Origin of the sequence: Streptomyces sp. NPDC051940, assembly GCF_040680895.1 — a bacterium.
Classification (GTDB): Bacteria; Actinomycetota; Actinomycetes; order Streptomycetales; family Streptomycetaceae; genus Streptomyces.
In genome coordinates this window covers 1-54,994 of the sequence record NZ_JBFAXR010000014.1, presented here as the reverse complement: position 1 = coordinate 54,994, position 54,994 = coordinate 1, and the positions used below count along the sequence as shown (strand labels likewise).

Here is a 54,994-nt window from a genome sequence, read left to right as displayed (position 1 = left end):
GATGATCATCCCCCGCACGCTCAAGCTCCTGCGCGAGGCCCTGGACGTCCTCTTGGAGGCGGCCCCGCGCGACGTGGACATCGCGGACGTCCGCGCCCACATCCTGGCCCTCCCCGGTGTGGAGGACCTGCACGACCTCCACGTCTGGACGATCACGTCGGGCATGCCGGTCCTCTCGGCCCACGTGGTGGTGAGCCGCGAGGTCCTGGACGCGGTGGGCCACGAACAACTCCTACACGACCTCCAGGGCTGCCTCGGCGAACACTTCGACGTGGAACACTGCACGTTCCAACTGGAGCCCCGGGGGCACGCGGAGCATGAGGCGAAGCTCTGTCATTGAGCTGGGGGACGTCCGTCAGGCCGTCTCGTCACACGAGCGGAGATCGCTCGGGTCGACGGCGACGCTCACGTCATCTCGGCGGTCGGCACCGGACGGATACGCCTTGAACGAGAACCGCCACAGGTCTGCTCCCGGGTCAAGCGTCTCGCCGTTGATGTCGTCGATAGTGATGACCCCTGTGGACAGCATCCGATGCGTATCCGCGGCAACGTCGACCACGCCCAGGGTGAACGTCGTCCCCCCGTCGCCTTTCCCGCCGATGGTCAAATCGTCAGCACGCCACTTTCCGTCGTGCATTTCCGCCTCGCGTACGAAGAGAATGCGGCCGGTGGGCGACTCGACCGAAATCCAGAGATGGTGACCGTCGGGTAAGGCTCCGGTGCCGCGAAGCGATCGCAGGCAGCGGGGTGAGACGGCAGTCTGACTGTCGTCTACCGAGGTGATACGGATGTCATTCCTGTCGCGCCAGTCGACAATGAGCCCGTAATAGGTGCCGAGAGAAAGACCGCCTAAGAGAATCAGCGTCGCTGAGTCCCAAAGCCCCTTGCGGGGGCGCGTCTTGTACCGATGCGCAAGCGACTTTCCGAGGCGGATCCAGGACTTCCCCTGCAATCTCCAGAACCCTGGACCGGGCAGCGGTGTTGGTGGACTCATTGCTTCCTCGGCGGTGTTGAGCGTGACTCAGGCGTGGGAGCGAGCATCCTCGTCACAATGCGTGGCTCGCGGCTTGCGAGGAGGGTAATGCTCCTGGCCGAGCAGCCGGATGGGGCCGAACGGCACCTGCTGCACGGTGAGTCATGGGCCTACCGAAAAAGTGGCCACGGGCGCCGGGTCCCGGGCCCGCTCGCTGCGGCCGCGGCCCCGGTCAGGGGTTTGTGCCCCCCGCGGGGGATTCCGGGGGGCCCGACAGTGACTGTTCCGTCGGTGGGGCCGGGAGCGAGGCCTCCGTTGGTGGGGCGGGGGACGCCTCCTCCGTCGTCGGTTCGCCCGTCGGGGGGGCCTCGGTCGTCGGTGTGCCTGTGGGGGGTGTGCTCGCCGACGGGGATGGCGTCAGCGACTCCGACGGGGTCTCGGAAGGCGACTCCGATGTCGACCCGGACGGCGACGGCGACGCCGTTGCGCCGGGCGGGGGCGGGACGTTCTTGTCGTGCTCCGCCAGCAGGTCGCCGATCACGCGCTTGAACCACTCCAGCAGTCGCGGGTCGAACATCACGATGCTGTCCAGCTCCTGCTGGGCCGGCGCGACGGCGACGACGTTGGAGGACTTGAAGCCGCTCCACTCCTTGCCCTGCCGCTGCGTCGTGCCCTCCACGGCGACGGGCGGCGTCAGCGGATTGCCGCACGCGCAGCGCACCCGCGGTACGCCGCGGGCGTCGACCAGCACGGCCGTACCGGCCTGCAGGATGGCCTGGTAGCTCGTTGCCTGGCCGTTCTGGTAGCCGTGGTTGGTGACCCGGGTGTCCGCGCGGAGCTGGACGGGGGTCAGCGAGCGCAGGTACGCCGGGACCTGCTCCTGCTGCAGTCCGAGGACGCCCGCGAACGCGCGCTGCTTGTCCTTGTTCGCGGTGAGGAAGCCGACCTGCTTCTCGACGTCACAGCTCGCCTGCTGCGCCGTACCGCCGTACAGCCCGTCGGCCGCCCCGTCGACCGTGCGGACGCGGTCGGAATCACCGGTCTGGGTGTCCGGCGCGGTGGTCGGTACGGACGACTCGCCGGACTCCGTGGTCGTGGACGGGGTGAACGGGTCCTGCCCCTGGGCGTTGGCGGCCTGCATGAAGACCTCGCCCCCTCCGCCTCCTCCCCCGCCGCCCAGGCTGAAGACGAGCACCAGCGCCACCACCGCCGCGCCGGCCGCGATGGTGGCCAGCATCCTGCGGGACCGCCACCAGGGTGACGGCGGACCCTCGCCGGGTCCTCCCGGCGCCGTGGGCATGGTCGGCGGCCCCGGGGGGCCCGGCGGCTGCCCTCCCGACGACGGACCGGACAGCGGGCCGGAGGGCGGCCCGGACACGGGGCCGGACGGAGTACCGGACGGGGGGCCGGTGGGGGGCTCGGAGGGGGGCTGGGAACTCACGGGACTCTTCTCCCACTGATGGGCGTCCACTGATGAGCCTTTGATGGCCCCTGATGGACTTCTAGCCGTTTTCATGCCGAATGCCTACTTTGTGCCACCCCCGCGCGCCCCCCGCAATCCGGCGTTGCATATGGCCGTCGTGGACGGGCGGGCCCGCCAAACCCCGCCTACGGTGGGCTGCGTGCAACGCAATCCGGCTCGTACCTGGGCAAACGCCTTCGCGGTGGTCGCCGCGGGACTGGTCGCCATGCTGGTCGTCGGGGGTCTGGGACTGTGGCAGGCGGGTGCCGCGGATCTGCCCGGCGGGGCGTTCCCCGCCGTCCTCGCCGCCACCGTGGTCATGGCGGTGGGCGGATCCATGGAGCTGACCGGCGATGCCGGCTTCGCCGCGAGCGCGGACGCGTCGGTCACCGCGATGCCGCTGTCCGTGAGCCTGGCCGGGGCCCTGACCATGGGCGTGCTGTTCCTCCGGCCGCTGCGCCACCGGGCCGTGGCCACCGGCGGCGAGCTGCTCGGCCGTATCGCCTGCACGGCGGCGGTGTGGTTCGGGGCGCTCATCCTGCTGGTGGTCCTGGCCCGCCACAGCTTCGACGTACCCCAGGGCGAGCTCCTGGACGACCCGTTGGGCGATATCGCCGGCGAGGTCCTGGGCGGGTCCGCCACCATCGGTTTCCGGCCCTCCGTCGCCCCCTCCCTCGGCTTCGGGCTGCTGTGGTTCCTGGTGGTGCTGGCGGTGGCGTTCGCCGTGTCCCGGAAGGCCCCACTGCCGTCGCGGCTGCTGCACTTCCAGCAGCCGGTCCGTCCGACCGCCTTCGCCGTCCTGCTGGTGCTGCTCGGCTATGTGGCCGTCGGGCTGGTCGTCGGCGTCGTCGTGGCGTTCACCCAGGGGCACGCGGGAGAGACCTTCGCCGTGCTGCTGCTCGGGCTGCCGAACCTGGTGTGGCTCGCCTTCGGCCTCGGTCTCGGCGCCTCCTGGGAGGGGCGGGTCGCGGGTCCGTTCGGGCTGCCCATGCCCCATGTGCTGGACGAGGTGCTGCGCGTGCCCGGTGACGTGCCGGCGACTCTCAGCGTGAGCACCCTGGCCGAGCACGACGGACGCGTCTGGTGGCTCGTCGTCCTGGCCGCGGTCGCCCTGCTGGCGGCCGGGTTCGTCATGGCCGTCCGGTCCCCGGCGGGCATCTCCCCGGTACGGCACGCGCTGCACCTCGCGCTCGCGCTTGCCGTCACCATGTTCGTCATCTGCCTGCTCACCCGGCTCGACGCCCACGTGGGGCTGTCCGTGCTGGGCATCGGCGACCTGGAAGGACTCGGCGGCCAGGTGTCGCTGCAGCCGCACTATCTGCCCGCGGTGCTGATCGGCGCGGGCTGGGGCCTGGCCGCAGGATTCCTCGGCAGCCTGCTCGCCCTGCGGGTGCGCCGCCGCGGGGAGCAGCCGACAGCCGCTACCTAGGAACCTGGGAGCCTACGAGCCGCGGAACGCCGCCCGCGCCCAGCGGGGCGGCGGCGGCAGCCCCACCACCTGCGTGGGCTCGTGGTCCGCCGCGTCCTTGAGGACCTCGCGCCGGGTCGCCAGCCGCAGCGCGCCGACGAACTGCAGGCACGTCTCGTAGCGGTCGTCGGGCGCCTTGGCGAGCGCCTTCGCCATCACCTCATCCGCGGCCTCCGGCAGATCGGGCCGGGACTCGGTCAGGGCGGGCGGCGGATCGTACTGGTGGGCCCACAGCAGCGCCATGTCGTCGTCGCGGCGGAACGGCGGCACGCCCGCCAGCATCTCGTACACGACGCAGCCGAGGCTGTAGACGTCGCACCGGCCGTCCACCGGCCGCCCCCCGATCTGCTCCGGCGCGACGTAGTCCAGCGTTCCGACGAACTGCCCGGCGGTGGTGAACCCGGTCAGCGAGAGCGCCTTCTTCGTCAGCCCGAAGTCGGTGAGGTAGACGTGCTCGGGGTGGTCGCTGTCGGTGCCCTCCGCGACCAGGATGTTGCCGGGCTTCACATCGCGGTGCACCAGGTCGTGGGCGTGGGCGGCGTCCAGCGCGGAGGCCACCTGGACGGCGATCCGGCACGCCTGGACGACGGGCATCCGGCCGTCGCGGCTGAGCAGATGGCGCAGGTCCTCCCCCGCGACGTACCTCATGGCGATGTAGAGGACGCCCTCGGCCTCGCCGGCCTCGAAGACGGGAACGATGTGCGGGTGGTCGATGGCCGCGGCCACCCGCGACTCGTGCATGAACCGCTGGCGGAAGGTCTCGTTCTCCGCCAGGTCGCCGGACAGCAGCTTCAGCGCGACGGTACGGTCCAGGCGCAGGTCCCGGGCGCGGTAGACCACGGCCATCCCGCCGTGCCCGAGCTCGCTCCCCAGCTCGTACGACGCGATCCGCCGGCCGGTCATGCCTCTGGTCATCAGCCGTCACCGCCGTGGGTCATCACCCGTCACCCCCGCGGGTCGGCGGGTAGGCCGGACGGGTGGCGGTGAGCGGGTCGCCGTCCGCGGCGGGGGGCGGCGGCGGGGTGCGCTCCTGCGAGGGCTCCTCGGGCGCCTCGTAGGTCACCAGCCGGGTGCCGTCGCAGTAGGCCCAGCGGTCCTGTTCCGCGTCGTACACCCAGACCGCCTCCCCGTCGACGACCACGCCGGCCCGCAGGCCCGCCGTCCCCTGCCGGAACCGCTCGCCCTCGACGCGCCCCGCGGCGAGCTCCTCCACCATCCGCCGGTACCGCTCGAGCACCTGCCCGGTGCGCGCCAGCAGCGGCTGCGGGTCCTCCACGCCGGCCGGCGGGCGGCCGGCGGCCGGAGGGTCCTGCGGCAGGGAGATCAGCAGCCGGCCGTCCACCCACGCCGACCAGCCGTTGGCGCAGACGATCCGCCCCCAGTCGCCGATGCGCTGGACGAGCTGGACCGGGAGCAGCGGGTCCAGCGGTGCCGACGGCAGGGAGCCGTCCGGCGCGGACCAGGTCGCCAGCCCGCCGCCGGGAGCGATGTGCGTGGGACGGAAGTCAGGTGTGCCCATGGCCGGTCGCCCGCCTCCGCTCGCTCGGTTGCCTCTGCTTGCTGCTGCTCATCTCCGCCGCTTCTGCCTGGCCTGCTCGGACTCCGCTGCCTCTGCCTGCGCCGCCACCACCGCTCACTTCCGCATGATCACCGGCTCGTGCCTGCGCAGCAGCCGCGCGACCACCAGCCCGAACAGGACCGCGAGACCGAGCAGCGCGCCCATGTCGGTCAGCCAGACGCTCGCCGTGTGCTCGAAGAGCGGATCCTCGGTGAGGTCCGTGGGCACGATCCGGTGCAGGTCCACGGTCGCGGCCATGGCGCCGAGCGCCCAGCGCGCGGGCACCAGCCAGGAGAGCTGCTCCAGCACCGGCACGCCGTCCAGCGGCAGCAGCGCGCCGCAGAAGACGACCTGGATGATGGCGAGGAGGACCAGCAGCGGCATGGTGACCTCCTCCTTGCGCACCAGCGCGGAGACGAGCAGGCCCAGCATCATGGCGGTGAACGCCAGCAGCGCCACGGCCATGGTGATCTCGACCAGCGGTGGCAGGAACACCCCCTCACCGCCCGGCGCGTTGAGATCGACCCCGATGAGGCCGACCAGGGTCAGCACGACCGCCTGCACCACGGTCACCAGCCCGAGGACGACCACCTTGGACATCAGGTACGCGGATCTGGACAGCCCGACGGCGCGCTCCCGCTGGTAGATCACGCGCTCCTTCACCAGCTCGCGCACCGCGTTCGCCGCCCCGGTGAGCACGGCGCCCACGCACAGGATGAGCAGGGCGTTCAACGCCGTGTCCTGGTTCAGCTCGCTGCCCGCGAGGGCACGCGTCATCGCGCCCATGACGAACGGCAGCGCGATCATGATGACCAGGAACGTCCGGTCGGCGGAGAGGGCGGCCGCGTACCGCCGGATCAGCGTCCGCAGCTGCGAGCCCCAGCTCTGCGCCTTCGGCGGCGGCGCGACGGCGGCCTCCGGGACGGGGGCCGCGCCCAGCCGCGGCTGCTCGCTGGCGGACGCGATGTAGCGCTGGTGGAGCGGGGAGGTGCGGTACTGGCCGGCCCAGTCGCGGGACGCCTCGTTCTCGAACGCCTCGAAGGCCTCCGGCCACTGCTCGTACCCGAAGTAGTCCAGGGTCTCCCCGGGCGGCCCGAAGTAGGCGATCCGGCCGCCCGGCGCCAGCACCAGCAGGCGGTCGCACACGTCGAGGCTGAGCACGCTGTGCGTGACCACGATGACGGTGCGGCCGTCGTCCGCGAGGCCGCGCAGCATGTGCATCACGGAGCGGTCCATGCCCGGGTCGAGTCCGGAGGTCGGCTCGTCGAGGAACAGCAGCGACGGCTTGGTGAGCAGCTCCAGGGCCACGCTCACGCGCTTGCGCTGGCCGCCGGACAGGCTGTGGATGGGCTGGTCGGCCCGCTGCTCCAAGCCCAGCTCCCGCACCACCTCGTCCACCCGCTCCTGCCGCTCGGAGCGGCTGGTGTCGCCGGGGAAGCGCAGCTCGGCGGCGTACTGCAGGGCCCGCCGTACGGTGAGCTGCGCGTGCAGGATGTCGTCCTGCGGTACGAGCCCGATGCGCTGGCGCAGCTCCGCGTAGTCGCGGTACAGATCGCGGCCGTCGTACAGCACCCTGCCCTCGTCCGCGGGGCGCTGGCCGGTGAGGGCGCCGAGCAGCGTGGACTTGCCCGCGCCGCTCGGGCCCACGACGGCGAGCAGGGTCTTCTCGCCCACCGGGAAGGTGACGTCCTCGATGAGGGTCTTGCGGCCGTGGTCGACCCGTACGGAGAGATCCTGCACGTCGAGCGACACCTCGCCGGTGTCCACGTACTCCTGCAGCTCGTCGCCGACCAGGACGAACGCGGAGTGGCCGATGCCGATCACGTCGCCGGGGCCCACCGGCGCCTTCTCGACCCGCTGGCCGTTGAGGTAGGTGCCGTTGTGGCTGCCCAGGTCCACGATGTCGTAGCCGCCGTCCGGGCGGGAGCGCAGCTCGGCGTGGGCGCGGGAGACGACGAGGTCGTCGATGACGACCTCGTTGTCGGACATGCGGCCGATCCGGATGGTCCGGGCGGGGAGCGGCCGGATGGTGGTGGGCTGGGCGAAGATGCGGGTGGCGGACGGCATCGAGACGGCGGAGGGGTGGGCCTCGGCCGGCTGCGGCACCCCGCTGAGCACGGCGGTGGGGCCGTCCGCGGGGCTGCCGAAGCGGATCTCGCTGCCCGGTCCGACGTCCCAGTGGCGCACCCGCCGGCCGTTCGCGTACGTGCCGTTGGTGCTGCCCTCGTCCTGCAGCGTCCAGCGGTCGGCCTCGGGCCGCAGCACCGCGTGGTGCCAGGAGACGCGGGCGTCGGCGAGGACGATGTCGCTGTCGGGGTCGCGCCCAACGCTGTAGGACCTGCTCGGATGCATCACGAGTGAGTGGCCGTCGGACTCGACGACGAGCTCGGGCGCGGTGGGCGCTGCTTGGCGCTCTCCCATATCCGTATTTTACCGTTAGACCCTTTTGCACGTCCTGCTCAGATTTACGCGCCCTGCTCAGATTTACGCGCCTTGCTCAGGTCTGCGCGCCTTGCTCGGGGCGGGCGATCTTGCGGCACCCCCGGACGGCCACCACCATGGACATCCATGGACGCCGTGCTCGTCGACATCCGTAAGTACGGGGGCTCCCTCAGCGCGCGGTGGACCGCGCGCCGGCTCGGCGAGGACGAGTACGGGGTGTGGCTCGGGACCGCACGCGGCGTGGCCGTCGCCTCGGACGCGGGCGGGCGGACCAGCCGGTTCCCGTACGTGATGGTCGTGCCCCGCGCGCAGTGGTGGACGGCCACGTTCTGCGCGCCGCCCGGGCCGGAGCTGTACGCCGATGTGTGCACCGTCCCCCAGTGGAGCGCGGACGGGGCGGTGGTACGGATGGTGGACCTCGATCTCGACGTCGTACGGGAGGCGGGCGGTCCGGCCCGCGCCAAGGACGTGGAGGAGTTCGCCGAGCACCGCGTGCGCTTCGGCTACCCCGACGCCGTCGTGCGCGCGGCCGAGGACGCCTGCTCATGGCTGCTGGAAGCCGCCCGCCCCGACGGCGCGGGCATCGAACCCTTCGTCTCCGCGTACCGGCAATGGCTCGCCCTGATGACGTAGGCGACGGGCAGGGCGACACAGCCGAACCCGCACCTCCCCCGGGGTCCGGTGGGGCAGACTGGGGGGATCGCGCCCGGACGTATGAAGGATGGTCATGCCGACCGCACAAAGTGCACCAATCATGCTGGAGCTCGTCGACGAGGACGGCAGGACCATCGGCACCGCCGAGAAGCTCTCCGCCCACCAGCCGCCCGGCCACCTGCACCGCGCCTTCTCGGTCTTCCTCTTCGACGCGGACGGCCGGCTGCTGCTGCAGCAGAGGGCGCTCGGCAAGTACCACTCCCCCGGCGTCTGGTCGAACACCTGCTGCGGCCACCCCTACCCGGGCGAGGCGCCCTTCACCGCCGCCGCGCGCCGCGTGTACGAGGAGCTCGGGGTGTCGCCGAGCCTGCTGCGCGAGGCGGGCACCGTGACGTACAACCACCCGGACCCGGCCTCCGGGCTCGTCGAGCAGGAGTACAACCACCTCTTCGCCGGGACCGTGACGCGGCTGCCGCAGCCGGATCCCGAGGAGGTCGCGCAGATCCTCTTCGTCACGCCGGAGGAGCTGGAGAAGAAGCACGCCGAGGGGCCCTTCTCCGCATGGTTCATGACCGTGCTCGACGCCGCGCGTCCCGCGATCCGCGAGCTGACGGGTCCGGCCGCGGGCTGGTAGGGCGCACCCCTCGACCGATCCGGATCACACCTCTCACCCCGCAGGCGCCGCCGGGGCGGCCCGCGGCGCCTGCAGCGGGAGCGAGGCCCAGATCACCTTTCCGCCGCTCGCGGTGTGCTGTACGTCGCACACCCCGCCGGCCTCCACCGTGATCGACTTCACCAGCAGCAGTCCTCTGCCGCCCGTCTCGTCGTCCTCCGCCTCCAGGGCCTTGGGCCGGTAGGGGTGCTGGTCCTCGACCGACACCCGCACCCAGTCCGCGCTGATGGCCACCTCCACGCCGATCTCCGGGGAGAGCAGCGCGGCATGCCGTACGGCGTTGGTCACGAGTTCGGAGACGATCAGCAGCAGCCCGTGGACGAGAGCGTCGGGTGCGGGCACCCGCTGCCGGTTGAGCAGATCCCGCACGGCGTGCCGGGACTGCGGGACGGATGAATCCAGGGCGGGCGCGGTGAACCTCCACACGCCCTCGTACGGCGCCGGCGCCACCGAGCCGGGCCCGGCGGGAACACTCCCGAGCTCGCTCATCGACGGCACCTGCCTTCGCCTCCAGTCACCCTTCGAGTGTTGGGAATCACCGGAGCTGAACCCTGTCTCGAGCAGAAGTTGACCATCTTTGGACGCCTTCCGATCGGGTGCGCATATGCCAGCCAGCGTTGAGATCGAAATAAATGCGTTGCCGAGGTCGTTCCGGGTGTCGTATCTTCACAGTGCCCTGCAGTCGTCGATAGGAGAAGGCAGTTGCTCGCCTGAGGTCATTCCGCATCGTTGCCCCTCGGCTCATCAGCCGTGTGCCGGCACGTGCGACCTCCGGCTCGAGTCGCCACTCCTGTCCCTGCAGGGCACCTCGTCCACGATCGAATCCGTGCGCGAATCCCTGAGTGACTCCCCCATGTGGTCCCCCTTGCCCCGGCTGGTCGCCCTTCCCCAGCCCTACGACCATCAGGGAGACCCGCGCTCATGTCTACCCCCGTGTTCCTCACCTGCTCACAGCTCGGATTCCAGTGGCCCGACGGCACACCGGTGTTCGAGGACTTCGACCTCTCCCTGGGCGCCGGGCGCACCGGACTGGTCGGGATCAACGGCTCCGGCAAGTCCACGCTGCTCCGGCTGATCGCCGGTGAACTCACCCCCTCCGAGGGCTCGGTGCGCGGCGCGACCGACGTCGGCTATCTGCCGCAGACCGTCGTGCTGGACACCGCTGTCCGCGTCGAGGAGGCGCTGGGTATCGCCGCCGCCCGGCGTGCCCTGCACGCCATCGAGTCCGGCGAGGCGACGGCGGAGAACTTCACCGCGGTCGGCGACGACTGGGACGTCGAGGAGCGCGCCCGCGCCACCCTCGACTCCCTCGGCCTGGCGCACATCGGGCTGGACCGCACGGTGGGCGAGGTGTCCGGCGGCGAGACCATCCTGCTGCACCTGGCGGCGCTGCTGCTGCGCCGTCCCGACGTGCTGCTGCTGGACGAGCCGACGAACAACCTCGACATCGAGGCGCGCAAACACCTGTACGCGGCGGTCGAGTCGTGGCCCGGCGTGATGGTGATCGTCAGCCACGACCGCGAACTGCTCGACCTGGTCGACCAGATCGCCGATCTGCGCGACGGCGAAGTGCACTGGTTCGGCGGCAACTTCAGCGCGTACGAGGAGGCACTCGCCATCGAGCAGGAGGCGGCGCAGCGCACGGTCCGCGCCGCGCAGGCCGACGTCAAGCGGCAGAAGCGGGATCTGACCGACGCCCACGTCAAGCTCGCCGGCCGGGCCCGGATGGGCAAGAAGGCGGCCGAGACCCGCGGTCTGCCGAAGATCGTCGCGGGCGCCCGCAAACGGGCCGCCCAGGAGTCCGCCGGCAAGCACCGCATCATGCACGAGGAACGGCTGAAGGAGGCCAAGGAGAAGCTGACCGAGGCGGAGTCGCTGGTCCGGGACGACGACCTGATCCGCGTCGACCTGCCGTCCACCGCCGTCCCCGCCGGGCGCACGGTGCTCACACTGCGCGGACTCGAGCTGCGGTACGGCGGCTACGTCAGGGAGTTCGAACTGCGCGGCCCCGAACGGCTCGCGGTGACCGGGCGCAACGGCGCGGGGAAGTCCACGCTGCTGCGCACGGTCGCCGGCCGGCTGGAGCCGGTGGCGGGCGAGGCGACGGCGCACGTGCCGATGCGGTATCTCCCGCAGCGGCTCGACGTCCTGGACGACGGGCTGTCCATCGCCCGGAACGTGGCGGAGCTGGCCCCGGCCAGGACCAACAACGAGATCCGGGCCCGGCTGGCCCGCTTCCTGTTCAAGGGGGCGCGGGCCGACCAGCCGGTGGGCACGCTGTCGGGCGGGGAGCGCTTCCGCGCCACCCTGGCCGCGGTGATGCTCGCCGAGCCCGCCCCGCAGCTGCTCATGCTGGACGAGCCGACGAACAACCTCGACATGGCGAGCGTGAAGCAGCTGGTGACGGCGCTGGAGTCGTACCAGGGGGCGCTCGTGGTCGTCAGCCACGACGTGGCGTTCCTCCGCGAGATCGGGATCACCCGGTGGGCGCGGCTGGACGGTGCGATGACGGAGATCGAGCCGCTGTGAGGGCGGGGCGTCCCGGTCCCTAGGATGCGCCCATGAGCACTGGTGAGCTGCGCGTGGGCGTGTCGGACGGGGTCGCCACCGTCGTGATCGCCCATCCGGCCAAGCGGAACGCGATGACGACGGAGATGTGGCGGGAGCTGCCCGTACTGCTGGACGGCCTGGCGGCCGATCCGGCGGTACGGGCGCTCGTGCTCACCGGTGAGGGCGACACGTTCTGTGCCGGAGCGGACATCGGTTCGCTGCGCGAAGGGGCGGACGCCTCGAAGGGCTTGGCGGTCGCCGCCGAGGAGGCCCTCGCCGCGTTCCCCAAGCCGACGCTGGCGGAGGTCCGCGGCTACTGCGTGGGGGGCGGCTGCCAGCTGGCCGCCGCCTGCGACCTCCGCTTCGCCGCCGAGGACGCGTCCTTCGGGATCACCCCGGCGAAGCTCGGCATCGTGTACGCGGAGAGCTCGACGCGGCGGCTGGTACGGCTGGTGGGACCGGCGACCGCGAAGTACCTGCTGTTCTCCGGTGAGCTGATCGGCGCGGAGCGGGCGCTGCGCACCGGGCTGGTGGACGAGGTGCTGCCGGCGGAGGCCCTGGGCAAACGGGTGGCGGAGTTCACGGCCGTCCTCTCGCGCCGCTCGCAGCTGACGCAGGCGGCGGCCAAGGAGTTCGCGGACGGGGTCGCGGACGGCGACCGGATCGCGCAGTGGGAGGAGCAGATGCGCACCAGCGGCGATACCGCGGAGGGAGTCGCCGCGTTCCTGGAGCGCAGGGAGCCGCGCTTCACCTGGTCGGTGTGACGCGCGGCCTTCCCGGTCGCCCTGAGGCGCCCCGGCGGCCGGATCAGTCCGGCTCGCCCCAGATCAGCGCACGCTCGCGGGCGGCGAACGCGGCGTGCACCTCCGGGGCGGCCTTCGCCGGGGAGCCGGCGTCGTACGGGGGCTGCGGGTCGTACTCCACGGCCAGCTGGATGGCCTGGGCGTCGGTGTCGCCGGCGATCCGGCCGGCGAGGGCGAGCGCCATGTCCACACCCGAGGAGACGCCGGCGGCGGTGACGTACTTGCCCTCCTGGACGACCCGCTGCGAGGTGGGCTCCGCGCCGAACATCGGGAGGAACTCCGTCACCTTCCAGTGGGAGGTGGCCTTACGTCCCTTCAGCAGCCCGGCGGCGGCCAGGATGAGCGAGCCGGAGCAGACCGACGTGGTCCAGGTGGTGTGCGCGTCCACGGCCCGCAGCCAGGTCACCAGCGGCCCGTCCTCGGCCAGTTGGTCCTGGGTGCCGGCGCCGCCGGCGACGACCACGACGTCGGGTCGCGGCACCTCGCCGAAGGAGGCCGTGGCGGTGAGCGACAGCTCGCCGTTCTCGTTGGCCACGGGGCCGCGCTCCGCGGCGACGAAGACGGTCTCGGCACCGGGGATCCGGCTGAGCACCTCGTACGGGCCTACGGCGTCGAGGGCGGTGAAGCGGGGGTAGAGCACGATGGCGATCTGCATGAGGGCCTCGATTCGGTGGCAGGTCGGTGGCAGGTCTGCGGTACGGGGTCAGGGCGCGGTGGACGGCCGGAAGCGTCTGCGGTACTCGGCGGGCGAGGTGCCCAGGGTGCGCAGGAAGGCCCGGCGCATGGCCTCCGGTGTCCCGTAGCCGCAGGCGCGGGAGACCTCCTCGACGCCGTCGCCGGTGTCCTCCAGCAGCCTGCGCGCGGCCTCGACCCGCACCCGGTCGACGTACCGGCCGGGCGTGGTGCCCGTCTCGTCGCGGAAGGCACGGGCGAACTGGCGCGGCGAGAGGCTCGCGCGGGCCGCCAGGGCCTCCACGCCGAGGTCGGCCGCGGGGTGCTCCGTGATCCACTGCTGGACGTCGCGCAGCGGTTCGCGCCGGGCGGTCTGGGCGGCGAGCTGGACGCTGAACTGCGCCTGGTTGCCGGGGCGGCGCAGGTAGACCACCAGATGCCGGGCGACGGTCAGCGCCGTCTCGCGGCCGAGGTCCTCCTCGACCAGGGCGAGCGCGAGGTCGATGCCGCTGGTGACGCCGGCGGAGGTGTAGACGTCGCCGTCCCTGATGTAGATCGGGTCCGGGTCCACCGTCACCCCGGGATGCCGGCGGAGCTTGTCGGCGTGCGCCCAGTGGGTGGTGGCCCGGCGGCCGTCGAGCAGACCGGCCTCCGCCAGCAGCAGGGAGCCGGTGCAGACGGAGACCACACGACGGGCGTACGGGGCGTGCTCGCGCAGCCAGCCGACGATCCGCGGATCCGGCGCGAAGGCCCCCTCGCCGCCGGGGACGACCAGCGTGTCCGGCGCGGGGGTGTCCGCGAGGTCCTGGTCCGGGGCCAGCCCGAGTCCGCTGTACGTCCGCACCGTCCCGCCGCCGGGGCTCGCCGTGCGGATGTCGTACGTGGCCCGGGGGTGGCGGGCGGCGCCCGCGAAGACCTCCAGGGGGCCGCTCACATCGAGGCTCTGGACGCCGTCGTAGAGGACGAACAGCACGGTGTGCGGCTTCTGCATGCGTCCCATCGTGGGCCGCCGCCGCCCGCGTCCGCAATGACGTGCAACCCACCTTTCCTGCCATCGGTCGGCGGGACACGGCGGTCATTCGCGACTGCCGGGGTTCCCTCCTAAGCGTCCGCTCAGTAACCTGCCGGACATGACCGACGACCGCGCCGGACGGCGCTGCAACAACGTGCTCAACCCGCTGCACTCCGCGGTGTACTTCTCACCGGAGTTCACCGGCGAGATGAAGGCCGTCGGCCTGGAGAAGGAGCCCGGGTCCGTCTTCACCGCCGGCGGCTACTTCGCCGCCCGGTCCGCGGCCATGGGGCCGGTCGGGCCGGGGACGGTCACCGCCACGTTCTACAACTTCAACCACGAGCTGATCGCCCGGCACATCCCCGTCGCCTGGACCGTCGCCTCCCCGGAGCGCGTGCTCGCCGCCCGGCTGCGTGCCGCCGACGGCATGCTGCGGCGGATGCTGGGCGAGGAGGCGGTGGCCTCCAAGGACATGGCGGAGGCCGCCGAGCTCGCCGTGACCGCCGCGCGCGCCGCCGGCCGTCCCGGACGTCCGCTGTACGCGGCCGAGGCCGACCAGCCGATCGCCGAGGAGCCGCACCTGGCCTTCTGGCAGGCCGCGACGATGCTCCGGGAGCACCGCGGCGACGGACACATCGCCCTGCTCACCCACGCCGGCCTCGACGGGCTGGAGGCCCTGGTCTCGCACACGGCGTCGGGGCGCGGTTTCACGCCCCGGGCGGCCCGCAGCATCCGGGGATGGAGCCGGGCGGAGTGGTCCGCCGCCGAGGACCGGCTGCGCGAGCGCGGTCTGATGGACGCCGCCGGCGAGCTGACGGACGCGGGCGACGTGCTGCGCAAGGAGCTGGAGTACGAGACGGACCGCCTCGGCTCTGCGCCGTACGCGGCACTGGGCGCGGCGGCGACCGAGCGGCTGACGGAGCTGGCGGGAGCCTTCGCGATGAGCGCGCTGACGACCGGCGCGTTCCCCGACGGCCTCTTCGGCAAGGGCTGACGCACCGTTTCCGGCCGGGTCTGAGCCACGGTTGTCGGCGGTACCTGCCACAATGCCTTGCGCACGGAAGAGTAGAAAGCGGGGCAGGCACGTGAGTGTGTCCATCGAAGGCAGGATCGCCGGGGAACTCGGCGTACGGGAGGGCCAGGTCAAGGCGGCCGTCGAGCTGCTGGACGGCGGGTCGACGGTCCCGTTCGTCGCGCGCTACCGCAAGGAGGCGACGGGCGCCCTGGACGACGCGCAGCTGCGCACGCTGGAGGAGCGGCTGCGCTATCTGCGCGAGATGGAGGAGCGGCGCGCCGCGATCCTGGAGTCCGTCGACAGCCAGGGCAAGCTGACGGACGAGTTGCGCGCCCAGATCCTCGCCGCCGAGACCAAGGCCCGGCTGGAGGACATCTACCTCCCCTTCAAGCCCAAGCGCCGCACCAAGGCGCAGATCGCCCGCGAGGCGGGCCTGGAGCCCCTCGCCGACGGCCTGCTGACCGACCCGTCGGTCGAACCGCTCGCCGCCGCGGCGGCGTTCGTCGACGCCGACAAGGGCTACGCCGACGCGGCCGCGGTGCTGGAGGGCGCCCGCGCGATCCTCACCGAGCGCTTCAGCGAGGACGCCGACCTGATCGGCGAGCTGCGCGAGCGGATGTGGACCAAGGGCCGCCTCGCCGCGAAGGTCCGCGAGGGCAAGGAGGAGTCCGGCGCCAAGTTCGCCGACTACTTCGACTTCGCGGAGCCGTTCACGGACCTTCCCTCGCACCGCATCCTGGCGATGTTCCGGGGCGAGAAGGAGGAGGTCCTGGACCTGGACCTGGAGCCGGACACGGAGGAGCAGGCCGAGGGCCCCACGGCGTACGAGCGGGCCATCGCCGCCCGCTTCGGCGTGCAGGACCGCGGCCGCCCCGCCGACAAGTGGCTGGCGGACACCGTCCGCTGGACCTGGCGCACCCGGGTCCTGGTCCATCTGGGCATCGACCTGCGCACCCGGCTGCGTACGGCCGCCGAGGACGAGGCGGTGGACGTCTTCGCCGCGAACCTGCGCGACCTGCTGCTGGCCGCCCCCGCCGGCACCCGCGCCACGATGGGCCTGGACCCTGGCTTCCGTACGGGCGTGAAGGTCGCCGTCGTGGACGCCACGGGGAAGGTCGCCGCCACCACGGCGATCTTCCCGCACGTCCCGCAGCAGAAGTGGGACGAGTCGCTCGTCGTCCTCGCCAAGCTGGCCCGCGAGCACCAGGTCGAGCTGATCGCCGTCGGCAACGGCACGGCCTCCCGGGAGACCGACAAGCTGGCGGCCGACCTGATCGCCGCCCAGCCGGAGCTGAAGCTGACCAAGGTGATGGTGTCGGAGGCCGGCGCCTCGGTCTACTCGGCCTCCGCGTTCGCCTCGCAGGAGCTGCCGGGCATGGACGTGTCGCTGCGCGGCGCGGTGTCCATCGCCCGCCGGCTGCAGGACCCGCTGGCCGAACTGGTGAAGATCGACCCGAAGTCGATCGGTGTCGGGCAGTACCAGCACGACCTGTCCGAGGTGAAGCTCTCCCGCTCCCTCGACGCGGTCGTGGAGGACTGTGTGAACGGCGTGGGCGTCGACCTCAACACCGCCTCCGCCCCGCTGCTCGCCCGGGTCTCCGGCATCGGCTCGGGCCTGGCCGACAACATCGTCTCGCACCGGGACGCCAACGGCCCGTTCCGCAGCCGCTCCGCGCTGAAGGATGTGCCGCGGCTCGGCCCGAAGGCGTTCGAGCAGTGCGCGGGCTTCCTGCGCATCCGCGGCGGCGACGACCCGCTGGACGCCTCGTCCGTGCACCCCGAGTCGTACCCGGTGGTGCGGCAGATGGCGAAGACCAGCGGCACGGAGGTCGCGGCCCTCATCGGCAACTCCCAGATGCTCCGCTCCCTCAGGCCGGAGAGCTTCGTGGGTGAGGCAGCCGGTGCGCTCACGGTGGCGGACATCCTGAAGGAGCTGGAGAAGCCCGGGCGCGACCCGCGTCCGGCGTTCAAGACGGCCACCTTCAAGGACGGCGTCGAGAAGATCTCCGACCTCGCGCCCGGCATGATCCTCGAGGGCGTGGTGACCAACGTGGCCGCGTTCGGCGCCTTCGTCGACATCGGTGTGCACCAGGACGGCCTGGTCCACGTCTCGGCGATGTCCCGCACCTTCGTCAAGGACCCGCGCGAGGTCGCCAAGCCGGGTGACATCGTGAAGGTGAAGGTCCTGGAGGTGGACGTCCCCCGCAAGCGGATCTCGCTGACGCTGCGCCTGGACGACGAGCCGGGCAAGCCCGCGGGCCAGTCGGGCGGCGGCGGTGCCCGCCGCGGTGCCGGAGGCGGTGGCGCCCCGCGTCAGCGCCAGGGCGGTCAGGGTGGCCAGGGCGGCGGCGGCCGTGGCGGTCAGGGAGGCCAGGGCGGCGGCCGGGGCGGTCAGCAGCAGCGGCAGGGCGGCGGCCGGCGTGAGGCGGCGCCGGAGAACAGCGCGATGGCCGACGCACTGCGCCGCGCCGGCCTGCTGGGCGGCGGCAACGGCCAGGGGAAGGGCCGGCGCTGAGTTGATAGCGGAGGGGGACGCCGGCAGCCTCCGGCTGCTGCTGGAGCAGGTGGGCGACGGGGCCGCGCCGGTCTTCGACCGGCTCGGCCTCACCGAGGGGCCGATCGCGCCCCGGCAGCGCGATCCGTGGCGCATCGGCCGGATCCTCGACCGTCCGGGCGCGCCGGCCTCGGCGCTGCTGTGGATGCTGGAGAGCGATCTGCCGGAACTTCGGACCGTCGTCTTCCAGGCCGCCCGGACGTCCCTCGCCGTCCGCCGCGACATCCTGCTCGGCCTCCCCTACGCGCCGGGCGCGACCGAGCGGGTGCCGGTACGGCAGGAGCTGCGGCAGTGGTATGCGATGCCGGAGTTCCCGCTGGACGGCGAGGACTTCGACCTGATCGCGGAGCTGTACGCCGTCCGCACCATGACGCACGGCCGGCACACCGCCAACGCGGTCACCCGCCGGGACTGGCCGCGGATCGCCTCCGCCGACCGGGACCGGCCGCTGCCCGGCTACGCCCGCTGGAACCTGTCGATCCGGATCGACTGCCCGCCCGCGCTGCGCGAGCAGTTCGGCGACCATCCCAAGTTCCGCCACCGCCTGCGCCAGGCGGGCGTCGTCGCCGGGCCCCGGGAGTACGTCGAGTCCTGGCGCCCGGCCCACCAGGTCCTGCAGGTCCTGGCGCTGGGCGCCTGGGCGTTCCCGCACCGCCTGGAGGAGGCGCTGGAGCCGCTGCGCCCGCTCATCGACGCGCTGGGCCCGAGCCCCGAGGCGTGGGCGGTGCTGGCGCAGTTGCTGCCGACGTTCTCGGGGACGGTGCCGGAGCTTCTGGTGACGACGCGCGCGATCAGCGGGGTCTGAGCCCGCTGATCCCCTGGCCCACGGATCCGCAGACCCACTGTCCGCTGATCCGCGAAGGGAGTTGAGGGGCGGGACGGCTGGATTCGAACCAGCGTGAATTTGGGATCTGGAGTCCCATGCGCCTGCCTCTGCGCTACGTCCCGCCTTGCCCGTGATCCTAGGGCCTGAGCGCGGCCCGCCGCAGGTACCAGGCGGATGCGACGAGGACCGCCATCAGGACGACCTGGATCAGATCGAGCCCGCGCGACGGCACCGGCGCGAACTGCCCCACCGTCAGCACCGCGAGGGCCACCGGCAGCCACCGCGGGACGGCCCGCGCCCGCCCCAGCGCGGTCGCCAGGAGCAGCAGGCCGACGGTGGTCAGCAGGAACCCGGCGAGCTGCGGCGCGGCCACCCGCTCCGGATGGTCCTCGACGTACGTCAGCAGCCCCGCGCCCGCACCGGCGGAGAGGGCGTCGGTGCTGGTGGCGTACCAGCCCAGCGCCCCGAAGGCGAAGATGCCCGCGGCGAAGAACATCCCGCCCAGCGTCGTCAGGACGGCACCCGCATGCGCCCAGCGGGCGCCCCGCGCGGCGGCGACGAGACAGACGAGCACCGACAGCGCGCCGCACGCGACGGCGAAGCCGAAGCCGTCGAGGGCGGAGCCGGCCCACGCGGCGTCGCGGACGGGCTCCACGGCGTCGTAGGCGAAATCGTCGCGCTCCGTCCACGGCTGCCACAGCAGCACGCCGGCCACCGTGGCGGCGCCGAGCGCGAGCGCGGTCGCGACCGTGGTGACGAGTGCGGGTCGCACGGTGGGGCCCGCGGATCGCAGGGGTTCGACGGCGGCGGCCGTGCCGGCAGGTTGCGTTTGCATGGTGACTCCTCGGTTCCGAGAGCCCTTCAGTCCGACGGCAGCGACGCTACGGACCGGCGCGCGGCGGGTCTTCGGTGCGGGCGCGGATCAATTCCTCCGTACCGGCACGGAGGTGACGGACCGTCCGCTGCCGTACATTGCCGCCATGGACCGGGCGCGACGGCTCACGTTCTCCGTGTCACTGCTGACCGGAGGTTTCCTGCTCGCCGCCATCGCGGGGGCGGCGCTGGCACCGACGAAGACCTCACTGGTCAATCTCGCCGTGGGGCTCGCCGTGGCGCCCGCCGCCTCGGTGCTGGGCGTGCTGATCAGCCGGCGGCGCCCGGAGAACAGGGTGGGGCTGCTGCTGGCCCTGCTGGGGCTGGCCGGGGCGTTCACCGTGACGAAGGAGATCGGCTGGCAGGTGCTGGCTGACCGGCCGGACACCCTGGAGTCCCTCGGCCGGCCGGCGGCGGTGCTGGCGGAGAGCGCACTGTGGGTGCTGGCGGCGGTGGCGCTGCTGCTGTTGTACTTCCCCGACGGCCGGGTGCCGGGCCCGCGTTGGCGGTGGGTGGCCCCGGCGCTCGTCGCGGGCGTCGCGTTCGCGCACGTCGGCGGCGCGTTCAGCGACGAGCCCTTCCAGCCGCCGCTCGAGGGAGTCGAGCGCCCCTTCCCCGCGCCGCCCGCGTGGACGGACGTACCGGCGGACGTGCTGTTCTTCCTGACCCTGGGGCTCGTGCTCGCCTGCGCGTTCTCCCTCGTCGTCCGCTACCGGCGCGGTGACCGGCTGCTGCGGGCACGGATCAAGTGGCTGGCGCTGGCCGGTCTGGGCGTGGCGGCGTACCCGCTGGTGTGCGGGGCCGAGATCCTGCTGTGGGGAAGCCCGCAGTGGTTCAGCGTGGCGACGGGCATCGTCTCCCTCGTCGGCATCCCGCTCGCGACGGGCGTGGCGGTGCTGCGGCACGATCTGTACGACGTGGACAAGGCGCTGGCCGGCGCCGTCGGCTGGGGGCTGCTCAGCGTGGCGCTGCTCGGGGTGTACGCCGTGAGCGCGCTGTCCGCCGGGCTGGTGCTCGGGCGCGGTTCCGCCGCGGCGGCAGCCGTCGGCACCGCGATGTGCGCGGTCGTCCTGAACCCGCTGCGACGGCGGGTGCAGCGCGGCGTGGACCGGCGCCTGTATCCGCTGCGCCGCGCCGCACGGACGGCGATCGACGCGCTGCACCGCGATCTGGGCGGCGGGCGGGCGCGGCCGGAGGAGTTGCAGCGGACCCTGCGGACGGCGCTGCGCGATCCGGCGCTGCGGGTGGGCTACTCGGTGCCGGGCACCGAGGGGTTCGTGGACGGCGACGGCGCTCCCGTCGCCTCGGCGGCCGGTGTGCCGGTCGAGCTGAACGGCGCGGTGATCGGCCTGCTCGTCCCCGGCGGCGGATACGTCTCCCCGGACCTGCTGCGCCGGGTCGCGGACTGGTCGGCGACGCTGGTGGAGGTCGTACGCCTGCGGCTGGAGCTCGCGGGCGCCCTGCACGAGGCGGAGTCCAGCCGGGCCCGGCTGCTGCGCATCGGCTACGAGGAACGGCGGCGGCTGGAACGGGACCTGCACGACGGCGCGCAGCAGCGGCTGGTCTCGCTCGGCATGGCGATCCGCCTCGCCCAGCGGCATCTGGACGACGGGACGGTGGACGTGGACGCGCTGCTCGACCAGAGCGTCGCCGAACTGGGCACGGCCGTGGCCGAGTTGCGCCAGATCGCCCACGGGCTGCGCCCGAGCTGCCTCGACGACGGTCTGCGGGCGGCGCTCGCGGCGCTGATCCGGGGCGTGCCGATGCCCGTCGACGTGGACGTGCACGACGGCGTCCTCTCCGACGACATCGCCACGACCGCGTACTACGTCGTGAGCGAGGCGGTCGCCAACGCCGTCAAGCACGCGGAGGCGAACCGGGTCGGGATCCGGGTGGCCCGGGCGGAGGAGGACGTGGTGGTGCGGGTCAGCGACGACGGACGGGGCGGCGCGGCACTGCGCGCCGGCTCGGGACTGGCCGACCGGGTCGCCGCGATCGGCGGCTCGCTGCGGGTGGTGAGCCCCGCCGGGCGGGGAACGGTCGTGGAGGCGGTGCTGCCGTGCGTATCGTGATCGGCGAGGACTCGGCGCTGTTCCGGGAGGGACTGGCCCGGCTGCTGGCGGACGCCGGCCACACGATCGTGGCCAAGGCCCAGGACGCGCCGTCGCTGCTGGCGGCCGTGGAGGCGACGTCGCCCGAACTCGCCGTCGTCGACATCCGGATGCCGCCGGACCGGACGGATGACGGCGCCCGCGCCGCGCGCACGCTGCGGGAGGGCCGGCCGGACCTCGGCATCGTGCTGCTGTCGCAGCATCTGGAGACCCGGCACTCGCTGGAACTCGTCACCGGGGGCCGCTTCGGTTATCTGCTGAAGGACCGCGTCTTCGACGTGGACGACTTCCTCGACGCGCTGCGCCGCGTCGCAGCCGGCGGCACGGCCCTCGACCCGGAGGTCGTCGCGGCGCTGCTCGGCCCCACGGGCGCCGGGGACCCGCTGGCGCGGCTCACCCCCCGGGAGCGCGACGTGCTGGCGCTGATGGCGGAGGGGCGGACGAACGCCGGCATCGCCGAGCGGCTGTGGCTGACCGCGCGGACCGTGGAGACGCACGTCGCGAGCATCATGGCGAAGCTGGGGCTGCACCCTTCGGCGCAGGAGAACCGCCGGGTGCTGGCGGTGCTGACGTGGCTGGGGATCAGGCCGGGGATGTGATCCGGGTCATGTCGGACCGGTCTGCGGAATACCCCCTGGGGGTATATGGTTCTGAGTGATCACAAGGACGCGCACGACATCCGAACGAACGGTGGAGATCATCATGAACGCCGCAGCACACGCCGGTCACCACGGACACGCCGGGCACGAGGGTCACGAGGGTCACATCGCTGCGGGCGGCACGGGGCAGAGTGGACACGGGGAGCACGCCGGCCACCAGGGTCACGCAGAGCACGCCGGTCACGCCGCCCCCGCTTTCCCCGGCGGGCTGCAGATCACCGAGGACGGCTACACCCTCGCGCTCGCCGCGACCGTCCTCCCCGCCGGCCGGCAGGAGCTCCGCTTCCGGATCCTCGGTCCGGAGGGCCGGCCGGTCCGCGATCTGACCCCGGTCCACGACAAGAAGATCCACCTCATCATCGCCAACCGCGAACTCACCGGCTTCTGGCACCTGCACCCGGCCGAGGACGCCGAGGGCACCTGGTCGGCGAAGGTCGACCTGCCGGAGGCGGGCGCCTACCGGGTGTTCACCGACTTCGCCCCGGCCGCCCTCGGCCGCACCCTCACCCTGGGCGCCGACCTCGCGGTCGCCGGCCACTACACGCCGCGCCCCACGCCGCCGCCCGCCGCCGTGTTCGCCGTGGACGGCTACGAGGTCACCCTCGACGGCGAACCGGCCGCCGGCGAAGGCCGGCAGCTGCGGCTGACCGTCAGCAGGGGCGGCGAGCCCGTCACGGACCTCCAGCCCTATCTCGCCGCGTACGGCCACCTCGTGGTGCTGCGCGCCGGCGACCTGGCCTACGTCCACGTGCACCCCGAGGGCGAGCCCGGCGACGGCGTGACCGAGCCGGGGCCGTCGATCGCCTTCCACACCCAGGTGCCCGGGCCGGGGACGTACCGGCTCTTCCTCGACTTCAAGCACGAGGACACCGTCCGCACGGCGGAGTTCACCGTCGTCGCCCGGTAACCCGGCCCGGGCGGCGGCCCGCCCGCCTCGGCCCCACCCGCCGCCCGCGCGGAAATTGTCAGCACCCCCTGATACCAATGGGTCAAGCTTGACCACGGGGGTGCTGACCATGGCTTACGGCGAGGAGCGGACCGTACACCGCCATGTCGTGGATCTGGCCGACCGGCGCGCTCTGGAGCGCTGGCGGCCGGCGGACGCGGAGACGGTCGCGGAGGCCACGCGGCTCAAGGAGGCCGCGCTGCTGGACTTCGGCATGAGCGAGTCCGCGGTCACGTCGTGGCTGTACTCCAAGTGCCGCCACCAGGTCCCCACCACGGCGATCGCCACGGCCGCCGTGGTGGCCTCGGGGGACGGCAGCTGCCTGCTGCTCTACAACCCGGCCTTCTTCGTCGGACTCGGCCTGGACGGCGTGAAGTTCGTCCTCTTCCACGAGGCCCGGCATCTGGTCCAGCGCCATCTCTTCGCCGAGGAGGAGCTGCGCGAGGACCCGGTGTTCACGGTCGCCTGCGAGGTGTCGATCAACCACGTGGCCCTGCTGCGGCTGGCCCGCACCGGACTCCCGCTGCTGGACGGCCGCCCCACCGGCGTGGACCCGAAGGAGGTCCACGCGGCGTACGAGGCGGATCTGACGGGCCAGGGCCTGCAGCCGCTGTCCTACGACCGGTTCACCGAGACCGACATGACGATCTACGGCGAGCTGAAGCGCATGCTGAACCCTCCGGTGCCCGACGATCGGTGCATCCATCTCATGGCCGGGGGTGTCCCCGCCGACCAGGAGACCGTGGACGCCACGGCGTCTTCCGTACTGCTCAACTCCCTGCTCGCCGCCCGCCGCGGCCACCCGGCGGCCGAGGGTGAGCTGGTCGACCTGATGAACCGGACCGACGGCGCCTCGGACCGCGCCAGCCGCATCTGGGGCCGCCTGGGAGCGGGCGCTCTCCGCGGCCGGACCTCCGCCACCCGGCAGGTCGACTGGTGGCAGCGGTGGCTGGTCGACGTCCTCGCCTCGAAGCTCCAGGAGGGCGAGCGGCTCGTCTACCCGAAGAAGCGCGGCGCCCTGCTGGCGGCGCTCGGCCAGGACCCGATGCTCTCGCGCCGGGGTCCGATACGCACGAAGGTGCTCGTCGTCGCGTACGACACCTCCGGCTCGATGCCGCACGGCGTGGTGCGGTGGCTGACCGAACTGGTCGGCCGGATCGACGGGGTGGAGGCGCACTGGCTGTCGTTCGACGGCGTCGTGATGCCCTTCAAGGCGGGTGAGCGCGTGTACGGCGGCGGGGGCACCAGCTTCCAGGCGGTCGCCGACTACGTGGAGGGGCGCACGGCCGTGGACGGCGAGTTCTTCGACGAGAAGCCGGACGCCGTGGTCGTCCTCACCGACGGCTACGCCCCGCACATCACCCCCGCCGAGCCCGACAAGTGGATCTGGCTGATCACCGAGGGCGGCGACGACTGGCCGGACGCGCACACCCCGCCCATGGCCTGCCACCGTGTGACGACAGGAGACCGATGACGACCACCACCCGCCCCCAGCGCACCCTGTCCAAGCTGGAGCAGTTCATCGACGCGATGATCGAGATGGGGCAGACGGGGCAGATCTTCGGCGAGCACGGCATCGGCAAGACGTCGACGTTCTTCTCGCACATCCCGCGCGCGTACCCGGACGCGGAGCTGGCCTTCGTACCGGCGGCGAATCTGACGCCGGACGACCTGCTGGTCAACGCCCCGGTCCGGGACGCGCAGACGGGCGCGCTGGTGCTGCGGCAGCTGGTGATGGCGCAGCTGAAGCCGGGCCGGCCGTTCGTGCTGCTCATCGACGACTCGCTGCAGGCCGGGGAGACCATCCAGTCGCAGCTGATGCAGATCGCCTGCAACTGGACGCTGGGCGAGCACGATCTGCGCGCGCTGGGGTGCATCGGCGTGTTCCTCACGGACAACGAGTCGCTGGCGGAGACCTCCGCGCGGCGCAGCGATCTGGCCATCCTCGACCGGATGGTGACGCTCAAGATCACCGCCAACGACACCGCGTGGCGGGGCAAGCTGCGCGCCAAGTACCGCCCGTGGAACCTGGACGGCGTGTTCGCGGTGTGGGCCTCGCTGACGCCCGGACTGCGCGAACTGCTCGCGCCGCGCACCCTGGACCACCTCCTGGCGTGCGCCCGCGAGGGCTTCCCCCTGCGCTGGGGCCTGCCGCTGATCAACGGCGAGCGGCTGCGCCTGGCCGAGGACCAGGGGCGCGGCACGCCCGACCGCACGGCGGAGATCCTCGACCGGATCGCCAAGGCCCTCGACGTGCCGAACCCCGCCACCGTTCCGGACCCGGTACGCCGGGTGGTGCGCGCGGCGCTGCGCAACCGCTGGTCGGTGCTGCTCCAGGGGCCGCCCGGCTGCGGCAAGACGGAGCTGGTGCGCCAGGAGGTGCGCGAGGGCCTGGGCCGCGATCCGCTGTACTTCTCGCTGCCGGTGACCAACGTCGAGGACCTGTGCGCGCCGATCCCGGCGACGGACGGTTCGCTGGAGAACCTGCTCGCGCTGCCGTTCACCGGCCCTGAGCCGAAGGCGATCGTCTGGGACGAGTACAACCGTCCCAAGGACAAGGCGGCGTTCGCCAAGCTCATGGAGATCACCCAGGAGTGGTCGCTGGCGGGCCGACCCATCGAGAACCTGCGCGCCCAGATAGCCATCCAGAACCCGCCGTACCATCTGGGCCGCAAGCTGCTGGTGTCCCGCAACAACATCGCCCAGGCGACCCGGTTCACCGTCTCGCTGACGGTGGAGCCCGAGGACATCCCGGCGAACGAGTGGCTGATCGAGCAGTACGGGCCGGTCGCCGAGACGGTGCTGGAGTGGTGGAAGCACGACATCGACGAGGACGGCCGGGCCTGGATCACCAAGCGGACGCTGGAGCGGCTGATCAAGCTGCACCGGCGGGGGCTGCCGCTGGAGCTGGGCACGATCTACCTCGGCGAGGGCGAGTACGCGCCTGTGCCGCTGACATCGCTGATCGACCGCCTCAACGACCGGCCGGTGACGGGGCTGCGGGAGCTGGCGGAGAACGTGGGCGCGTGGGAGGCGCGGCTGCGCCGGGCCGCCGCGGCGTCCACCGAGGGCGGCAACGACAGCGATGTGGTGCACCAGGTGCTGTCGAACGCCGAGCTGTCGCAGCTCAAGCGGTACCGCAAGGTGGTCGTGCGGCTCGTGGCGCTGCTGCCGCCGAAGCTGCGGTCGACGTATCTGGTGGGAGCGCCGGAGAAGGCGCAGCGGTTCTGGATCGAGGTGTTCGCGCAGCTGCCCCCGGCGGGCGGGGCGGGCTGACGGCAGCTCGGGCGTCGGACTCGGGCCGGCGGGGTGCTCTGCCCGCTCGGGCCGGGCGCTCCGGTGGCGGGGTGCTAGGCCGGCTCCGGTGGCGGGTGCTCAGGCCGGCTCCGGTGGCGGGGTGCGGTGCACGCTGCGGATGGCCGCCACGTCGGCGGGGACGGGCGGCAGCTGCGGCAGGGAGCCGCTGAGGGCGTCGAGGCGGCGGCGGACGCTGCTGGCGATGCCCTTGCCGAGGAGGTAGCGCGTGGGGCTGACCGCCCGACCCGCGCCGGCCAGCAGGGGCAGCGCCTGGCGGCTGCGCATGCCGGTGTTCGACAGCACGAGGTGGGTCAGCCGGTGCCGCCCCTCGGCGAGCGCCGCCGCGATGGCGGTGGTGGCGGCCTCGTCGAGCGCGTTGTCGGCCGCGCCCAGCGCGCCCGCGGCACGCACCCTGCCCAGGTCGCAGACCTCGACGCCGGCGCCCACGGCGGCTGCCACCAGCCGGGCGGCGGCCCGCGGACCGATGCCGTTGCTTGCCAGCGACAGCCGCCGGAGACGGCCGTGCGGTGAACGGGTCAGCGCGTCGGCCAGCACCTCGGCGCCCTCGTCGCCGAGTCGCGCCGCCGACAGGTACAACTCGCCCACGGCGCCCGCCTCGACGGCCGGCGCGATCGCCGACGCGCCTGCCGGACCCAGGGCGTTGCCCCCGGCGTAGAGCCGCTCGATACGGCGGCCCGCGCCGGACGCGGCGATCAGGGCGTCGGCCAGCACCCGCAGTCCGGCGGGCGTCAGGCCGGTCTGCACCAGGTCGAGGGTGCGCAGCGACCGGGCCGCCTGGAGGAGTTCGGCCGCCGCCTCACCGGCGGCGGGGCCGAGGGGGTTGCGCTTCAGCCAGACGCCGCTGACCGCCTGCGGGGAGCCGCGCAGCTGGTCGGCGATGCGGCAGGCGCCCTCGGCGGAGATGCCGTTGCAGCCCAGGTAGAGGGTCTCCACCTCCGCCTCGGCGGCCTTCCCGGCGACCGCGTCGGCGCCGTCGTCCCCGAGGCCGTCCGTGCCGAGGAGCAGATGGCGTACGGGCCCCGGGCGCAGCGCGTCGGCGACGAGCGCGGCGCCGTCCGGGCCGAGTTGCTGCTTGCACAGGTCGAGACGGCCGTCGGGCAGGGCGGTGCCGGCCGGGAAGTCGGTGCGTTCCACGGCCTCCCGGCCCGAGCGCAGCCAGTGCAGCAGCGGGTCGAGGTCGGCGGGGGAACGGGGCGAGACGGGTCCGATGCCGGCGAAGTACGGGGTGTCCCCAATCCCCGGCGTCTGCTGCCCGTCGTCCGTCGCGTCGTCGGGTCCGGTCACCACGCCGCCTCCTGGTAGTCCTTGAGGAACACTCCGGCCACCGGATCGCCCGCCTCGCCGCGCACGATCGGGTCGTACACGCGGGCCGCGCCGTCCACGACGTCCAGCGGGGTGCGGAAGCCGTTCGCGGCGATCCGGTCCTTCTTCGGCAGCGGGTTCTCGTCGGTGATCCAGCCGGTGTCGACGGCGCACATGTACACGCCGTGCTCGGCGAGGGCGGGGCCGGAGGTGCGGGTGAGCATGTTGAGGGCGGCCTTGGCCATGTTGGTGTGCGGGTGGCCGTCCGTCTTGTTCCGGACGGTGAAGCGGCCCTCGACGGCGGTGACGTTGACGATGTAGCGGCGTTCGCGGGGCGCGGCGAGCAGCAGCGGCAGCAGCCGGTCGCACAGCAGCGCCGGGGCCAGCGAGTTGACCAGCTGGGTCTCCAGTACCTCGGCCGGGTCGAGTTCGCCGAGGCGCGCGGACCAGGAGTTGACGGGCGCCGTGTCGGGCAGCAACCCGGCCTCATCCGTGCCAGGCAGCAACCCGCCCACGTCCGTGTGGGGCAGCAGCCCGGCTTCGTCCGTCGTGTCCAGTACCAGGGCCAGCGCCCCGGCCGCACCCGGCCCGCCGGGGAGCGCGGTCATCGGCCGGAAGCCGGGCGCGGCGAGCACCTCGCGCGGCAGCCCCTCCCCCTCCCCCGCGGCCAGCGCGGCGTACGACCCGGGCGACCGGCGCACGGTCTGCGCGGCGTTGTTGACCAGGATGTCGAGCGGTTCGCCCGAGGTCCGCAGCTGCTCGCACACGCCCAGCACCTGCCGCGGATCGCGCAGGTCGACGGCGATGACGCCGAGCCGGTCGAGCCAGCCGTCGGCGCCCTCGGCGGCCTGGAAGCGGCGCAGGGTGTCGTGCGGGAAGCGGGTGGTGACGAGGACCTCGGCGCCGTCGCGGAGCATCATCAGCGCCAGCTGGAAACCGATCTTCACCCGGCCACCGGTGATCAGCGCCCGCCGCCCCCGCAGATCGGCGCGCAGCGCGCGCCGGGCGGAGTTGTCGGCGGCGCAGTCCGGGCACAGCAGATGGTAGAAACCGTCGAGCCGCTGGTAGAAGCGCTTGCACACATAGCAGCGCTGCGCCCGGCGCAGCTCCCCGCCCGTGCCCGCGGCCCCCAGCGGCGCGTCCTCACGCCGGTCCACAGCGCCGGTGGCGGTGGCGGCGAGCGCGGCGGCGTCTGCCGCGAGGCGTTCCTCCTTGCGCCCCTTGCGCCGCCGCAGCCGCCCGTCGCGGGCGAAGGACGAGGCGACCTGCTCGGCTCGCAGCCGGACGGGGTCGTCGACGGGCAGCGCTCGGAGCCTCGCGACCGTCCGGTCGAAGGCGGCGAGCTCGTCGTCCGTCATCGCGTCCACGAGGTCCCGACCGGATTCGAACCGGCGTGGCCGCCTTGGCAAGGCGGAGCGTCTGCCTCTGCGCTACGGGACCGTGCGGCGCGGCCCGCTGGCGCGGTCCGTGCGGCCTGCCCGGGAGGCCGGACTCGAACCGACGTCCTCCCCCGGAGCTCAGGGGCGCGTCTTCCACTGCGCTACACCCGGGCATTGTGCGGGATCGTACCCGACCGCTCTCAGCCGTCCGCGGCCAGGCGGGAGGCTATCCGCCGCATCCCGTCACCCACGACGTACTGCCCGGGCAGCCCGGGTATCTCCACCGGCCGGCCGGGGCGGCGCGGGGGGTGGCGGATCAGATGGGCGAGCACGCGGGCCGCGAGCGCCGGATCCTCCGGGGGCTCCCCCAGCTCGTAGTAGTAGGCGTCGCGCGCCCGCTGCGGGTACGCCTCGGTGAGGCCGAGGATCAGCGCGGGCGGGCGCTCCCGGTAGGCGCCGTAGGGCTGGTCGTACAGGCTGGTGCGTCTCCCCTCCGCCGTGTTGCACGCGCCGCACAGCAGGCCCCGGATCAGCCCGGAGGCGTGATGGTGGTCGACGACCAGCGCCTCCCACAGTCCGCAGACGGCGCAGCGCCCGTCCTGCCAGGAGCGCATGGCCGCGAGCGGCCGTGCCCCCCGCGCGGCGGGCAGTGGCGGCGTCCACTCGTGACAGGCCGGAACCGGCTCGAACCTCCCCATGCCCCGCACACTAACGCCCGCCACTGACAACGCCGATATTCGCTTGCCCGGCGGCCGGGCGACCGGCCACAGTGGGATCACCGACGCGGCACCACTCGGGAAGGGAGCGCCCGCGATGAGCAGTCAGCCGTCCCGTTCAGGGCGCTCGTCACGCGCCTGAAGCCCAGAGGCCCTGCGGCCCTGTGGCCCTGGAGAGTTGGCCGAGTGGTAAGGCAGCGGCTTGCTAAGCCGTAGTCGGGTGTGACAGCCCGCGCGCGTTCGATCCGCGCACTCTCCGCGCAAGTCCCCCGGAGGAGCCAGCCGACAGCCGGCGCCGGCCGCGGTCCCGAAAACCGTTGGGGGTAACACCCGTGCGAGTTCGACCCTCGCCTCCTCCGCAACGAGTCAGCAGCACCGGCGCGGTGCCGGTCACCGTAGCGACCGGCACCGGCCGGTCACAGCAGCCCGGCCGACTTGTAGAGCACCAGTGAGCCCGCCACCGCCACATTGAGGCTGGCCCCCGTGCCGACCATCGGTATCTCCACCACCTCGTCGAGCAGGTCCAGCGCCTCCGGCGGAATGCCGTGCTGTTCGTGGCCGAGGACGATCACCGTCGGGGAGCGGGCCGGAGTGAGGTCCGCCAGGCGGGTGGCCTCTTCCGCGAGTTCCACGCCGAGGATGTGCGTGCCGCGTTCGCGCTGCTTCTCCAGCCAGCCGAGAGGGTCGCCGGTCCAGTGCACGCACGGCCGGCGGCGCAGCGTGTTGCCGCGGGCCACGGCCTCCGGGACCCAGGGGAAGCGCGGCACGGTCAGACAGGCGCCCACGGCGTCGCAGGTGCGCAGGAGGGTGCCGAGGTTGGCGCCGTGCAGCGGCCACAGGGGTGCGGCATAGAGATGGTCCCAGCAGGAGTGGGCGCGGGGACGGCGAATCCGGCGGAGTTCGCGGGGGCTTCGGGTGCGGATTCCCGATCCGCTCCGGTTGCCGCTCATCGCGTGTGAGGCCGGGCCTCCAGGTTGTGAGTCATGCCACCACCTTACCGATCCGTCCGGGCCATGAACCAGACTCGGCCGCATGGCTGATGTGATCGTGATCGGAAGCGGCGTGACGGGCCTGACCTCCGCCGTACGGCTGGTCGAGGCCGGCCACCAGGTGTCCGTGTGGACCCGGGACCCGCTCGGCGCCACGACCTCCGCGGTGGCCGGCGGACTGTGGTGGCCGTACCGGATCGAACCGGCGGACCGGGTGTCGGCGTGGTCGCTGCGCGGTCTGGAGGTCTTCCGGGATCTGGCCGCGCGGCCGGACGAGACGGGGGTCCGCCTGGTCACCGGGACGGAGGCGGGCACGGGCTTCGCGGACGTGGGTCCGTGGGCGCGTGAGGTCGACGGGCTGCGCGAGGCCCGTACGGACGAGCTCCGGGGTGCGGACGAGCACGGCCTGCGGGCCACGGTGCCGCTGGTCGACGTACCCGCCCATCTCACGTATCTGTCCCGGCGGCTCGAGGCCGCGGGCGGCCGGATCGAGCGGCGCGAGGCGGGTTCGCTGATGGAGGCGGACGCGCCGGTCGTCGTCAACTGCTCGGGTCTGGGCGCCCGCCGCCTCGTCGGCGACACGACCGTCCGGCCGGTGCGCGGGCAGCTGGTCGTCGTGGAGAACCCGGGGGTCGAGGAGTGGTACGTCGCCGCCAAGTGGGCGGAGGCGGACACGACGTACCTGCTGCCGCAGCCGTACGGCCTCGTCCTCGGCGGTACGGCCGAGGAGGACTCCTGGGACCTCGCCCCGGACCCGGCCGTCGCCGCCGCCGTCGTCGAGCGCTGCGCCCGCTACGTCCCGGAGGTCGCGCACGCCGAGGTGCTGGCGCACAAGGTGGGACTGCGCCCGGCGCGTCCGTCGGTGCGGCTGGAGGTGGAGCCCGCGCCGGACGGCCGGCGGATCGTGCACAACTACGGCCACGGCGGCGCCGGCGTCACCGTGGCCTGGGGGTGCGCGGACGAGGTGGCGGAGCTGGTGGGCGACTGAGGCGGGCCCTCAGTCGCAGGTGCGCGCGGTGCTCGGACCGCCGCTCAGGAACAGGTGCGCAGCGGCGCGGCTTCGGTCAGGTGGAACGCGGCCCGTTTGTCGAGCAGCAGGGGCACCAGCGCGCGCAGCGGCTGGCGCAGCGGTACGAACGCGCCGTCGTCCTTCGCCGGCCGCACCCGTATGCCGTGCAGCGCCAGCCTCTCCCGGACCTCGGCGAACTGCTCGGCGTCCAGCCGGTAGCCGCACAGCGGCTCGGTGAGCGTCGCGCCCCGGCGCGGCGGATCGTTGTCGGCACCGCCCAGATAGAGCGGCCCGGTACCTCCGTCGCCCTCCCAGGCGGCGGCGCTGGCGGCACTCATCGTGGCGCCCTCGGCCGCCTCGAAGGCGAGGGCACCGCGCAGGGCGGCCAACTGGGTGGCGACCCTGCGGTTGTTGACCACCGCGCCCTGGCGGACCCTTCCGGCCGGGTTGATGCGCGTCTCGACGAGCACGGCCGCCGCGTGCTTCAGCCCGGCCGTGTTGCGCAGGATGCGCTCCTGCCCGTCGCCGGCCACCTGCCGGAGCGGCTCGCCCGTGTCCGGGTCGGTCCAGATGCCGTAGACGCCGGTCGAGAAGCCGGCCCGCTCGGCCGCGGGGCGTATGTAGTCCGTGGCCAGCGACTCCGAGGCGTCGTGCAGGTCCGCGACGACGCCCGCGTGGCGGGGCCACAGGCTCAGTACGTCCTTGCCGTAGACCGGCTCGTTGGCGTGGTACTCGTGCAGGTCGTAGACGAGGTCGGGGTGGTGGTCCCGGATCACCCCGGCGATGGCCCGCGCCTCCGCCGTGCGCAGCACGAGGTGGTCGCGGTTGATGTCCGCGTTCTCGGAGTTCGTACGCCGCTCCAGCGCCAGGCCGTCGGGGTTGGCGGTGGGCAGGACCAGCACGGTGGTGGTGGCGAGGAGCCGTCTGGTGGCCGCGTCGCGGCCGAACGCGAGATCGCGGATGGTGGTCAAGCACGCCTCGCGGCCCGCGGGTTCGTCGCCGTGCTGGGAGCAGATGAGCAGCAGCACGTTGGCCCGCGCCTCGCCGATCCGCACCAGGCGCAGCGGCCGCCCCTGACGGGTCGTGCCGATGGTGTCGACGCTGACGCGGCTGCTGCGCTGCCGTACGGCGGTGAGGAAGCTGAGCTCCTCGGGCTGGGTGGTCCACGAGGCGCCGTGGCGTGACTCGAAGCCCGTGCGCGGCGGGATCCGGGGGTTGGCGGGGGCGCTGCCGGTGATGCTCAGCAGCAGCGTCGCCGCGGCCAGGACCAGGGCGAGTCTCGGCAGGCGCTGTCGTGCTGGGGTGCTCACCTGGGCGTGTCTCCGAGGGCGTTGGAGCGTGAGGCGTGGGGAGAAGGTAGCGCAGCGTGATACGCCGCGTACAGGTATCTTGGAATTCCGGAGCCGCCTACACTCACCGCCTATGCCATTCATAGATGAACAGGGCAGGCCGAAGCCGCCCGTCGCAGCCGACGAGACCGCCACGCTGCTGGGGTTCCTCGACTTCCAGCGGGCCACCCTGGCCTGGAAGTGCCGCGATGTGGACGCGGCGGGGCTGCGCAAGAAGGTCGGGCCCTCCTCCATGACGCTGGGCGGACTGCTCAAGCATCTGGCCTGCGTCGAGGACACCACGCTCGCCGAGTGGCTGCTCGGCACCGAGGCCGGTCCGCCGTGGAGCGAGGTCGACTGGGACGCCCGTCCCGACTGGGAGTGGGAGACCGCGGCCGACGACTCGGCCAAGGAGCTCTTCCAGCTCTGGGAGGACTCCGTCGCCAGGTCCGACGCCACGATCGCGAAGGCCCTGGAGACAGGCGGGCTGGACCAGCTCGGCAACTTCACCAACAGCCGCGGCGAGTCCCCGACTCTGCGCTACATCATCCTCGTCATGATCGAGGAGTACGCCCGCCATGTCGGCCACGCGGACCTGCTCCGGGAGAACGTGGACGGCGTCACCGGGGAGTGAGCGCGGCGGTCGCGGGCGGCCGGGTCACCCCCGCCCGCGACCCGGGTCCAGGGGCTCGCCGAGGACCCGTTCGGCTATCTCCACCGCGAGTTCCCGTACGTACGGCCGCAGTTCCTCCTCGGCCCGCGCGCGGCTGCGGGCCAGCTCCTCGCGCCCCCGGGCCACGAGATCATCGGCGGTGCGCCGCCCTTCCTCCCGGTCGCGGAGGAGGTCCGCCATGCCCTCCTCGGCGGCGGCCTGCCGTATCCGGTTGGCGTCGTGCCGGGCATCGGCGAGCCGGGCCAGATAGTCGGCGCGGACCGCGTCGGCCTCCGCCTGCAGCGCCTCGGCCTGCTCCAGCCGGCCCTCGGTCGCCTCGTACCGCGCCTGCAGTACGGCGTTGATCCGGGGCAGCAGCACCTTCGCGAGCACGAGCGACACACAGGCGAAGGCGACCAGGCCCAGGACGGCCGCGGCGACGTCGATCCGCAGCGGACCGAGCTTCTCCGGGCCGATCCAGACATCGGCGAGCAGCAATTGCATCCGCGTCCTCCCTCAGCCGTCGTGGTCGTAGACCGTCACCGCCACGCCCCGGCCCACCAGCCGGTGCTCGACCAGCGGCTCGATCCGCTCCCACTTCCCTCCGGCCAACCCGCACCCGATCCGCGGCATATGGACGGAGGCTCCCAGCTCCAGCGCCTTGTCCCCCAGCGTACCGAGAGCGGTGTCGATGGCCTCGTACCGGACGGGAACTCCCTTGCTCCCGGTGCGTATACCGCGCTGGCCGACCATGTTGGCCACCCAGAGCCACCGTCCGACCGGCACGAACTGCACCGCCCCCAGCCCGAAGTCGTTGCCGGCGCGCCCGCGGTGCCACCGGCGGTAGGCGGACTCGGGCTCCGGCCAGCGGTGCGACACCGCCAGCACGAAGCCCTTGCCCCAGCCGCCCAGGTCGTTGCAGACGTGGGCGATCAGCTTGACCCCCTTGGCCTGCGGAGCCGTCGCGTCGCCTCGTACATACGTGATCTCCCCCATGGCACGCAACGCTAGCGCGGGGCACTGACAACGCGACGCCGAGCCAGGTGCGCGGCCCCTCGTAGGAGCAAGGCGGCTCCTACACGGAGCCAGCCGGATCAGCCCGCGAGGCGGAACTGGAGTTCCGTCTCCCACTGGGCGGGGTCCGGCTGCTCCCGCGGGTCCGTGCGGTAGCTCTCCAGCCGGCAGCCCCACCGGTCACCCTCCGGCGTACGCTCCACGTCCCACCGGAGCCCGCGCTCGCGGGCCCAGACCAGGAGCGCCCCGATCACGGGGACCAGCTGGTCGGGATGCCCGTGGTGGACGAGGGAGACGTAGCGCCCGGAGGGCAGGACACCGGCGCGCACACCGTCCCGGGTGCCGTCGCCCGGCACCGGCTCGGCCACCGGCCAGCCGGCCTCCACGACCAGCTGCTTCTCCATCTCGATCACCTCGAACCGCAGGAACGGCGGCCCGGCCGGCTCGATCCCCCGCTCGGCCAGCCACGCCCGCACCTCGGGGATGCGGTCGGCGATGACGTCCATGGACTGCAGGGTGCAGGTGCGGCGCAGGGCGACGTAGGGGCGTTCGGGCAGGGTCACGACGGCGGGCGGCATGGGCGCGTGAAGTGTCATGCCTGGTAAGACCCGCCCCGTCGGGAAAACTCACCGCGCCGGCCGCGATCTCCCCGGAACGGACCAGCACTTGGGCGCGGGATCACCAGCCGCGGCCCGCGCCCAGCAGGTGGTCGCGGACGCGGATCACGTCCGGGTTGTCGGGTACGCCCGGCCGCTGGACCAGATAGCCGGTGTTGATCGGCGGGTCGTCCGGTTCGAGGAGCGGCACCAGGGCGCCGGACGCCAGCTCCTCCAGGCAGAGGTACCGGGGCAGGACACTGAAGCCCGCGCCGGCCGCCACCGCCGCCCTGACGCCACGCAGGTCCGGCACGGTGACGGCGGCCGTCCGGGCCAGTCGCCTGCCGAAGACGTGGCGCCAGTAGCGGCGCACGATGGGCAACTCCTCGGCGTACGCCACCAGCGGCACCGCGCGCAGCGCGGCGGGGCCCTCGGCGGCCAGCCGGTCCGTCACACGACCGGCCCAGCCGGGGGCGGCGACCAGGACGAACTCCTCGTCCGTCAGCGGAAGTGCGGTCAGCGTCCGTACCCGGGGCCGGGACGTGGCGATCACCAGGTCGTGCCGGCCCACCCGCAGCTCGTCGAGCAGCGGCGCGGTCAGGCCCGCCACGACCCGCAGCCGCACCCCCTCCGCGACCAGCAGCGCCAGAGCGGGCAGCACACGGGTGCAGAGCAGCTCGGCGGGACCGGCCAGATGGACCGGGGCGGCCACGGCCCCCGCCTCGGTCCGGGTACGGGCCGCCGCCGCGAGTTCGTCGATCGGCGCGGCGATACGGGCGGCCAGTTCGTCGGCCACCGCGGTCGGCGCGACGCCGCGCGGCAGCCGCTCGAACAGCTCCCGCCCGGTCTGCTTCTCCAGGGCGCGCATCTGGGTGGTCACCGTGGGCTGGGACAGGCCCAGCAGCTGCGCGGCGCCGGTGAACGACCCCGACCGGTAGACCGCCAGGAACGTGCGCAGCAGGTTGAGGTCCTGGTGCCCGGCTCCCCGGGGAGCCATGTCCCTGCCCCGGACATGGCCGTCGGCGGCATCACGGTCTGTCATCCCATCAATCCTCGCATGCATTCCCGCCGAGCCATAGGAATGCCTATCCCGGACATCGGTCTCCGCATTGGAAGGCCGCGGTCGGCGGCCCTACCGTCGGGAGCAGACCATCCGCCCACTCCCCGGAAGAAGCACCATGTCGAAGATCCTCTTTGTTGTGACCGGCGCCGACCACTGGACGCTCGCCGACGGCACCAAGCACCCGTCCGGCTTCTGGGCCGAAGAGGCCGTCGCACCGTACGAGGCGTTCAGGGCCGCCGGCCACGAGGTCGTCGTCGCCACGCCCGGCGGCGTCGTCCCCACCGTCGACCGGGCCAGCCTCGGCGCCGCGGTCAACGGCGGCCAGGAGGGCGCGGACAAGGTCGCCGCCGGCCTGGCCGCCATGACCGAGCTGCAGCACCCGATCCGGCTGGAGGACGTCGACCTCGACGACTACGCGGCGGTGTTCTACCCGGGCGGCCACGGCCCGATGGAGGACCTGTCCGCGGACGCCGTCTCCGGCCGGCTCCTCGTCGACACGCTGGCCTCCGGCAAGCCGCTCGCCGTGGTCTGCCACGGCCCGGCGGCGCTGCTGGCGGCCGAGCAGGAGGACGGCACCAACGCCTTCGCGGGCTACCGGGTCGCCGCCTTCACCAACGCCGAGGAGATCCAGGGCGGCCTCGCCGACCGGGCCGAGTGGCTGCTGCAGGACCGGCTCACCGAGGCCGGCGTGCAGGTCGAGGCGGGCGAGCCGTGGGCGCCGAAGGTGGTCGTCGACCGCGAGCTGGTCACCGGCCAGAACCCCGCCTCCTCCACCCCGGTCGCCGCCGAACTGCTGAAGAAGCTGGCCTGACCGCCCGCGCCGGCGCCTCGGCCACCTCGTACACCTGCGGCTTCAGGGCGACACTACTGGTGGGACAGTAATACTGTTACGCCATGACGCAGCAGGTGGAGGCCGCCGGCCTGACAGTGGACGAGCTCGCCGCGCGCGCCGGCGTCACCGTCCGGACCGTCCGCTTCTACTCCACCCGCGGTCTGCTGCCCCCGCCCGTCATCGGCCCCCGGCGGGTGGGGCGTTACGGACCGGAGCACCTGTCCCGGCTCGCCCTCATCGAGGAACTGCAGCACCAGGGCATGACGCTGGCCGCCATCGAGCGGTACGTACGGCAGCTGCCGGACGGCCTCAGCGCCGACGATCTGGCACTGCACCGGGCCCTGGTCGCCGCCTGGCAGCCGGACACCGCCCGCCGTACGACCCGTGCGGAGCTGCAGCAGCGGGCCGGGCGGGCGCTGACCGAGGACGACCTGGACCGGCTGGCCGCGATGGAGGTGCTGGAGCGGACGGACGACCCCGACGTCTTCCAGGCCGATCCCGCGCTGCTGCACCTGGGTGTGCGGCTGCTCGACGTACCCATCGCGCTGCGGACGGTCCTCGCCGCGCGGGAGGTCGTGCTCACGCACACCCGCGAGGCGGCGCGCGAGCTGACCCGGCTGTTCCGGGACGAGGTGTGGGAGCCGTACCGGGAGGGCGGACCGGATCCGGAGCAGGTGGAGACGATGAAGTCGCTCTCCGCCCATATGCAGCCGATGGTCGTCCAGGCGCTGGTCACGGCCTTCCAGCGGTCGATGCGGGAGGAGTTGAGGGCGTCCTTCCCCGCGGAGGAGGAGTCGCGACCGGCTTCCTCGGCCGAGGAGGAGTCGCGGCCGGCTTCCCCTGCCGAGGAGGACGGCGCCCCCCGGTAGCTACGTCCGCACCCACAGGCAGAACGGATGCCCCGCCGGGTCGTAGAACACGCGGGTGTCGTCCTGCGGCTGGAAGGCGGCCGGTTGGGCGCCGAGGGACAGTGCGTACGCCTCCGCCTCGGCCAGGTCCTCCACCTCCACGTCGAGGTGCATCATCATCTGCTGCGCGCCCTCGGCCGAGGGCCAGGTGGGGCGGCGGAAGAGCGGTTCCTCGCTGAAGGACAGGCCCGTTCCGCCGCCGGGCGGGTTCACCTTGACCCAGCCCGGCTCGTCGGCGGTGATCTCCCAGCCCAGCAACTGCTGGTAGAAGACCGCGAGACGGTGCGGGTCCGGCGCGTCGAGCACCGTCGCGGTGAGCTTGGTCGGCGGCTTCCTCGGCACAGACATGGCGGCGAGTCTGTCACAACCGGACACGTATACGAATCAGCCGTTCCGCGTGGCGCCCTTGCCGAGTCCGCGTCCCCGTTGCCATGCTCCGCCTGTCGATTGACAGTCCATCGAACGGGGGAGCGAAATGCGTGTGCACCTCATGCGGGGCCGCCGCTGGGCGGTGCCGCTCCTGACGGCCGCACTGGCCGCGACGGGTCTGCTGGCACCCAGCGGCGCCGCGTCGGCGGCGGCCACCCAGCGCAGCGACGACTTCAGCCTGATCGGCATCTCCTGGCCCGCCTCCTCGGGCGGCCTCGGCGGCACCGCACAGGTCCGCACCCGCGACGCGGCGAGCGGCGACTGGTCGGCGTGGCGGGCGCTGGAGGTCACGCCGCAGCAGGTCGAGGAGGGGCCGAGGGCCCGCGAGCGCCGGACCACGGAGCCGCTGTGGGCGGGTCCGTCCGACGCGGCCGAGGCGCGCGTCGTGCACGCCGACGGCTCGGTGTCCGCGCTGCCGTCCAAGGCCCGGATGGAGCTGGTCTCCCCCGGCGAGCCCGCGCCGTCGACGGCCTCCCCGTATGCCGAGGCCGGCCCGCAGACGCTCGCGGCGGCGCCGCAGCCGTCGGTCGTCTCGCGGGCCGGCTGGGGCGCGGACGAGTCGCTGCGAGCCGATCCGCCGGAGTACGGCGAGAGCGTCAAGGCCGTGTTCGTGCACCACACGGTGAACGCCAACAGCTACTCGTGTTCCGAGGCTCCGGCGATCATCCGCTCCATCTACCGCTACCACGTGCTCACCAACGGCTGGAACGACATCGGCTACAACTTCCTCGTCGACAAGTGCGGCAAGGTCTACGAGGGCCGCTACGGCGGCATCAGCAAGCCGGTGATCGGCGCGCACACGCTCGGGTTCAACACCAACACGGCCGGTGTCGCGGCGATCGGCGACTACTCGAACTACAGCGTCCAGTCGAACGTCGTCGCCTCGGTGAGCCGGGTGGCGGGCTGGAAGCTCGGCCTGACGGGCGTGAAGGCCAACACCAAGGTGTCCCTGGTCGCCGGCGTGGACAACGGCACGTACAAGAAGGGCGAGACGGCCTCCGTCTACCGGGTGAGCGGCCACCGCAACGTCTATGCCACGGCCTGCCCGGGCGCCTCGCTGTACGCGAAGCTGGGCACCATCCGCACCTATGCGTCGGACTGGACGAACCCGTACTTCAGCAAGGGCGTGTGGTACTGGGCCCGTACGGGGACCGTCACCTCCACCTCCGTCCCCGTACAGCTGTACTGGACGGCGGCCGACGACACCGGCGTACGCGCCACCTACGCGACGTCCCCCAGCGCCGCCACCTTCGGCCCGTCGTCCACCTCCTGGAACGCGGGCGTGAAGCCGGGGGCCACCACCACCTGGACGATGAAGACCGTCGACTGGGTGGGCCACACGACGTGGGACTCCACGGCCCACGCGGCGTCGATCGTGCCGGAGACCAGTGCCAAACGCTGGCTGCCCTGGACCACCAGGTACAGCAGTAACCACCTGGGCGGCAAGGCCCTGGCCGCGAGCACCGCGGGCGCCAGCCTGAAGTTCACCTTCACCGGCAGCTCGGTCGCCTGGATCGCGACGAAGTCGTACGACTCGGGCCAGGCGTACGTCTACCTCGACGGGGTGAAGAAGGCGACGATCGACCTCAGGTCCTCGTCCGTGCAGTACCGCCAGGCCGTCTGGGCCGCGCACTGGTCGGGCTCCGGTACGCACACGCTGGCCGTCAAGGTGGTCGGCACCTCGGGCCGGCCGAAGGTCGTGACGGACGGCATCACGGTCGTCAACTGACCGCCCGCACCGAACAGCGAAGGGGCCGCCCCCGACCGGGCGGCCCCTTCCGTACGCTCACACGTCCGTGAACGTCTCGCCCTTCTCGGCCTTCTCCACCAGCAGCGCGGGCGGCGTGAAGCGCTCCCCGTACGCCTGCGCGAGCTCCCTCGCACGGGCCACGAAGGCCGACAGGCCGGCGCCCTCGTCGTAGCCGTTGATGTACTGCAGCACGCCGCCCGTCCACGCCGGGAAGCCGATGCCGAGGATCGAGCCGATGTTGGCGTCGGCGACGGACGTCAGCACGCCCTCCTCCAGCAGCCGCACCGTGTCGAGCGCCTCGGAGAACAGCATCCGCTCCTGCATGTCTTCGAAAGGCACAGTACGGAAGGGAACGGCGGCTGCCCCCGGCTTGGTGAAGTGCTCGCGGAGCCCCGGCCACAGACCCGTCCGCCGGCCGTCGGCGTAGTCGTAGAAGCCGGCGCCGCCGCTGCGGCCCGTACGCCCGAACTCGTCGACCATGCGGTCGATCATGGCCTCCGCCGGATGCGTCTGCCAGGTGCCGCCCTCCGCCTCGACGGCCTTGCGGGTCTCGTTGCGGATCTTCCGCGGGAGGGTGAGGGTGAGCTCGTCCATCAGGGAGAGGACCTTCGCCGGGTAGCCGGCCTGGGCCGCGGCCTGCTCCACCGAGGCCGGCTCGACGCCCTCGCCGACCATGGCCACGCCCTCGTTGATGAAGTGGCCGATGACGCGGGAGGTGAAGAAGCCGCGCGAGTCGTTGACGACGATCGGCGTCTTGGCGATCTGCCGGACCAGGTCGAAGGCGCGCGCGATGGCCTCGTCGCCGGTCTCCGCACCCTTGATGATCTCCACCAGCGGCATCTTGTCGACGGGTGAGAAGAAGTGCAGGCCGATGAAGTCCTGCCGGCGCTTCACCCCCTCGGCGAGCCCCGTGATCGGCAGGGTGGAGGTGTTGGAGCAGAGCAGGGCGTCGGGGGCGACGACGCCCTCGATCTCCTGGAACACCTTGTGCTTGAGCGCGGTGTCCTCGAAGACCGCCTCGATGACGGCGTCGCAGCCGGCCAGGTCGGCGGGGTCGGCGGTCGGCGTGATCCGGGCGAGCAGCGCGTCGCGCTTCTCCTGCGTCGTACGGCCCTTCGCCAGCGCCTTGTCGAGCAGACCGGCGGAGTACGCCTTGCCCTTGTCGGCAGCCTCCTGCGACACGTCCTTCAGGACGACCTCGATGCCCGCCTTGGCGCAGGAGTACGCGATGCCGGCGCCCATCATCCCGGCGCCGAGCACGGCGACCTTGGTGACCTTGCGCGGTTCGACGCCCTGGGGGCGGCTGCGGCCGGCGTTGACGGCGCCCAGGTCGAAGAAGAACGCCTGGATCATGTTCTTCGCGGTCTGGCCGGTGACCAGCTCGGTGAAGTAGCGGGCCTCGATGACCTGCGCGTTCTCGAAGTCGACCTGGGAGCCCTCGACGGCCGCGGCGAGGATGTTGCGCGGGGCCGGATAGGGGGCGCCGCTGGTCTGCTTGCGCAGGTTGGCGGGGAAGGCCGGCAGGTTGGCGGCGAACTTCGGGTTCGCCGGGGTGCCGCCGGGGATCCGGTGGCCGGGGACGTCCCAGGGCTGCCGGGACTCGGGGTGCGCGTCGATGAAGGCGCGGGCCTTGGCGAGCAATTCACCGCGGTCGGCGGCGAGTTCGTGCACCAGGCCCTCGGTGAGCGCCCGCCGCGGGTTGTACTGCGTGCCCTGCAGCAGCACCTTGAGCAGCGCGTCGGCGATGCCCATCAGCCGGACGGTGCGGGTGACGCCGCCGGCGGCGGGCAGCAGGCCGAGGGTGACCTCGGGCAGACCGATCTTGTAGCCGGGGGTGTCGAGGGCGATCCGGTGGTGGGAGGCCAGGGCGATCTCGTAACCGCCGCCGAGCGCGGCGCCGTTGATCGCGGCCACCACGGGCACGCCGAGGGTCTCGATGCGGCGCAGGGCGCGCTTGATGCGCATGCTCGTCCCGAAGACGTCGGCCGCGTCGTCCGGTCCGGCCTTGATCATGTCCTTCAGATCGCCGCCCGCGAAGAACGTCTTCTTGGCGGAGGCGTAGACGACACCGCGCGGCGGCTCGGCCTCCAGCCGGTCCGCGGCGGCCTCCAGGGACTCGATGAAGTCGGCGTTCATGGTGTTGGCCGACTGGTTGGGGTCGTCCAGGACGAGGGTCACGACGCCGCTGTCGTCCTGCTCCCAGCGGATGGTGTTGGTGTACGTCATGCTGCTTCTTCGCTCCGATGGCTGGGTGGTCAGGACGATCAGACGCGCTCGACGACGGTGGCGATGCCCATGCCGCCGCCCACGCACAGGGTGGCCAGGCCGTAGCGCAGGTCGCGGCGCTCCAGCTCGTCGACCAGGGTGCCGAGGATCATGGCGCCGGTGGCGCCGAGCGGGTGGCCGAGGGCGATCGCGCCGCCGTTGACGTTGATCTTGTCGAGCGGCAGGCCCATATCGCGGGCGAAGCGCAGCACCACGGCGGCGAACGCCTCGTTGATCTCGACCAGGTCGATGTCGTCGATGGTCAGTCCGGCCTTGGCGAGGGCCTTGCGGGTGGCCGGGGCGGGGCCGGTGAGCATGATGGTCGGCTCGGAGCCCGAGACAGCGGCGGAGACGATCCGGGCGCGCGGGGTGAGGCCGTAGCGCTCCCCCACCTCGCGGGAGCCGATGGCGACGAGGGCGGCGCCGTCGACGATGCCGGAGGAGTTGCCGGCGTGGTGGACGTGGTCGATCCGCTCCACCCAGTGGTACTTCTGCAGGGCGACCGCGTCGAAGCCGCCCAGGTCGCCGATGTCGGCGAACGAGGGCTTGAGCTTCGCGAGGGAGTCGGCGGTGGTGCCGGGGCGCATGTGCTCGTCGTGGTCGAGGACGACGAGCCCGTTGCGGTCCGTCACCGGGACCACGGAACGGGCGAAGCGGCCGTCCTTCCACGCCTCGGCGGCGCGCTCCTGCGACAGCGCGGCGTACTCGTCGACGTCGCGGCGGCTGAAGCCCTCGATGGTGGCGATCAGGTCGGCGCCGATGCCCTGCGGGGCGAAGTTGGTGGCGATGTTGGTCATCGGGTCGGCGAACCAGGCGCCGCCGTCGGAGGCCATCGGCACCCGGGACATCGACTCCACACCGCCCGCCAGCACCAGGTCCTCCCAGCCGGAACGGACCTTGGCGGCGGCCAGGTTGACGGCCTCCAGGCCGGAGGCGCAGAAGCGGTTCTCCTGGACGCCGGCCACGGTGTCCGGCAGCCCGGCGGCGATCGCCGCGATGCGGGCGATGTCCGAGCCCTGGTCGCCGACCGGGCCGACGACGCCGAGCACGACGTCGTCGACCGCGGCCGGGTCCAGCTCCGGGAAGCGGGCGCGGATCTCGTGGATCAGTCCGACGACCAGGTCGATCGGCTTGGTGCCGTGCAGGGCCCCGTTGGCCTTGCCGCGGCCGCGCGGGGTGCGGATCGCGTCGTACACGTACGCTTCGGTGGTCACGATGCTGGTGCCTCTCAAGTGAGCGTTCAGGCGGGTCGTAAGTGGGCGTTCAGGCGAGCAGGGAGCGGCCGATGATCTCTTTCATGATCTCGGTGGTGCCGCCGTAGATGGTCTGGACGCGGCCGTCGGTGAACGCCCGGGCCACGGGGAACTCCTTCATGTAGCCGTAGCCGCCGTGCAGCTGGAGACACCGGTCCGCGACGCGCTTCTGCAGTTCGGTGGCCCACCACTTCGCCATGGAGGCGTGTACGGCGTCGAGTTCGCCGCGGTCGTGGTCCTCGATGCAGCGGTCGACGAACGTCCGGGTGACCGCGCACTCGGTGGCCATCTCGGCGATCTCGAACCGGATGTGCTGGAACGTCGAGATCGGCCGGCCGAACGCCTCGCGCTCCTTGACGTATGTCGTGGTGAGTTCGAGGAGGTGCTCGGCGGCGGCGATACCGGCGACGGCGATGGCGAGCCGCTCCTGCGGCAGGTTGGTCACCAGGTGCAGGAAGGCGCTGTCCGGCTCGCCGAGGAGGTTCTCCCTGGGCACCTTCACGTCGTGGAAGAACAGCTCGGCGGTGTCCTGCGCGTGCTGCCCGATCTTCTCGAGGTTGCGTCCGCGCTCGAAGCCCTCCATCCCCCGCTCCACGACGAGCAGGCTGAGCCCGCGGGCGCCGCCCTCCGGGGTGGTCTTCGCCACGACGACCACCAGATCGGCGAGGATGCCGTTGGAGATGAACGTCTTGGCGCCGTTGAGGAGGAAGTGGTCCCCCTTGTCCTCGGCGGTGGTGCGGATGCCCTGCAGATCGGAGCCGGCCCCGGGTTCCGTCATGGCGATGGCGGTGATGATCTCGCCGCTGCAGAAGCCGGGGAGCCAGCGCCGCTTCTGCTCCTCGGTGGCCAGGCCCGTGAGGTACGGGCCGATCACGTCGTTGTGCAGGCCGACGGCCAGCCCGGCGGCGCCGACCCGGGTGAACTCCTCGGCGAGTACGACCCCGTAGCGGAAGTCGGGCGCGCCGCCCCCGCCGTACTCCTCCGGTACGGCGATGCCGAGCAGCCCCTGCCGGCCGGCGGCCAGCCACGCCTCGCGGGAGACGATGCCGTCGGCGGTCCACTGCTCGTAGTGCGGTGCGACCTCCTTGGCCAGGAACGTCCTCACCGTCTCGCGGAACGCCTCGTGCTCGGGCGCGAAGAGCGTGCGTTTCACGGGTGCTCCTTGTCGGTTCCGGTCGGGTGCAGGCCGTCCACCTGCCAGTCGTGCGCCACCGCGGCGGCGTCCGCACCGTGCCGGGCGGGCGGCCGGCGCAGGCTGCCGGGGGTGTGGGAGAAGCGCGGGGCGGGGGCGGGCTGGGTGATGCCCTCGTACGTCGTGAACGTGCCGCGGGCGGCCAGGTGCGGGTGGCCGGGGGCCTCGCGCAGCGACAGCACGGGGGCGACGCAGGCGTCGGAGCCGTCGAAGACGCGCGTCCACTCCTCGCGGGTGCGCTGCCGGAAGGTGTCGGCGAGCAGCTCGCGCAGCTCCCCCCAGCGGGCGAAGTCCTTCTGCGCCGGCGCCTTCTCCTCGATCCCCAGCAGCCGGACGAGCTCGGCGTAGAACTGCGGCTCCAGCGCCCCGACGGCCATGTACTGTCCGTCGGCCGTCTCGTAGACGCCGTAGAACGGGGTGCCGCCGTCGAGGAGGTTGGCCTCGCGGCGGTCCTGCCAGCCGCCCGCGGCCACCATGGCGTGGATCATCGAGGTGAGATGGGCGGTGCCGTCGACGATGGCGGCGTCCACGACCTGGCCCTCGCCGGTGGCGCGGGCGTGGTGCAGGGCGGCGAGGACGCCGACGACGAGGTAGAGGGAGCCGCCGGCGTAGTCGCCGAGGAGGTTGGCGGGGACGGCCGGGGCGCCGTCGGCGGGTCCGATCATGCCGAGGGCGCCGGTGACGGCGATGTAGCCGACGTCGTGTCCCGCGGTGGGCGCCAGGGGGCCGTCCTGGCCCCAGCCGGTCATCCGCCCGTAGACGAGGCGGGCGTTGCGGGCGCGGCAGTCGTCGGGGCCGACGCCGAGGCGTTCGGCCACGCCGGGCCGGTAGCCCTCGATGAGGATGTCGGCGCGCTCGACGAGGCCGAGGACGGCCGCGCGGCCGTCGGGGTCCTTGAGGTCGAGGACGACGGAGCGCTTGTTGCGGTTGGTCACGTCGTACCCCGGCTTCACCCCCAGCCCGGGGCCGCCGGGGCGGTCCACGCGTACGACGTCGGCGCCGAGGTCGGCCAGCAGCATCGCGGCGAACGGCCCGGGGCCGATCCCGGCGAGCTCCACCACCCGCACACCGTCCAGCGGACCGGTGCGGTCCTGCTCCGCGCTCGCCATGGGACCCCCTGCGTCGGGTGTGACACCAAGTGTGTAACACCGGTGATGATAAGAACACGTTTCAGTCGACACAAGGGCCGCCCCCCTTCCGGGGGCGGTCCCGGGAGTACGGGCGGGCGGCATCGGGGCGGCGGGCCGGGGGTTGCCTGGTCGGCCTGCGGGACGGACCGGAGGTGCCACGGCCGGCTGCGGGACGGACCGGAGGTGCCACGGCCGGCGGCGGGCCGAAGCCCGCACGGTGGGCTGCCGCGCGCGGCGCGGTCAGTCCTCCGTGCCCAGGCGGGCGACGAGACGCTTGGGGGCGATGGTCCGGTAGCTCTCCTCGACCCACTCCGTCAGGAGCTGGGCCTCGGGGGCGCCCTTGCGGTCCAGCGGGACGGTCACCCAGCCGGCCTTCCCGAGCCCGTAGCCGGACGGCTCCGCGCCCGGGACGGAGAGGGCGTGCTCGTGCACCTGCGGGTCCTTGAGCTTGACCGTGATGCTCGGCGGATAGCTGCCGTCGTCGACGCCGAGGAAGACGAACACCTTCTTGTTGACCTTGATGACGGACTCGCCCCACGGGAACTCCTCGCCCGCCCCGGGCAGCCCGAGGGCGAACACCCGCACCTGCTCCCGTACGGCCATGGGCCCGGACTTCTCCGCCATACCGGCAGCGTAAGCACATCCGCCCGGCGTTCCCAGGCGGAACGGGCCGGACGCGTGGTGCGCGGGACCCGGCCGGCCCTACTCTCGGGTAATGACCTCCGACCCCCAGCCGGCCGACGGCGGCTCCCCCGTGCCCGGCCGCGACCTCGATCTCGTGCTCTTCGGCGCCACCGGCTTCACCGGCCGGCTCACCGCCGGGTACCTGGCCCGCCACGCGCCGTCCGGACTGCGCTGGGCGCTCGCGGGACGCAGCCCGGAGAAGCTCGAGCGGCTGCGGGAGGAACTCGCCGCCGCACACCCGGAGCTGGCCGCTCTGCCGCTGCTGCGGGCCGACGCCTCGGACGCCGAAGGGCTGCGGGCGGTGGCCCGCCGCACGCGCGTGGTCGCGACGACCGTCGGACCGTACCTGGCCTACGGCGAACCGCTCGTCGCGGCCTGCGCCGAGGAGGGCACCGACTACGTCGACCTGTGCGGGGAGCCCGAGTTCGTGGACCGGATGTGGCTAGGCCACCACGCGGCGGCCGTACGGTCCGGTGCCCGGCTGATCCACGGCTGCGGGTTCGACTCGGTCCCGTACGACCTCGGCGTGCACTTCACCGTCGAGCAGCTGCCGGAGCACGTGCCGCTGACGGTCGACGGCTATGTACGGGCCGGCGGGCGGCCGTCGGGCGGCACGTTCGCCTCGACGCTGACGGTGTTCTCCCGTCTCGGCGCGATGCGGCGCGCCGCCCGCGCGCGACGGGCGGCGGAACCCCGGCCGAAGGGGCGCCGGGTGCGCGCTCCTCTCGGCTCGCTCCGGCACAGCGGGGACGCCGCCGCGTGGGCGGTTCCGCTGGCGACGCTCGACCCGCAGATCGTCGCCCGTTCGGCGGCCGCGCTCGACCGCTACGGACCCGACTTCCGCTACCGCCACTACGCCGCCGTCAAACGGCTGCCGGTGGTGCTCGGCGCGGCGGCGGGAGCGGGCGCGCTGTTCGTGGCGGCCCAGGTGCCGCCCGTGCGGCGCGCCCTGTCGGCGCGGCTCGCACCCGGCACCGGGCCGTCGCCCGAGCGGCGGGCGGACAGCTGGTTCAGCGTGCGCTTCGTCGGTGAGGGCGGCGGGCGCCGGGTGGTCACGGAGGTGCGAGGCGGGGACCCCGGGTACGACGAGACCGCGAAGATGCTCGCGGAGTCGGCGCTGTGCCTGGTCTACGACAAGCTCCCGCCCACCGCCGGCCAGACCACCACCGCGGCGGCGATGGGTACGGCGCTGCGGGAGCGGCTGGTCGCGGCGGGGATCAGCTTCCGGGTGGTGGACGAGTCGCCGTAGCCCCCCTTCGGGCTCCTACGTCTCCCGCGCCGTCGTCACCACGCGCGCGGCGGCGCGGACGTCGGGGTGCGGGTGGCGCCGTACAGCACGCAGCGCGGTCCGCCACGGCTCCGTCCACAGGGTGCGCGCCCCTCCCACCGCCACGAGGGTCACCGCGAACATGCCCTCGGGGAGGCCCGGTTCGGCTGCCAGCGAACGCGCCACCGTCAGCAGCTCCTCCGTGCGCCCCGGCCGGCCCGCGTCCCCCAGCAGCCCGGCGAGCCGCGAGGCGGCGCGGTCGGCGAGCAGCGGCCGGTCCGCGCACCGGGCGGTCAGCTCGCGCAGCTCCGAGACCAGCGCCGGGGCGTCCGCCTCAAGGTCCAGTGCCTGCAGCCGCAGCGTCACCACCTCGTCCTCGAAGCCCTCGTACCCGGCGAGTACGCCGGCCGCGCGCAGCTGTGCCGGACGCAGCTGCGCGCGCCGGTAACGGGCGTGGGCGTCGAGCCGGGAGACCAGCGCGGCGACGCGCTGCCTGGCGGGCAGGTCGCGGTCCGGCTCGGCGTCGGGCTGCGCGGGGTCGGCGGCGGCTGTCAGCAACGTCCGCAGGGCCTCGGCGAGCGGGTGCGCGTCGGTCGCCGACAGGCCGACGAGCGCCCGGGCGGCCAGGTCCCACGCCGAACGGTCGTCCAGGTCCGTCACCCGGTCCACGAGCACGCCGGCGATGCCCGCGTCCCACGGCGCCCACTGCGCCAGCGCCGGGTACAGGGCCTGCGCCGTCTCCGCGTCGGGCGGCGTGCACGCCGCCCGCATCAGCGCCGCGTACCGCGGCCGGTGCTCCTCGTCCACCTCGTACACGGCCGTACGGGCGAGGGCCTGGCGCATCTCGCGGGTACCGGCGGCCGCCGCCCCCAGCACGGACCACGCCTCGGGGCGGTGGAGCAGCAGGCGCGCGGTGGCCACGCACGCCGTGCGTACGTCGGGATGCTGGCCGGGCAGTTCGCACGCCTCGCGCAGCAGCCCGGCCGCCTCGGCGGCGGGGAGCCGGGCGGCGGCCAGCCGGACCGCCTCCTTGCGGCTGGTGACCTTCGCGCCGCGTTCGTCGTCCGGTACGAGCAGCGCCCGCAGCCGGGCGCCCAGCCGCGACGGGGCGGCGTAACGCGCCGCGCGTGCCGCCGCGTACACCGCCACCCGCGCGCGGTCGCCGCCGGCGTGCTCCAGCAGCAGCGGCAGCGTCTGTGCCGGCTCGTCCGTCCACACCAGCGCGCCCAGCGCCGCCTCCGCCAGCGGGACGTTGGCCGAGGCGAGGTAGCGGCGCACGACGTCGAGTCCGGCGTCGGGGATCGGCGCGGCCTCCCAGATCGCCGCAGCGCGGATGTGCGCCGCGTGCCCGGCGTTGCCCGCCGTCCGGGCGAGCAGGGCGGCCGCCGCCCGCTGCTGCCGGGGCACCCAGCGGTGCGCCCCGTTCACCGGCGGCGTCCAGTGGCTGCGGGCGGTGAGGAAGCGGCCGTAGGGCGGCGTGTCCGCCAGTACGGGGTCCAGCAGGTCGGTGCGCCGCTTGACGAGGACGTCGAGCACGGGCGGGAGGACGGCGGCCGACGGCTCCAGCTCCAGGATCCGGGCCACCTTCTCGTCGCGGCCCCGCGGCTGTTCCAGCCACAGGGTGATCGCGGTGCGGACGGTGGTGTCGCTGCCGTACTGGACGGCCTGCCACAGATACTCCTGCAGCTCCGGCATCCGCCACGCGCGCCGGCCGAGCGCCCGTACCAGCGCGAAGGTGAGCGTGTGGTCGACCTTGTCGGCGCCCGCCTCCAGCCACGGGCGCAGGGCGGCCACCACCTCGTGCTCCTGGCCGCGGCGGAGGGTGGTGTCCAGCCGGCCCAGGTTCACACCGCCGGTCTGGCCGGAGAGGGCGGTGACGGTGTCCAGCGACCAGGCGATCAGGGCGGTGCGGCCCGTGACAGCGTGCTCGCGCAGGACGGCGAGCGCCAGCGCGCCGAGCGACCTGCGGACATCCCAGGAGGAGTCGCGGGCCTCGACGGCGTCCGTCGCGATCCGTGTGAGGACGTCGGCGTCGTCCTCCGTGAACAGCGAAGGGTGCACATGTGCCAGGGCCGAAAGGGCGGCGGCCCGCACCGGCTCCTGCTCGTTGCGCAGCCGCAGCAGGTCGCGCAGCATCCCGCCGACCGCCTGCGGGTCGCGGAAGCGGGCGGCGTTGCGGACGAGGAACGGGTACGCCTGGGCGCGCTCCTCGGCGTCCGGACGGCGGACGGCGGCGAGGAGTTCGTCGCGGGCCTCCTCCGGCGGCAGATACGTGACGGCCGCCAGCACCTCGCTCCAGTGCGCGTCGCGCTCCCGCGCCTGCGCCGCCATCCGCCGGGCCTCCACGATCCGCCGCTCGTGCGGCAGTACGTCGAGCAGCACGGGGGCCAGGGCGGCGCGGGACAGGTCCTGGGAGTCGGTGGCGGTGTCGAACAGGGCGGCGCGGCGGGAGGGCGGCAGGCAGGCCAGGAGCCGGGCCAGGGCGGTGGGGTTGTCGCTCCAGGCCCGGGCCAGGTCGGCGAGTTCGGGCGGATCGCGGCGGACCAGGCGGTGCAGCACGGCGGCGTCCAGCCCGCTGCCGCCCAGCTTGGGACGCAGCCTGGGGCGCAGCAGCAGCCGCACGGTGCGGCCGGGGGCGGCTTCGACGAGCCGGTTGAGCTGTCCGTAGACCGGCCACGGAAGCGTCTCGTACCGCTCCAAGACGGCGAGCACGCCGAGCGGTTCGGGCTCGACGAGGGCGGCGAGCGCGTCGCCGTGCGAGGCGAGCCAGCCCTCGCGGACGTCGGGGGCGAGCTGGTCCAGCTGCCGCTCCACCTCGGCGAGCAGCGGACCCGGGTGGCGGCGGGCGAGCAGCCGGTATCCGTCGAGCCCGCGGAAGAGGCGCGGCAGCAGCCGTACGACGGTGTCCTGCACGCAGGCGGCAAGCAGCCCGGCCGCCTCCTCCGCACCCCAGCGCTCCGCGAGGGGCTCCACCAGCGCCTCGGCGAGGGCGGTGCGTTGCCCGACGGCTATGGCGCGCAGGATCTGCTGCCGGGCGACGGCCGGGGCGTCGTCGAGCGCGGCGGTCACGGCGTCGTCCGCGAGGCGTCCTTTCCTCAGCGCCGTGACGGCGGGCGCGCGGACCAGGTGGTCGGCGTCGGCCAGGCACCCCTCGAGGTACGCGTCGTCCTGCGCGACGCCGGCGATGTGGGCCGCCGTGCGCCGTCCGTGGGTGCCGTGGGTGCTCAGGCCCTCGAGCAGCTCGTCGAGGTGCCCCTCGTCCCGGGCGCGGCGGGCTTCCTCGGCGAGGCGGCGCATGCGCTGCGGGTAGGAGAGGCGGTCGACGGAGGCGAGCAGTTGTTCGGTGCGCTGGGGCATGGCGGGGATTGTCGCAGGGTGGGGGGTGGGGGTGCTGGTGGATTTCGGGGGTGTGCGCGGTGGGGTGGAGTGGCTCTGTGCGGTCGTGCGGTGGTCAGGTGGCGGGTGCGACCAGGCGGCGTAGAGCGGGCAGTACGCTCCGCAGGTCGGGGTCGTCCACCGACACGGTCGCCGCCGCCCGCGCCCCGGGCGAGGCGTTGAACGCGACGCTCAGTCCGACGGACGCGAACAGGGGCAGGTCGGACCTGCTGTCGCCGACAGCGGCGCACGAGCCCGGCGCCAGACCCAGCTGCCGGGCCTGCGCGAGGGCGAAGTCCCGTTTGCCGTACTCGTCGAAGTGCCGCGCGACCCGCCCCGTGTACCGCCCGTCCACGACCTCCGGCCGGGGGCCGCTGTACGCGTGGAAGCCGAACCGTCCGGCCAGGTGGGCGCCGACCGGCGACCAGGCGAGGGTGGCCAGCACCGGCACCAGTCGGTGCCGCCGGCACCAGTCCACCGTCTCGGGGATGCCCGGGACCAGGGGCAGCTCCTGGAGCCAGCCGGACACCTGCGCCTCCTCGACGCCCTTCCAGCCCGCCGCGTCCAGCTCGCTGACCTCGCGGTTGTCCAGGGCCCCGGCGGCGTAGGCGTCCTCGGCGGCCGCGAGCTCGTCGCGGTGGCCGAGGAATCCCGCCAGATGGGCGGACGAGCCCGCGCCGGGGACGAGGGTGCCGTCGACGTCGAAGAACACGGCACCTGCGTGATCGGATGGAAGCACCGGGCAAGGATGCCAGGTTCCTGCTCCGGGGTGGGAGCGGGGCTTCGTACTAGCCCGGCAGTTGCTGCCGGAACTCCGCCAGCTGCGGCGCCGTCTTCGTGGCCTGGAACTCGGTGATGCCGTACGTCGCGACGCCCGCCGTGACGAAGGGGTCCTGGGCGACCAGGGCCTCGATCTCGGCACGGTCCTTCGCGACGGCGATGATGACGCCGCCCTCCCGCGGGTTCTTGCGGCCCGAGGCGAGGGCGACGCCGTCGTCGTACAGGCCGGTCAGCCAGGCGACGTGCGCGTCGAGCGCGGCGTCCACCCGGTCGAGCGGCGCGGTGTAGGTGAGGTCGAGTACGAACATGCCTCGCAGGCTACTGGAGCCGCGCGACGCGCCCCTGCTCGCCCGACGCCCAGCAGCCCAGGTCGAAGGCGCAGTCGACGGTGTCGTACGAACCGGTGTCGAAGGGTCGCCAGGTGCGGCCCGCATCGAGCGTCACGTCCGTGCCGGTCGGTCCGACGGCGATCGCCACGCTGGTGCTGTACGGCAGCCAGGTCGCCCCGGAGCGGTACGCGGGCGGCGGCTGCGCGGCGGACGTCCAGTCGGCGCCGCCGTCCGTGGAGCGCGAGGCGGCGTCCGGGGAGGGCGCACCGGGCTGGAAGTCGCCGCCGACGGCGATGCCGTGCGCGCGGTCACGGAAGGCGAGGGCGAAGACGCCGGCGGCCGGGCCGGACGGGATCCGCGACTCCGCCGCCGTCCAGGTGCGACCGCGGTCCGCCGAGTGCAGCACGCGGGCGGTGGCGCCGCCGCCGGTGGCGATCCAGGCGTCGGAGCGGCCGGCGCTCGTGATGCACTGGCCGCTGGCGGCGAAGGCGAACTCGCCGGGGAGCGCGGCCGGCATCCCGTCGTTCGGCAGGATCTCCCAGTGGCGTCCGCCGTCGGCCGTCGACAGCACGCGGAACTTCCCGTCGACGGGATCGCTGAGGGCGAGGCCGTTCCTCGCGTCGAAGAACGTCATGCAGTCGTAGAAGGCGGCGGGGTGGTCGTTGCGGAAGGTCTCCGTCCAGGTCTGTCCGGCGTCGTCCGTCCGGTAGACGCGGGAGTCCTCCCCCTCGCCGATGGAGAGGATGACGGCGCTGTCCGCGTCGAACGCCTCGATGTCGCGGAACTGGAGCGCCTCGGTGCCGGGCGGTCCGACGCTCGCCCACGTCCGCCCGCCGTCGGTGGTACGCAGCACGGTGCCGGCGGAGCCGGAGGCCCAGGCGACGTGCCGGCTCACGGCCGACAGCCCTCTGAGCCGGGCGGTGCTGCCGGTGTCCTTCAGCTCCCAGTCGAGGCCGTTCAACCTGCCTTGCGGTCCGGAGTCCGCGGCGGCGACCGGCAGCCCGCCTCCGACGAGAAGGGCTGCCGCGCAGAGCCCAACTATCCCTGTACGCCTCAGCGTTCCCTGCAGAGTCATGGGCGGAAGTTAGCAGGGAGCTGGGGGCGGGGCCACAGTGCGGGCGGGTTGGTGGGGGTGGGCGGTTCGTTACCGGTGGTCGGCGCCGCCCGCGCCTTCGGCGCGGGGTTGCCCCCACCCACACGCCACCCGTTACGGGTTGTCTTGCCTGACGTCGGCGCCTGGGGGTGTGAGGTGCGCGCCCGCTGGCCCGCCTCGCTTATATGGCGTCGGTGGGGGTTTTTGCTCTGATGGCGCCCATGGCTCGAGGGCGGGTTGTCGGCGTCCGGCTGGCGTGGTTTGGGCGGCGAGTTGTCGGTCGGTTGCCATGCGGCGGGGGGTGGTGGCCGGTTGCCATGCGGCGGGGGGTGATGGCCGGTTGTCGTTGCGGATCGAAGCGATTCTGCGGCCCCAAGGGGCCTTGCCGGGGCGGAGCGGGAGGGGGACGGCGCCATGGCGCCGCCCAGCGGGTCGGCTCCGCTGGCGCTGCGCCGGTGCGGAGCGGAACGGCTCCGCTTGCGCTCCGCCGGGGTGCGTCGTCCGGTGACCCGGTGGGGTTGCGCCGGCTCCGCTGCGCTGCGCCGGCTGACGGGGAGCTGGTGCGGCTCCGCTGCGCTGCGCCTTTCGGGGCCGTGCGCGCAAGCGCGCCCGGGGGATACCGGAGAGCGGCTCGCATCGCCCCGGGGGTGGGCCCGCACACGGCAGTGCAGGGACAGCACCCGCGCACCGACCATCTGGGCGGATTCCACGCACCGGCCCGTCAGGCGGAGCCCGCGCACCGACGCGCAGGGCCAAGCCCGAGCACCCGCCCGTCAGGCGAAGCCCGCGCATCGACGCGTGGGGCGAAGCCCGAGCACCGGCCCGTCAGGCGGAGCCTGAGCACCCGCCCGTCAGGCGTACTCCGAGCACCGACCCGTCGGACAGCGCCGAGCACAGTCCGGCCCGGCATCCCTCCAGAGCGTGCCCAAGTGCCTCCCCCTCACCGGCCCGTGGGGTGACCTCGCTGTCCGCCCACCCTCTCCATGTCGTGAGGGCTTGGTCGAACGTCGGGCTGTCGTACGTCACGCCGTTGATCGTCTTCACGCCGCTGCCCTCGGACAGCAGGTAGAAGAAGTGGTTCGCCGGACCC

Annotated in this window: 49 protein-coding genes and 5 tRNA genes (1 of these 54 cut by a window edge); 22 read left to right on the top strand and 32 right to left on the bottom strand. The window is 73.3% G+C overall.

Annotated elements, in window-relative coordinates; all coding sequences use genetic code 11:
• Positions 1 to 340: the end of a cation diffusion facilitator family transporter gene (locus AB0M28_RS08925; protein ID WP_365400055.1), read on the top strand. The gene continues 599 nt to the left of window position 1, outside the view; only the last 340 of its 939 coding nucleotides appear in the window; its start codon lies off the left edge, out of view; it ends in the stop codon at positions 338 to 340.
• A 15-nt stretch (positions 341 to 355) separates the two neighbouring features.
• On the opposite strand, the gene AB0M28_RS08920 is transcribed toward AB0M28_RS08925, so the two are convergent.
• Entirely contained in the window at positions 356 to 952 is a 597-nt protein-coding gene (locus AB0M28_RS08920; RefSeq protein WP_365400052.1) for a hypothetical protein, read from the bottom strand.
• Positions 953 to 1,205: 253 nt separating this feature from the next.
• Positions 1,206 to 2,210 carry a DUF6777 domain-containing protein gene (locus AB0M28_RS08915; protein ID WP_365400049.1) on the bottom strand — a complete coding sequence of 335 codons (1,005 nt, stop codon included), beginning with the start codon at positions 2,208 to 2,210 and terminating at the stop codon, positions 1,206 to 1,208.
• Positions 2,211 to 2,595: 385 nt separating this feature from the next.
• Here AB0M28_RS08915 and AB0M28_RS08910 point away from each other — a divergent pair, with 385 nt between their 5' ends.
• On the top strand, positions 2,596 to 3,864 hold the full coding sequence (locus AB0M28_RS08910) for a streptophobe family protein (protein ID WP_365400046.1): 1,269 nt from the start codon (positions 2,596 to 2,598) through the stop codon (positions 3,862 to 3,864).
• Between the two features lie 12 nt (positions 3,865 to 3,876).
• Here AB0M28_RS08910 and AB0M28_RS08905 read toward each other — a convergent pair whose 3' ends face one another.
• The 3 genes from AB0M28_RS08905 to AB0M28_RS08895 all read right to left on the bottom strand — a co-directional run bounded on the left by AB0M28_RS08905 (position 3,877) and on the right by AB0M28_RS08895 (position 7,882).
• A complete protein-coding gene (locus AB0M28_RS08905) occupies positions 3,877 to 4,818 on the bottom strand; it encodes a serine/threonine-protein kinase (protein WP_365400044.1) in 942 nt (313 codons plus the stop codon).
• 22 nt (positions 4,819 to 4,840) lie between these two features.
• Complete coding sequence (locus AB0M28_RS08900) at positions 4,841 to 5,422, bottom strand: hypothetical protein (RefSeq protein WP_365400041.1); 582 nt, start codon at positions 5,420 to 5,422, stop codon at positions 4,841 to 4,843.
• A gap of 114 nt (positions 5,423 to 5,536) precedes the next feature.
• Positions 5,537 to 7,882, bottom strand: a complete 2,346-nt coding sequence (locus AB0M28_RS08895; RefSeq protein WP_365400038.1) for an FHA domain-containing protein — start codon at positions 7,880 to 7,882, stop codon at positions 5,537 to 5,539.
• Between the two features lie 147 nt (positions 7,883 to 8,029).
• Here AB0M28_RS08895 and AB0M28_RS08890 point away from each other — a divergent pair, with 147 nt between their 5' ends.
• Positions 8,030 to 8,536, top strand: coding sequence for a DUF402 domain-containing protein (locus AB0M28_RS08890; RefSeq protein ID WP_365400035.1), 507 nt, complete (start codon positions 8,030 to 8,032; stop codon positions 8,534 to 8,536).
• Between the two features lie 88 nt (positions 8,537 to 8,624).
• Positions 8,625 to 9,191: an isopentenyl-diphosphate Delta-isomerase gene (idi, locus tag AB0M28_RS08885; protein WP_365400032.1), complete on the top strand. Its 567-nt coding sequence runs from the start codon at positions 8,625 to 8,627 to the stop codon at positions 9,189 to 9,191.
• Between the two features lie 33 nt (positions 9,192 to 9,224).
• Here idi and AB0M28_RS08880 read toward each other — a convergent pair whose 3' ends face one another.
• A complete protein-coding gene (locus tag AB0M28_RS08880) occupies positions 9,225 to 9,719 on the bottom strand; it encodes an ATP-binding protein (protein WP_365400029.1) in 495 nt (164 codons plus the stop codon).
• A 432-nt stretch (positions 9,720 to 10,151) separates the two neighbouring features.
• Between AB0M28_RS08880 and AB0M28_RS08875 the strand changes: the two genes are divergently transcribed.
• Both AB0M28_RS08875 and AB0M28_RS08870 read left to right on the top strand, forming a co-directional pair.
• Entirely contained in the window at positions 10,152 to 11,759 is a 1,608-nt protein-coding gene (locus AB0M28_RS08875) for an ABC-F family ATP-binding cassette domain-containing protein (protein WP_365400026.1), read from the top strand.
• Between the two features lie 32 nt (positions 11,760 to 11,791).
• The gene (locus tag AB0M28_RS08870) at positions 11,792 to 12,544 is read left to right on the top strand and encodes an enoyl-CoA hydratase-related protein (protein WP_365400023.1); all 753 of its coding nucleotides are present in this window, start codon (positions 11,792 to 11,794) and stop codon (positions 12,542 to 12,544) included.
• 43 nt (positions 12,545 to 12,587) lie between these two features.
• Here AB0M28_RS08870 and AB0M28_RS08865 read toward each other — a convergent pair whose 3' ends face one another.
• Both AB0M28_RS08865 and AB0M28_RS08860 read right to left on the bottom strand, forming a co-directional pair.
• Complete coding sequence (locus tag AB0M28_RS08865; RefSeq protein ID WP_365400020.1) at positions 12,588 to 13,238, bottom strand: DJ-1/PfpI family protein; 651 nt, start codon at positions 13,236 to 13,238, stop codon at positions 12,588 to 12,590.
• Positions 13,239 to 13,286: 48 nt separating this feature from the next.
• Positions 13,287 to 14,255, bottom strand: a complete 969-nt coding sequence (locus AB0M28_RS08860) for a GlxA family transcriptional regulator (RefSeq protein WP_365400017.1) — start codon at positions 14,253 to 14,255, stop codon at positions 13,287 to 13,289.
• A gap of 130 nt (positions 14,256 to 14,385) precedes the next feature.
• Between AB0M28_RS08860 and AB0M28_RS08855 the strand changes: the two genes are divergently transcribed.
• The 3 genes from AB0M28_RS08855 (at position 14,386) to AB0M28_RS08845 (ending at position 18,641) form a co-directional block, all read left to right on the top strand.
• The gene (locus AB0M28_RS08855) at positions 14,386 to 15,261 is read left to right on the top strand and encodes a hypothetical protein (RefSeq protein ID WP_365400014.1); all 876 of its coding nucleotides are present in this window, start codon (positions 14,386 to 14,388) and stop codon (positions 15,259 to 15,261) included.
• Between the two features lie 91 nt (positions 15,262 to 15,352).
• Positions 15,353 to 17,797 carry a Tex family protein gene (locus AB0M28_RS08850; RefSeq protein WP_365400011.1) on the top strand — a complete coding sequence of 815 codons (2,445 nt, stop codon included), beginning with the start codon at positions 15,353 to 15,355 and terminating at the stop codon, positions 17,795 to 17,797.
• A gap of 1 nt (position 17,798) precedes the next feature.
• Complete coding sequence (locus tag AB0M28_RS08845; protein WP_365400008.1) at positions 17,799 to 18,641, top strand: hypothetical protein; 843 nt, start codon at positions 17,799 to 17,801, stop codon at positions 18,639 to 18,641.
• A gap of 68 nt (positions 18,642 to 18,709) precedes the next feature.
• Here AB0M28_RS08845 and AB0M28_RS08840 read toward each other — a convergent pair.
• Together AB0M28_RS08840 and AB0M28_RS08835 are read right to left on the bottom strand one after the other, a co-directional pair.
• Positions 18,710 to 18,784 (bottom strand) — tRNA-Trp (locus AB0M28_RS08840).
• Positions 18,785 to 18,798: 14 nt separating this feature from the next.
• On the bottom strand, positions 18,799 to 19,497 hold the full coding sequence (locus AB0M28_RS08835; RefSeq protein WP_365400005.1) for a hypothetical protein: 699 nt from the start codon (positions 19,495 to 19,497) through the stop codon (positions 18,799 to 18,801).
• A gap of 145 nt (positions 19,498 to 19,642) precedes the next feature.
• On the opposite strand from AB0M28_RS08835, the gene AB0M28_RS08830 reads away from it, so the two are divergent.
• From AB0M28_RS08830 to AB0M28_RS08810, 5 genes are all read left to right on the top strand, one after another.
• Positions 19,643 to 21,607: a histidine kinase gene (locus AB0M28_RS08830; RefSeq protein WP_365400002.1), complete on the top strand. Its 1,965-nt coding sequence runs from the start codon at positions 19,643 to 19,645 to the stop codon at positions 21,605 to 21,607.
• Positions 21,595 to 22,245, top strand: a complete 651-nt coding sequence (locus AB0M28_RS08825) for a response regulator transcription factor (protein ID WP_365399999.1) — start codon at positions 21,595 to 21,597, stop codon at positions 22,243 to 22,245. Before AB0M28_RS08830 ends, AB0M28_RS08825 begins: the two co-directional genes overlap by 13 nt.
• Before the next feature lie 103 nt (positions 22,246 to 22,348).
• Positions 22,349 to 23,212, top strand: coding sequence for a hypothetical protein (locus tag AB0M28_RS08820; RefSeq protein ID WP_365399996.1), 864 nt, complete (start codon positions 22,349 to 22,351; stop codon positions 23,210 to 23,212).
• A 109-nt stretch (positions 23,213 to 23,321) separates the two neighbouring features.
• Positions 23,322 to 24,725: a hypothetical protein gene (locus AB0M28_RS08815; protein WP_365399993.1), complete on the top strand. Its 1,404-nt coding sequence runs from the start codon at positions 23,322 to 23,324 to the stop codon at positions 24,723 to 24,725.
• On the top strand, positions 24,722 to 26,527 hold the full coding sequence (locus AB0M28_RS08810) for an AAA family ATPase (RefSeq protein ID WP_365399990.1): 1,806 nt from the start codon (positions 24,722 to 24,724) through the stop codon (positions 26,525 to 26,527). The genes AB0M28_RS08815 and AB0M28_RS08810 overlap by 4 nt, the downstream gene beginning before the upstream one ends.
• 99 nt (positions 26,528 to 26,626) lie before the next feature.
• On the opposite strand, the gene AB0M28_RS08805 is transcribed toward AB0M28_RS08810, so the two are convergent.
• The 5 genes from AB0M28_RS08805 to AB0M28_RS08785 all read right to left on the bottom strand — a co-directional run bounded on the left by AB0M28_RS08805 (position 26,627) and on the right by AB0M28_RS08785 (position 29,948).
• Positions 26,627 to 27,853, bottom strand: a complete 1,227-nt coding sequence (locus AB0M28_RS08805) for a ribonuclease inhibitor (RefSeq protein WP_365399987.1) — start codon at positions 27,851 to 27,853, stop codon at positions 26,627 to 26,629.
• Complete coding sequence (locus tag AB0M28_RS08800) at positions 27,850 to 29,229, bottom strand: SDR family NAD(P)-dependent oxidoreductase (protein ID WP_365399984.1); 1,380 nt, start codon at positions 29,227 to 29,229, stop codon at positions 27,850 to 27,852. Before AB0M28_RS08800 ends, AB0M28_RS08805 begins: the two co-directional genes overlap by 4 nt.
• Positions 29,230 to 29,239: 10 nt before the next feature.
• Positions 29,240 to 29,311: transfer RNA gene (locus AB0M28_RS08795), tRNA-Gly, on the bottom strand.
• A 37-nt stretch (positions 29,312 to 29,348) separates the two neighbouring features.
• A tRNA-OTHER gene (locus tag AB0M28_RS08790) sits at positions 29,349 to 29,421 on the bottom strand.
• A gap of 29 nt (positions 29,422 to 29,450) precedes the next feature.
• Positions 29,451 to 29,948, bottom strand: a complete 498-nt coding sequence (locus tag AB0M28_RS08785; RefSeq protein WP_365399981.1) for an endonuclease domain-containing protein — start codon at positions 29,946 to 29,948, stop codon at positions 29,451 to 29,453.
• 190 nt (positions 29,949 to 30,138) lie between these two features.
• Between AB0M28_RS08785 and AB0M28_RS08780 the strand changes: the two genes are divergently transcribed.
• Together AB0M28_RS08780 and AB0M28_RS08775 are read left to right on the top strand one after the other, a co-directional pair.
• Positions 30,139 to 30,225, top strand: a tRNA-Ser gene (locus AB0M28_RS08780).
• A gap of 12 nt (positions 30,226 to 30,237) precedes the next feature.
• Positions 30,238 to 30,325, top strand: a tRNA-Ser gene (locus AB0M28_RS08775).
• A 57-nt stretch (positions 30,326 to 30,382) separates the two neighbouring features.
• Here AB0M28_RS08775 and AB0M28_RS08770 read toward each other — a convergent pair.
• Positions 30,383 to 30,916, bottom strand: coding sequence for a TrmH family RNA methyltransferase (locus AB0M28_RS08770; RefSeq protein WP_365399978.1), 534 nt, complete (start codon positions 30,914 to 30,916; stop codon positions 30,383 to 30,385).
• Between the two features lie 82 nt (positions 30,917 to 30,998).
• Between AB0M28_RS08770 and AB0M28_RS08765 the strand changes: the two genes are divergently transcribed.
• Entirely contained in the window at positions 30,999 to 31,943 is a 945-nt protein-coding gene (locus AB0M28_RS08765) for an FAD-dependent oxidoreductase (RefSeq protein WP_365399975.1), read from the top strand.
• A 44-nt stretch (positions 31,944 to 31,987) separates the two neighbouring features.
• Here the strand turns inward: AB0M28_RS08765 and AB0M28_RS08760 are convergent, their stop codons facing one another.
• On the bottom strand, positions 31,988 to 33,274 hold the full coding sequence (locus AB0M28_RS08760) for a DUF2817 domain-containing protein (RefSeq protein ID WP_365399972.1): 1,287 nt from the start codon (positions 33,272 to 33,274) through the stop codon (positions 31,988 to 31,990).
• A 112-nt stretch (positions 33,275 to 33,386) separates the two neighbouring features.
• On the opposite strand from AB0M28_RS08760, the gene AB0M28_RS08755 reads away from it, so the two are divergent.
• The gene (locus AB0M28_RS08755) at positions 33,387 to 33,926 is read left to right on the top strand and encodes a DinB family protein (protein ID WP_365399969.1); all 540 of its coding nucleotides are present in this window, start codon (positions 33,387 to 33,389) and stop codon (positions 33,924 to 33,926) included.
• A gap of 24 nt (positions 33,927 to 33,950) precedes the next feature.
• On the opposite strand, the gene AB0M28_RS08750 is transcribed toward AB0M28_RS08755, so the two are convergent.
• The 4 genes from AB0M28_RS08750 to AB0M28_RS08735 form a co-directional block, all read right to left on the bottom strand.
• Positions 33,951 to 34,448, bottom strand: coding sequence for a hypothetical protein (locus AB0M28_RS08750; RefSeq protein ID WP_365399966.1), 498 nt, complete (start codon positions 34,446 to 34,448; stop codon positions 33,951 to 33,953).
• Positions 34,449 to 34,460: 12 nt separating this feature from the next.
• Positions 34,461 to 34,940, bottom strand: coding sequence for a macro domain-containing protein (locus AB0M28_RS08745; protein WP_365399963.1), 480 nt, complete (start codon positions 34,938 to 34,940; stop codon positions 34,461 to 34,463).
• Positions 34,941 to 35,038: 98 nt separating this feature from the next.
• On the bottom strand, positions 35,039 to 35,536 hold the full coding sequence (locus tag AB0M28_RS08740; protein WP_365399960.1) for a GyrI-like domain-containing protein: 498 nt from the start codon (positions 35,534 to 35,536) through the stop codon (positions 35,039 to 35,041).
• 100 nt (positions 35,537 to 35,636) lie between these two features.
• A complete protein-coding gene (locus AB0M28_RS08735; protein ID WP_365400152.1) occupies positions 35,637 to 36,551 on the bottom strand; it encodes a LysR family transcriptional regulator in 915 nt (304 codons plus the stop codon).
• Between the two features lie 181 nt (positions 36,552 to 36,732).
• On the opposite strand from AB0M28_RS08735, the gene AB0M28_RS08730 reads away from it, so the two are divergent.
• Positions 36,733 to 37,428 carry a type 1 glutamine amidotransferase domain-containing protein gene (locus tag AB0M28_RS08730; RefSeq protein WP_365399957.1) on the top strand — a complete coding sequence of 232 codons (696 nt, stop codon included), beginning with the start codon at positions 36,733 to 36,735 and terminating at the stop codon, positions 37,426 to 37,428.
• Positions 37,429 to 37,511: 83 nt separating this feature from the next.
• Complete coding sequence (locus AB0M28_RS08725; RefSeq protein ID WP_365399954.1) at positions 37,512 to 38,318, top strand: MerR family transcriptional regulator; 807 nt, start codon at positions 37,512 to 37,514, stop codon at positions 38,316 to 38,318.
• Here AB0M28_RS08725 and AB0M28_RS08720 read toward each other — a convergent pair whose 3' ends face one another.
• The gene (locus tag AB0M28_RS08720) at positions 38,319 to 38,705 is read right to left on the bottom strand and encodes a VOC family protein (protein ID WP_365399952.1); all 387 of its coding nucleotides are present in this window, start codon (positions 38,703 to 38,705) and stop codon (positions 38,319 to 38,321) included. It lies immediately after the preceding gene.
• A gap of 127 nt (positions 38,706 to 38,832) precedes the next feature.
• Between AB0M28_RS08720 and AB0M28_RS08715 the strand changes: the two genes are divergently transcribed.
• Positions 38,833 to 40,515: an N-acetylmuramoyl-L-alanine amidase gene (locus tag AB0M28_RS08715; RefSeq protein WP_365399949.1), complete on the top strand. Its 1,683-nt coding sequence runs from the start codon at positions 38,833 to 38,835 to the stop codon at positions 40,513 to 40,515.
• A 57-nt stretch (positions 40,516 to 40,572) separates the two neighbouring features.
• On the opposite strand, the gene AB0M28_RS08710 is transcribed toward AB0M28_RS08715, so the two are convergent.
• The 5 genes from AB0M28_RS08710 to AB0M28_RS08690 form a co-directional block, all read right to left on the bottom strand.
• Positions 40,573 to 42,762 (bottom strand): 3-hydroxyacyl-CoA dehydrogenase NAD-binding domain-containing protein, encoded by a 2,190-nt coding sequence (locus AB0M28_RS08710; RefSeq protein WP_365399946.1) that lies wholly within the window; start codon positions 42,760 to 42,762, stop codon positions 40,573 to 40,575.
• 38 nt (positions 42,763 to 42,800) lie between these two features.
• Positions 42,801 to 44,015: an acetyl-CoA C-acetyltransferase gene (locus AB0M28_RS08705; protein ID WP_365399943.1), complete on the bottom strand. Its 1,215-nt coding sequence runs from the start codon at positions 44,013 to 44,015 to the stop codon at positions 42,801 to 42,803.
• 49 nt (positions 44,016 to 44,064) lie between these two features.
• The gene (locus AB0M28_RS08700; protein WP_365399940.1) at positions 44,065 to 45,207 is read right to left on the bottom strand and encodes an acyl-CoA dehydrogenase family protein; all 1,143 of its coding nucleotides are present in this window, start codon (positions 45,205 to 45,207) and stop codon (positions 44,065 to 44,067) included.
• Entirely contained in the window at positions 45,204 to 46,355 is a 1,152-nt protein-coding gene (locus AB0M28_RS08695; RefSeq protein ID WP_365399937.1) for a CaiB/BaiF CoA-transferase family protein, read from the bottom strand. The genes AB0M28_RS08700 and AB0M28_RS08695 overlap by 4 nt, the downstream gene beginning before the upstream one ends.
• Before the next feature lie 261 nt (positions 46,356 to 46,616).
• Positions 46,617 to 47,000, bottom strand: coding sequence for an MmcQ/YjbR family DNA-binding protein (locus tag AB0M28_RS08690; protein ID WP_365399934.1), 384 nt, complete (start codon positions 46,998 to 47,000; stop codon positions 46,617 to 46,619).
• A 91-nt stretch (positions 47,001 to 47,091) separates the two neighbouring features.
• Here AB0M28_RS08690 and AB0M28_RS08685 point away from each other — a divergent pair, with 91 nt between their 5' ends.
• On the top strand, positions 47,092 to 48,309 hold the full coding sequence (locus AB0M28_RS08685) for a saccharopine dehydrogenase NADP-binding domain-containing protein (RefSeq protein ID WP_365399931.1): 1,218 nt from the start codon (positions 47,092 to 47,094) through the stop codon (positions 48,307 to 48,309).
• Between the two features lie 15 nt (positions 48,310 to 48,324).
• Here the strand turns inward: AB0M28_RS08685 and AB0M28_RS08680 are convergent, their stop codons facing one another.
• The 5 genes from AB0M28_RS08680 to AB0M28_RS08660 all read right to left on the bottom strand — a co-directional run.
• Positions 48,325 to 51,684, bottom strand: coding sequence for a hypothetical protein (locus AB0M28_RS08680; RefSeq protein WP_365399929.1), 3,360 nt, complete (start codon positions 51,682 to 51,684; stop codon positions 48,325 to 48,327).
• A gap of 94 nt (positions 51,685 to 51,778) precedes the next feature.
• Positions 51,779 to 52,441 (bottom strand): HAD-IB family phosphatase, encoded by a 663-nt coding sequence (locus AB0M28_RS08675; RefSeq protein WP_365399926.1) that lies wholly within the window; start codon positions 52,439 to 52,441, stop codon positions 51,779 to 51,781.
• Positions 52,442 to 52,490: 49 nt separating this feature from the next.
• Entirely contained in the window at positions 52,491 to 52,790 is a 300-nt protein-coding gene (locus tag AB0M28_RS08670) for a YciI family protein (protein WP_365399923.1), read from the bottom strand.
• 10 nt (positions 52,791 to 52,800) lie between these two features.
• Positions 52,801 to 53,886 carry an oxidoreductase gene (locus tag AB0M28_RS08665; protein WP_365399920.1) on the bottom strand — a complete coding sequence of 362 codons (1,086 nt, stop codon included), beginning with the start codon at positions 53,884 to 53,886 and terminating at the stop codon, positions 52,801 to 52,803.
• A gap of 843 nt (positions 53,887 to 54,729) precedes the next feature.
• A partial coding sequence (locus tag AB0M28_RS08660; RefSeq protein ID WP_365399917.1) for a hypothetical protein occupies positions 54,730 to 54,994 on the bottom strand: 265 nt, incomplete at its 5' end.

Excerpts from the sequence above, each read along its gene's own strand:
- AB0M28_RS08915 (WP_365400049.1), bottom strand. The coding sequence starts at position 2,210 with ATGCTGGCCACCATCGCGGCCGGCGCGGCGGTGGTGGCGCTGGTGCTC.
- AB0M28_RS08905 (WP_365400044.1), bottom strand. The coding sequence starts at position 4,818 with ATGACCAGAGGCATGACCGGCCGGCGGATCGCGTCGTACGAGCTGGGG.
- AB0M28_RS08900 (WP_365400041.1), bottom strand. The coding sequence starts at position 5,422 with ATGGGCACACCTGACTTCCGTCCCACGCACATCGCTCCCGGCGGCGGG.
- AB0M28_RS08895 (WP_365400038.1), bottom strand. The coding sequence starts at position 7,882 with ATGGGAGAGCGCCAAGCAGCGCCCACCGCGCCCGAGCTCGTCGTCGAG.
- AB0M28_RS08890 (WP_365400035.1), top strand. The coding sequence starts at position 8,030 with ATGGACGCCGTGCTCGTCGACATCCGTAAGTACGGGGGCTCCCTCAGC.
- idi (WP_365400032.1), top strand. The coding sequence starts at position 8,625 with ATGGTCATGCCGACCGCACAAAGTGCACCAATCATGCTGGAGCTCGTC.
- AB0M28_RS08880 (WP_365400029.1), bottom strand. The coding sequence starts at position 9,719 with ATGAGCGAGCTCGGGAGTGTTCCCGCCGGGCCCGGCTCGGTGGCGCCG.
- AB0M28_RS08875 (WP_365400026.1), top strand. The coding sequence starts at position 10,152 with ATGTCTACCCCCGTGTTCCTCACCTGCTCACAGCTCGGATTCCAGTGG.
- AB0M28_RS08870 (WP_365400023.1), top strand. The coding sequence starts at position 11,792 with ATGAGCACTGGTGAGCTGCGCGTGGGCGTGTCGGACGGGGTCGCCACC.
- AB0M28_RS08865 (WP_365400020.1), bottom strand. The coding sequence starts at position 13,238 with ATGCAGATCGCCATCGTGCTCTACCCCCGCTTCACCGCCCTCGACGCC.
- AB0M28_RS08860 (WP_365400017.1), bottom strand. The coding sequence starts at position 14,255 with ATGGGACGCATGCAGAAGCCGCACACCGTGCTGTTCGTCCTCTACGAC.
- AB0M28_RS08855 (WP_365400014.1), top strand. The coding sequence starts at position 14,386 with ATGACCGACGACCGCGCCGGACGGCGCTGCAACAACGTGCTCAACCCG.
- AB0M28_RS08835 (WP_365400005.1), bottom strand. The coding sequence starts at position 19,497 with ATGCAAACGCAACCTGCCGGCACGGCCGCCGCCGTCGAACCCCTGCGA.
- AB0M28_RS08830 (WP_365400002.1), top strand. The coding sequence starts at position 19,643 with ATGGACCGGGCGCGACGGCTCACGTTCTCCGTGTCACTGCTGACCGGA.
- AB0M28_RS08820 (WP_365399996.1), top strand. The coding sequence starts at position 22,349 with ATGAACGCCGCAGCACACGCCGGTCACCACGGACACGCCGGGCACGAG.
- AB0M28_RS08815 (WP_365399993.1), top strand. The coding sequence starts at position 23,322 with ATGGCTTACGGCGAGGAGCGGACCGTACACCGCCATGTCGTGGATCTG.
- AB0M28_RS08810 (WP_365399990.1), top strand. The coding sequence starts at position 24,722 with ATGACGACCACCACCCGCCCCCAGCGCACCCTGTCCAAGCTGGAGCAG.
- AB0M28_RS08800 (WP_365399984.1), bottom strand. The coding sequence starts at position 29,229 with ATGACGGACGACGAGCTCGCCGCCTTCGACCGGACGGTCGCGAGGCTC.
- AB0M28_RS08785 (WP_365399981.1), bottom strand. The coding sequence starts at position 29,948 with ATGGGGAGGTTCGAGCCGGTTCCGGCCTGTCACGAGTGGACGCCGCCA.
- AB0M28_RS08770 (WP_365399978.1), bottom strand. The coding sequence starts at position 30,916 with ATGAGCGGCAACCGGAGCGGATCGGGAATCCGCACCCGAAGCCCCCGC.
- AB0M28_RS08765 (WP_365399975.1), top strand. The coding sequence starts at position 30,999 with ATGGCTGATGTGATCGTGATCGGAAGCGGCGTGACGGGCCTGACCTCC.
- AB0M28_RS08755 (WP_365399969.1), top strand. The coding sequence starts at position 33,387 with ATGCCATTCATAGATGAACAGGGCAGGCCGAAGCCGCCCGTCGCAGCC.
- AB0M28_RS08750 (WP_365399966.1), bottom strand. The coding sequence starts at position 34,448 with ATGCAATTGCTGCTCGCCGATGTCTGGATCGGCCCGGAGAAGCTCGGT.
- AB0M28_RS08745 (WP_365399963.1), bottom strand. The coding sequence starts at position 34,940 with ATGGGGGAGATCACGTATGTACGAGGCGACGCGACGGCTCCGCAGGCC.
- AB0M28_RS08740 (WP_365399960.1), bottom strand. The coding sequence starts at position 35,536 with ATGCCGCCCGCCGTCGTGACCCTGCCCGAACGCCCCTACGTCGCCCTG.
- AB0M28_RS08735 (WP_365400152.1), bottom strand. The coding sequence starts at position 36,551 with ATGGCTCCCCGGGGAGCCGGGCACCAGGACCTCAACCTGCTGCGCACG.
- AB0M28_RS08730 (WP_365399957.1), top strand. The coding sequence starts at position 36,733 with ATGTCGAAGATCCTCTTTGTTGTGACCGGCGCCGACCACTGGACGCTC.
- AB0M28_RS08725 (WP_365399954.1), top strand. The coding sequence starts at position 37,512 with ATGACGCAGCAGGTGGAGGCCGCCGGCCTGACAGTGGACGAGCTCGCC.
- AB0M28_RS08720 (WP_365399952.1), bottom strand. The coding sequence starts at position 38,705 with ATGTCTGTGCCGAGGAAGCCGCCGACCAAGCTCACCGCGACGGTGCTC.
- AB0M28_RS08715 (WP_365399949.1), top strand. The coding sequence starts at position 38,833 with ATGCGTGTGCACCTCATGCGGGGCCGCCGCTGGGCGGTGCCGCTCCTG.
- AB0M28_RS08710 (WP_365399946.1), bottom strand. The coding sequence starts at position 42,762 with ATGACGTACACCAACACCATCCGCTGGGAGCAGGACGACAGCGGCGTC.
- AB0M28_RS08695 (WP_365399937.1), bottom strand. The coding sequence starts at position 46,355 with ATGGCGAGCGCGGAGCAGGACCGCACCGGTCCGCTGGACGGTGTGCGG.
- AB0M28_RS08690 (WP_365399934.1), bottom strand. The coding sequence starts at position 47,000 with ATGGCGGAGAAGTCCGGGCCCATGGCCGTACGGGAGCAGGTGCGGGTG.
- AB0M28_RS08685 (WP_365399931.1), top strand. The coding sequence starts at position 47,092 with ATGACCTCCGACCCCCAGCCGGCCGACGGCGGCTCCCCCGTGCCCGGC.
- AB0M28_RS08680 (WP_365399929.1), bottom strand. The coding sequence starts at position 51,684 with ATGCCCCAGCGCACCGAACAACTGCTCGCCTCCGTCGACCGCCTCTCC.
- AB0M28_RS08670 (WP_365399923.1), bottom strand. The coding sequence starts at position 52,790 with ATGTTCGTACTCGACCTCACCTACACCGCGCCGCTCGACCGGGTGGAC.
- AB0M28_RS08665 (WP_365399920.1), bottom strand. The coding sequence starts at position 53,886 with ATGACTCTGCAGGGAACGCTGAGGCGTACAGGGATAGTTGGGCTCTGC.